Source organism: Streptomyces sp. NPDC037301, from assembly GCF_055602785.1.
Genome location: NZ_JBVJWD010000005.1, coordinates 311,292 through 355,129 on the forward strand (window position 1 = coordinate 311,292; position 43,838 = coordinate 355,129).

Consider the following 43,838-nt stretch of genomic DNA (forward strand, 5'->3'; position numbering starts at 1 on the left):
TCGGCGCCACGATCGTGGTCGGCAGCGGAGTCTTCTACGTGGTCCGCCGCCGTCGCACGCCGGACGCGCCCGTCGGCACCCCGCGCACCGAGGAGACCGTCTGACATGGGCGCCGGACATGCACACAGGCTCTATCGGCACGGGCAGTCACCTGTCCACGACCTGCCGCCGCACTGCAAGCTCGCCGCCACCTTCTGCTTCGTCGTGGTCGTCGTCTCGACGCCGCGCGAGGCGGTGTGGGCGTTCGCGCTGTACGCGGCACTGATCGGCGCCGTCACCGCACTGGCCCGCATCCCCGCGGGCTTCCTGCTGGGGCGGTTGCTCATCGAGGTGCCGTTCGTCGCGTTCGCGCTGCTCATGCCGTTCGTGGTGCCCGGCGAGCAGACCCACGTCCTCGGCCTCTCCGTCAGTGTCCCCGGCCTCTGGGGCGCCTGGAACGTCCTCGCCAAGGGCACCCTCGGCGTCGCCGCGTCCATGCTCCTCGCCTCCACCACCGAACTGCGCTCGCTGCTGCTCGGCCTCCAGCGACTCAAGCTGCCGCCGCTGCTCGTCCAGATCGCCTCCTTCATGATCCGGTACGGCGATGTGATCACCGACGAGATGCGCCGGATGTCGATCGCCCGCCGCTCCCGCGGTTTCGAGGTGCGCGGGATACGGCAGTGGGGTGTGCTGGCCAAATCGGCGGGCGCGCTCTTCATCAGGTCGTACGAACGCGGCGAACGCGTCCACCTCGCGATGGTCAGCCGCGGCTACGCCGGTTCCATGCCGGTCATCGACGAGGTGACGGCCTCCAGGACCCAGTGGGCGCACGCCTCGGCACTCCCCGTACTCGCCCTCATCATCTGTCTGCTGGGATGGACCGTATGAGCATGCCCACCGCCCCCGCGCCGTCCCTGGAGGTCAGCGGCCTCGCCTACGCCTACCCCGACGGCCACCAGGCGCTCTTCGGGGTGAACCTGACAGTCGCCCGAGGCGAACGCGTCGCCCTGCTCGGCCCGAACGGAGCCGGCAAGACCACCCTCGTCCTCCACCTCAACGGCATCCTCGACGCCGGTGCGGGCACCGTCCGGGTCGCCGGTCTCCCGGTCGAGAAGCGCAACCTCGCCGAGATCCGCCGGCGCGTCGGCATCGTCTTCCAGGACCCCGACGACCAGCTCTTCATGCCCACCGTCCGCGAGGACGTCGCCTTCGGTCCCGCCGCCTCCGGGCTGCGCGGCGCCGAACTGGAGGAACGCGTCACCGAAGCCCTGCGGCAGGTCGGCATGGAGGAGTACGCGAACCGGCCGCCGCACCATCTTTCTTTCGGCCAGCGCCGCCGCGTCGCCGTCGCCACCGTCCTTGCCATGCGGCCGGAGATCCTGGTGCTGGACGAGCCGTCCTCCAACCTGGATCCGGCCTCGCGGCGCGAGCTCGCCGACATCCTGCGGTCCCTGGACGTCACTGTGCTCATGGTCACGCACGACCTGCCGTACGCCCTGGAGCTCTGCCCGCGCGCGGTCGTCCTGAGCGAGGGCGTCATCGCCGCCGACGACCGTACCCAGGATCTGCTCTGCGACGAGGAACTGATGCGCACCCACCGCCTGGAGCTTCCCTTCGGCTTCGACCCGCGTTCCGTGACTGTGAACATGGGGTGACCCGCCCCGCGTTCGACCTGCGGTGGGATGCACCATGGGGGGATGAGCGGGAGCGCAGGAGCAGGCGTGGACGTACGGGGCACGGTGGCGGCCGGATTCGAACCGGTCCGGGATGCTTTCATCCGTAACTTCGAGCAGCGCGGCGAACGCGGTGCGGCCGTCGCGGTCTACCGGGACGGGCGCAAGGTCGTCGATCTGTGGGCCGGCACGAGAGACGTCGACGGCGTCGAACCGTGGGCCGTCGACACCGTGCAGATCGTCCGCTCGGCGGGCAAGGGCATCGCCGCCGCCGTACCGCTGATGCTGCATCAGCGCGGCCAGGTCGACCTCGACGCCCCGGTCGGCACGTACTGGCCGGAGTTCAAGGCGGCCGGCAAGGAACGTGTGCTTGTCCGCCACCTCCTCGCCCACCGGGCCGGCATCCCCGCCCTCGACTGCCCGCTGACCCCCTCCGAGGCGGCCGGCGGGATCTCCGGGCCACAGGCCGTCGCGGCCCAGCGCCCTCAGTGGGAACCCGGCACCGACCACGGCTACCACGCCCAGACCTACAGCTGGCTCATAGGCGAACTGGTGCGCCGGGTCACCGGCCGCACCGTCGGCCGCTGGGTCGCCGAGGAGATCGCCCGCCCGCTCGGCCTGGACTTCTGGTTCGGCCTCCCGGCGGAAGAGGCGCACCGGGTGGGCCGGATCGGGCCCGTCGAACCCCCGGCCGACGCGGGCAACGGCGGCGCCCTGAGGATGCGCCCCAAGCGGTCCGTCGTCGATGCCTACCGCGACCCTGAGTCCCTCACCCGCCGCGCCTTCGGGGCCATCGACCCCCTCCCCGACGAGAACGACCCCGCCTACCGGGTGGCCGAACTCCCCGCCTCCAACGGCATCGCCACCGCCCGCGCGCTGGCCCGCTGCTACGCCGCGATGATCGGCCCGGTCGACGGCCACCGACTGTTCGCCCCGGCCACGCTCACCCTCGCCCGCACCGAGGAGTCGGCGGGCCCGGACCGGGTCCTGGTCGTCAGCACCCGCTTCGGCCTCGGCTACATGCTGCACGGCCCGGCGGCCCCGCTGCTGGCCCCCGGCTCGTTCGGCCACCCCGGCCGGGGTGGCTCGCTCGGATTCGCCGACCCCGAATCCGGTATCGCGCTGGGCTATGTGACGAACGGTCTGCAGAAGGGAGTCACCGCCGATCCCCGTGCCCAGGCCCTGGTCAGGGCAGTACGGTCGGCGCTATGACGCCTCATCACTCTGCTGGTTCACGGTTCGACGGTTACGGCGTACTCATCACCGGAGCAGGACAGGGCATCGGTGCGGCCACGGCCCGCCGGCTGGCCTCGGAGGGCGCGCGCGTCCTGGTCACCGACCTGGACGGCGACCGCGCCGCACGCACCGCCGCGGAGATACGCGAAACGGGCGCGACCGCCGAGTCGCTGCCCTGCGACGTGGGCGACCGGGCCGCGGTCGAGGCCGCGGTGGCCCACGCCGTCGCCGCCTTCGGCTCCCTCGATGTGCTGGTGAACAACGCGTACGCCTGTGCCCCCGACGCCCCGTTCTTCGAGGACGAGCCCGACGAGGTCTGGCAGCGAGACCTGGACATCACACTCACCGGACCGTACCGCTGTGCCCGCGCCGCCCTCCCGCACCTGGTGGCCTCCGGCCGGGGCGCGATCGTCAACATCGGCTCGGTCAACGGCGAACAGGACTTCGGTAATCACGCCTACAGCGCGGCCAAGGCGGGCCTGGGCAGCCTGACCCGTACCCTGGCGGGCCATGCGGGACCGCGCGGCGTACGCGTCAACATGGTCGCACCCGGCACGATCCGCACCGACGCCTGGACGGGCCGCGACGCGGAACTGTCCCGGGTGAGCGGCCTCTACCCGCTCGGCCGGGTCGGCGAGCCCGACGACATCGCGTCCGCCGTCGCGTTCCTCGCCTCGCGCGACGCGGCCTGGATCACGGGGACGACGCTGCGCGTGGACGGCGGGCTGACCGCGGTGAACTCGGGCTTCCGGCAGGCGGTTTCGGGGGAGTAGAGGGCCTCCCGTCTGCTCCGCGGACGGTGACGTACTCGAAGCCGAGCAGGTCCCGGTCGGTGGTCGTGGTGCGCCACAGCAGCCTCGGGCTGATGGGGACGACATACCGGTTGGCGAACGCGGTGAGCCGCAGTCCGTCGGCATCGGTGAAGCGCAACTGCGCTCCGGGGTGCGGGCGTTCCTTGCGGACGATCAGCCGCATACCCTGCGGCCAGCCCTTGAGGACGTCACCGTCGAGTTCGGCGACCCAGGCGCCGTCGCGGATCTCGCCACCCGGCTCGACGGCCACCGTCCTCGCGGCGGGCGGGACCTTGAGGACGGCCTGATGGATGACGTCAGTGATGGTCATGCCGACCGAGTACGACAGCCATCTGCCCCGCTGGGCGAGCCAGGCTGTGAACGCGTGTGTTCCACCTCCGGAGTCGGTACGAATCAGCGTCCGGCGTCCCCGCCGGTACTGCTTCGGCAGCTGGGCCGTAGCGATGTGGTCGGCGGCGGTGTTGCTGCCCGCGTTCCCGGGCCGCAGCAGGCCGGCCACCGGGCAGCGGGCTCTGCATCAACGTCATCGAGTGGTGTGGTCAGGTTCCCAGGTCGGCGTCTCGTGCCAGCAGTGCGGCCTGCACTCGGTTCTGGCAGTCCAGCTTGGTCAGGATCCGGCTCACGTACGATTTGACCGTGGCCTCGCTCATATGGATCCGCTGACCGGCGTCCGCGTTGGACAGGCCCTCACCCAGCAGCGCCAGGACCTCCAGCTCGCGGTTGGTCAGCGCGTCCAGCCGGCGGCGGGCCTGCTCGGCACGGTGAGCGCTCTGGCTGGACGCGAACGAGTCCACGACACGGCGGGTGGCACCCGGCGACAGGTACGCGTCTCCGGCTGCGGCAGCCCGGACCGCGCGCATGAGTTCCGCGGGCGCCGAGTCCTTGAGTAGAAAGCCCACGCTGCCCCCGGTCAGGGCGCGCAGTACGTTCTGCTGTTCCCCGAAGGTTGTCAGGATCAGCACCCGCGTGTCAGGCACGGTCCGGTGCAGCTCGTCCAGGGCCGTCAGTCCGTCCATGACCGGCATCTGGATGTCGAGCAGCACGACGTCCACGCGGCGGGTCTGGGCCAGTTCGACCGCCTCACGGCCGTTCTCCGCCTCGGCGACGACTTCGATGTCGTCGGCGGAGGAGAGAATCATCCTGACGCCTGCCCGGATGAGCGGCTCGTCATCCGTGACGAGAACCCTGATCATGACTCCCCTGCGCGGTCCTTGAGTGTCTACCTGCGGTCACTCGCCATCATCCCTGATCGAGCGCCCGACACTCCTCAGTTCCTCACCTCGAAGGACTTCTTCTCGGTCAACTTGCCGTCCTTGAAGCAGAACCGGAAGACCGGCTCCATGTCCGGATTGCTGCTCGACTCCGTGGAAGTCAGGCTGAGGCACTTCGCGCCCTTGGGCACGGGCGGCGCACCCATTTCCAGGCCGTCGGTCAGGAAGCGGTTCTCCTTGGGCAACTGCTTGCGGATCTCTGTCTCGGACTGGCCCACCTTCACCGCGTCGTACTGCTTCGGCTCGATCCTGGCCTTTTCCGCCTTGTTCAGGAGGAGGTATCCCCCGACGCCGACGGCGGCGATCACCAGCAGCAGAGGGATCAGTACCGCCATCCCGCAGCCGATGGCTATGCCGCTTCCGTTCTTCCTGCTCATTGCCTTGGTCAGCTCCTTCAGACCGTTCCCGTTCATGACAGGACCACCCTCGTCCAAGGAGTCCCCCGGGGTCTGCTGCCAAAAGGCGCCTGTTGGATCGACGAACGTCGTCGCCACGTTGCCGGGCGCGGGGCTCGGGACACCGCCTTCCGGCGATGGGTACGGCAGTACGCCCGCCAGCCGGAAGCCGCCGTCCGCCGTCGGGCCCGCGTGCGCCATGCCCCCGATGAGCCGGGTCCGCTCACCGAGCCCGGTCAGCCCCTGGCCGCCGCTCACCACGCCCCGGCCGTTGTCCGTCGTCCCGGTTGCGGGTCCGTTGGCGATCTCCACCACCAGCGAGTCCGGCTCATACCGCAGCTCGACGGTGATCGGGGCGCCCGGGGCGTGCTTGTGGGCGTTGGTCAGGCCCTCTTGGACGATGCGGTACGCCGCGTGATCGGCGGTCGGGGGGAGCGGGCACGGCTCGCCGGAGTGCCGCAGCTCCACGGCCGCGCCCGCGCTCCGGGACGTTCCTACCAGGTCCTCGATGCCCGCCACCCCGCGCGACAGCGCCGTGGTGTCCTCCGCCGCCGCAGCCGCGACGCCTGGGGTGGTGCGGTCCTCGTGTGGGGCCTCCGTGCTGTCGCGCATCACCTGTACCACCTCGCGCAGCTCGTGCATCGCGGCCACCGACGCCTCGCGCAGCACCCCCACTGCCTCCCGCTGCCGTCCGGTCAGCTCGCGGTCCACCTCCAGCGCGCCCGCGTGCACCGAGATGAGCACCAGCTGATGGCCGAGGCTGTCGTGCATGTCCTGCGCAATGCGCTGACGCTCCCGCGCCCGGGCCTGTCCGGCGATCATCGCGCGCTCGCGTTGCTGCTGGGCGTCGTACTCCCGGAGGGTGTCGGTCAGCGTATGGTGCTGCGACCGGTAGAGGCCGGCCAGGCCGGGCGCGATGATCGCGACCAGCGGCCACAGAACGCTGAAGACCAAGCGGGGCAGTGAGAGGTGAGGCAGCGCCTGCACGACTGCCAGACCGAGGTTGAGGACGTATGCGAGGGCGAAGGTGCCGACGGCCTTGCCGACCACGTCGATCCGCCGCCCCGCCGACCATGCGGCGACAAGGACCAACGGAGCGAGACCGCCGAACAGGACAGAGCCGACGGCGGTCACCAGAAGCACGGTCGCGGGCAGCGTCCGGCGCAAGAGTGACAGCGCTGCGATCGCCAGCCCGGCGGCAGCGATCCGTACGGTGCCGCCGTGGTCCAGGGCCGCGAGACCTGCTCCCAGCAGCCCGAACACTACGCTCAGCAGCGATTCGCCCACGATGCGCCAGGGAGACCACATTCCGGGGGCCAAGAGAGCCCTGCCCGGGGCAGTCAGCCGCGGGGTCGCCGAACGCAGCCTCGCCGCCAGTGCCTGGCGAGCCGATGCTTTAAGGGCCGTAGATTCCACACGAGTCACCCGGCTACGTTAAGACCCTCTCAACCCGCTCCGAGCCGGCCATTGGTCGCGACGGCCAACGACGAAAGTCCAGCCTGGCGCGGCGGCCCGGCATCCGTCGGCCACCCACAAGACCCCGGCCGCAGCAGAGCGCCGACGGGCTCGCCGGACCCTGCCCGGCCGTGGTCGACGAACGCGAACAGCGGGTGATGGCCGAAGGCCTTCCGCCAGGTCGCGGCCGCGTTGAGCGGCCGGGGTCGGGAAGGCGAACCCGACACGCATGGTGCCCTTAATGGTCACCCGCGCGTGGCCGAAGCCGCGGCGAGGAACAGGCGGCGGGGCGGCGCGGGCCGCCGGCCGCATCCGGAAGAGTCCCGACGCGCCGACGGCCCCGCGTGCGGCTGCGTCATGAACCCGCGCGCAGTACCGCCGCCACCACGGGTCCGGCCGCGTCGCCGCCGTGGCCGCCGGACTGGACGACCGCCGCGGCTGCGAGGTCGTTGCTGAAGCCGGTGAACCAGCTGTTGGACGTGGCCTGGCCGTCGACCTCCGCCGAGCCCGTCTTGGCGCCCTTGTCGCCGCCGACCGAGGCCATCGCGTTCTTTCCGGTGCCCCAACTCGCGGTCTGGCGCATCATGTTGGTGAGCTGCTGGGAGACGGACGGGGACAGCGACCGGGAGGCGGTGGCGAGCTGCCGGCCGTCGAGGTCCCGGTCCACGAGGATCGGCTGGCGGAAGGTGCCGTTCTTCGCGGTGGCGGTGATGGACGCCATGTTGAGGGCGTTCATCTGGACCGTGCCCTGACCGATGTACTGGGCGGCCGCCTCGCCCCCGGTGGCCTCGGGCACGCTGCCGTCGAAGGACACGACGCCGGTCTGCCAGTCCAGTCCGATTCCGAAGACGTCGCGGGCCTCCTTGGCGAGCGCCGCGTCGTCCTTCGTCTCGTCGATCAGCTTGATGAAGGCGGTGTTGCAGGAACGGGCGAAGCTGGTCGTCAGAGTGCCGTCGGGAATCGAGAAGCCGTCCAGGTTCTGGAAGGTGCTGCCCTGGTACATCACGGTCGGCGGGCACTCGATCTTCTGGTTGGCCGAAGTGAGGCCCTTCTCGATCAGCATCGCCGCCGTCACGATCTTCATCGTCGATCCGGGCGCCTGCTTGCCCTGCATCGCCGCGTTGAACCCGGTGGCCGGATTGTTGGCGACCGCGCGGATCGCGCCCGTGGACGGCCGGACCGCGACCACCGAGGCCTGGTTGAACTTCTTCACGGCCACCTCGGCCGCCGCCTGGGCGTTCGCGTCCAGTGTCGTCTGCAGCTTGCCCGGCCTGCCCTTGGTGAGCGTCAGCAGAGTCTTGTTCGGGCCGTCCGCGTCCGCGTTCTCGATCCAGGTCTCGATGCCCGCGGTGCCGCCGGCCTTCTCCCCGTACTTCTCGCGCAGTGCGTCCAGGATCGGCCCCAGGGAGGGGTACTTCTCCTTGGTGAGCACCTTGTTGTTGTGGTCGACGGCCTCGATCGACGGCGTCGACGCCTCACCGGTCTTGAGCGACGCACCGGCCGTGAGATCCGGGTGGATCACGGTGGGGGCCCAGTCGACCAGCGGCCTGCCGGTGGTCAGGCCGCGCGCCACGGTCAGTTCGGAGGAGTACGACCAGGGCTTGGACTTCCCCTCGAACGACACGGTCGCCTTCACCGTGTACGGCACCTTCGTGCCGACCGCCGGGCCCGGAGTGATCACCGCCGTGGTGACATGGGCGCTCTCGCGGTAGCCGGTCAGGGCCGTTTCGGCCTCGGCCGCGTTGTTGGTGAGCTGGGACGCGGCGGCCGCGTCACCGCTCGCCCAGGCTTTGAGGAACTTCATCGACGCGTCGTCGATCTCCGCCTTGGTGACCGGCCCCGTCTTCACTTCGGCGGAGGTGGACTTGCTGTCCGTGCCGTCGCCGCCACCGCCGTTCAGGCCGTCCAGAACGTTGTACGCCGCGTAGCCCACCCCGCCGACCACGACCGCGAACACTCCGCCGACTATCGCAACCTTCGCTCCACTGCGCATCCCTGCAGTCCCCCTCCCCAGGAGTTCCCCTTGAACGCGTTCAAGGGGATGCTGCCGGGCACACTACGGGACGGCGGTGACAGTCGAGATGGTTGTTATAGGAACGCGATACATGCGGCATGAATATGACGGTCAAGTCAAGGTGTGCCGGTCAAATCCAGGTATCCGGCCACATTCGGTCCCGCAAGGACCCGTCGGGAATGGGCGTCCCCGTAGTAAATGGGCCAGAAATAAATGAAGCCTCGCGCATGGCGGCGCAGGCGGACCCGACCAGCGGTTTCCCTGCCGGACGGGGCCGTTCAACGCCTACTGGGCCGCCTCTGGGCCGTGATCATGGGCCCGAGGGGTGCTGTACGGGGCTTCCACGGCCTTTCGGGTGCGTCCCCCGCTGCTCGGCATCAGGTGGGTGTACGTGCGCAGCGTGAAGCCGGGATCCGCGTGACCGAGGTACTGACTCAGGGCCCGGATGCTCTCCCCTGCGTCCGAGCACGGAGGCGTAGAAGTGCCTCAGCGCGTGCATCCCGTGCTCGGGAGCGGGCGCGTACCGCTCGCCTTCCTCGGGCTCGGGGATCATGCCCACGGCCGCGAGGGCGGGCTTCCACATGAAGTCGTTGAAGTAGCTCACCCTGACGTGACGGCCGGCAGAGCCGGTGAAGAGGAACGGCTTCGTCACGAGGGACCGTCCGGCGTTCGCCAGGGCAGCGTGACCCTGATAGGCGGATGTTCCTTCGCATGCGTCTTGAGAGCGTCAGCCACGGTAGAGCGCAAGGGAACGTCGCGAACCTTGCCGCCCGTCGGGAGCGCGAAGACGAACTTCCCGCGGATGCGCTTGAGCTGATGCCCGACAGCGAGCCGGCCGCCTTCGTAGTCCGGCTCGTCTTCGGAGAGCCCGAACACCTCGCCCTGTCGGAGACCACACCCGCTCGCCACGTCCACGGTCGCCCGCAGATGCTTGGGCAGTGCGCCGCGCACACCGAAGACCTGGTGTGCTGTCCATGGAATGACGCGGGTGCGGCTTGGATCTGGCTGGACGCGCGATGCCGGGTATCCCTCCCCTAACCCCTAGGGGGCGGGGGATCCGCGTGCTGATCCGACAAGCCGGAAGAAAGGGAGGCCGCGCCGAGTGGGCCGACGCGCCGGCCTGGCCCGCCACCGCCGCTCCCGGAGCTCGCCGCCGACAAGAACTTGGCCACCGGTCGGGCGCTCGACCCGCGTCGCTCCACCCGTACCACCGCCCGCGACACGGCCGAACTACTGCATGGGCCGATCACACCGGGCTCCTGCTGTCTGCGTGTGGGTGCGGACGGTGGTGGGGCGTCAACGGATCGACACCGCCTTGTCGTTGGCTTCCGTCCGCCGGTGTGGGCGGTCGCGAGGAGCGGCAGCCCGGTCGGCGTGGTGCGCAACAAGGTCGGCGTCGTCACCCAGCCCGGCGGATGCCGGAACGCGGCAACCGTGTTCACCCGCTCTTGCTCGGGCGCCGACGACACAGCGATCGGCCGCGCCGTCGGCGCTGCGGCCGCCTGTGCCATCGTCGTGCTGCGGGCCGGGGGGTCCACGGCGTGACGGCCGGCAGGTGGCCGATCGGCCGCCTACCCGGACCGATGAACGACAAGGAGCAGGACTCCAGCAGGACGTCGGTGCGTCGTCGTACGCCACAGGTTGGATCACGAGCCCATCCCCGCGCAGTACGAGGTACGAGTGGGGCGGAACAGAGACTGGAGGCCATCCGAGACACTGATTCTGTACAGAGGACTGGCATGGCTCTACGAGGCGGACGAACGATTTCCGTGCTGACGGTCGGCGCGGTGACGACCGTGATGGCAGCGCTCACCCCCGTGACGGCGTCCGCGGCGGGGGATCCGCTCCAGCAGTACGCGCAGCAGAAACTCCGTTGGGAGCGCTGCGATACGGGCCGGCCGGCGGAGTTCGAGTGCGCGAAGGTCAAGGTGCCGCTGGACTACAGCGACCCCGGGGGCCGGAAGATCGACCTCGCGATATCGCGGATCAAGGCGGGCAGCGCGAAGGAGCGGCACGGCGTGCTGCTGATGAATCCCGGGGGCCCGGGCGTTCCGGGGCTGACCATGCCCGTGGAGATGGAGCCGCTGCTGCCGGCGGAGGTACGAGAGCGGTTCGACCTGGTCGGCTTCGACCCGCGCGGGGTCGGGCAGAGCTCGCCGATCGGCTGCGACCTGACGGGCGACGAACAGACCTTCCAGCACCCCTACACCGCAAGGACGTTCGCGAAGGACGTGGCCCGGGCCCGGACAGTGGCCGACAAGTGCTGGGCCAAGGTGGGGGACGTGCTGCCGCACATCACCACCCGCAACACGGCACGGGACATGGACGTCGTCCGGGCGGCACTGGGAGAGAGGAAGATCTCCTACTTCGGGTACTCGTACGGCACGTACCTGGGCGCCGTCTACACGCAGATGTTCCCCCGGCATTCGGACCGGTTCGTGCTCGACAGCGCGCTCGATCCGACGCTCGCGTGGCGAGGGCTGTTCCGGGGGTGGTCGGCGGGGGCCGAACTCGCCTTCACCCGGTGGACCGAGTGGGCCGCCGCGCGCAACGCCACGTACGGGCTGGGCCCGACTCCGGCGGAGGTCCGGAAGACGTACGGGGAGCTCATCGCCCGCGCCGACCGCACGCCCGTCCCGACGACGGGCGGGGCGCTCAGCGGCGGCGCCATCCGTTCCGAGTACGGTGCGTTCGTCCACGTCGCGACCGTCACCCCGTGGATCGTCGCGTTGAAGACCGCGGCCGCGGGCGGACCGCCCGCGCCGCCCACGCCGACCGCGTCGGCGGTGCCCGACTCCGTCCCGGTCCGGTCCGCCGAAGCGGGGGCGGGGGCGTTCGGTGCGGACGTTCCGGCGGACAACCAGTCCGCCGCCGTGTGGGCCGTCTTCTGCGGCGACACCCGCAGCTGGCCGCGCAACCCCGAGCAGTACCGCCGGGACGCGATCCGAGACCGAGCCAAGTACCCGCTGGCCGGCGACCTGGGGGCCAACATTCAGCCGTGCGCGTTCTGGAAGTCGGCGGGAAGCGAACCGGCCACCGTGGTGAGCAACGACGTCAACGCGCTGATCGTGCAGAACCAGTGGGACCCGCAGGCGACGCTGGCCATGGCACAGGGCATGCGGCGGGCGCTGCACGGTGCGCGGATGGTCACGGTGGCCGGCGGTGAGGGCCACGGCGTGGTGGTGGCCGGCCCGTCCTGTGCGGACGCCGGCGTCACGCGGTACTTGACGACGGGCCGGCTGCCCGCGAAGGACCTGACCTGCGGCGGCTAGTGCCGTGACCGCATTGGTTCGCCGGGTGGTCAGACTGCGATCTTGAGAGGGCGTCCGCCCCGGCGGATGCCCGTCGAACGCTGCATCAACAAGCTCAAGCAGTGGCGCGGCCTGGCTTGCTACTCGCTGAGCATGCCGGCATTTCTACGAGACCGCGATGCTCTGCGGGACAGGTGCGCGAGCAGCTGACCCGCGCCGACGGCCACGTAGAGCACGACCAGAACCCCGAGTCCGAGGTCGAGCCAGTCATAGGCCGCGCCCCTGAAGAACGAGGCCCACGCCCTGGCCCCCGCGACGGATCCGGCAACCACCAGCAGCACCGACGCCACGGCGTACAGCGCCTTCGCGGCCCTGGGCCTCCGCTCTTCGAGCAGTTCACCACCCGCACCGAGCACGACCAGCGCGGCGAAGGCATCGTGCGGCTCCAGACGCCCCGTCCCGATCGCGTCCACGATGTTGATCAGAGCGCCGATCGACCCGACGACCAGGACACCTTGGGATATACGGCGGCTCATCAACCCTCACCCTGCGGCCAAACTTCGTTGGCAATGAATCAATCTTCGCTGTCGCACGATAGTGACACCCGCTCCCGCCTACGGGTTTGGGTGTCACGGCCCCCGTGACGGTGTCAGGTGTCACGCGGGTGTCAGAGCCGTTCCCTGGGCCGACCGCCGGGCCGTCCGTGGGCCGTCCGCGGGCGGCCGATGGGCACCGATGATGGCCAACAATCACCAAGAGGCCGCAGTCGATGACTGCGGCCTCTTGGTGCTCCTGCCCAGCTAGATCCAGGTGTCCAGCCACATCCGGTCGCGCCACGAACCGTCGGGGATCGGCGTGCCCGTGTAGATCGGCCAGAAATAAATGAAATTCCAGATGATCAGCAACACCAGCACACCCGCCGCGATCGCCCCCAGCGTCCGCCGCCGTTCCCCCGACGGATCGCCGGTCATCAGGCCGAGCTCCCGCTCGGCCCCGGTCCCCGCCGCCGGACCCAGCATCGCGCCGATCATCATCGTGACCGCCAGACACAGGAACGGCACGAACACGACCGCGTAGAAGAGGAAGATCGTCCGCTCCTGGTAGAAGAACCAGGGCAGCCAGCCCGCCGCCACACCGCAGGCGATCGCCCCCGCCCGCCAGTCGCGCCGGAAGAACCAGCGCCACAGCACGTACACCAGGGCGAAGCACGCCGCCCACCACAGCAGCGGCGTCCCGATGGCCAGCACCTCGCGGGAGCACTTGCCGGTCTCCGACGCCGCGCAGCCCGGCTGCTCCTCCCAGAAGTACGAGACGGGCCGGCCGAGCACGATCCAGCTCCACGGATTGGACTGGTAGGTGTGGCCGGACGTCAGATTCACATGGAATTCGTAGACCTGGTACTCGTAGTGCCACAGGCTGCGCAGCCAGTCCGGCAACCACGTCCAGTTGCCGCCCCTGCCGTCGGTCTGAGCCCAGTTCCGGTAGTAGCCCTTGTCGGTGACGATCCAGCCGGTCCAGGAGACGATGTACGTGAGGATCGCGACCGGGACCGTCGAGACGAACGCCGGCAGCAGATCCCGCTTCAGCACGGCCGTGTACGGGCGAACCGCACCCGCGGTCCGGCGCGCGCCCACATCCCACAGCACCGTCATCAGACCGAAACCGACCAGGATGTACAGGCCGTTCCACTTGGTGGCGAAGGCCAGCCCCAGCATCAGGCCGGCGGTGAGCCGCCACGGACGCCAGCCCAGCCGCAGATTCTCCGCGACTCCGGCATCGGGGCGCAGCACACCCTCCTCGTCGACCGGCAGCGCGGCGGCGAGGCGGCGCCGCGCCCAGTCGCGGTCGATCAGCAGGGCGCCGAACGCCGCCAGCACGAAGAACATCAGCACCAGGTCGAGCAGCGCGGCGCGGCTCATCACGAAGTGCAGACCGTCGACGGCGAGCAGTGTGCCGGCCAGGCACCCCAGGAACGTCGAGCGGAACATCCGCCGCCCGATCCGGCACAGCATCAGCACCGACAGCGTGCCGAGCACGGCCACCATGAACCGCCAGCCGAACGGCGTGAAACCGAAGATCTGCTCGCCGATCCCGATGATCCACTTGCCGACCGGTGGGTGCACCACATAGCCCGGATCCACCGGGACGTGCACCTTCGACGGATCGTCGAGGATCAGCTTGTCGATGTCCTTGGGCCAGTTCCCCTCGTACCCCTGGTTGATCAGCGCCCAGGAATCCTTGGCGTAGTACGTCTCGTCGAATATCAGCGCGTGCGGACTGCCCAGGTTCCAGAACCGCAGCACCCCGGCGACCAGTGCCACCAGCAGCGGGCCGCCCCAGGCGGACCACCGCACCAGGCGCTCGGCCATGGGCGGAGAGATCCCGAGCAGCGCCCACAACTGGGTGCCGGGGCGGGTGTACGGCGGAACCAGCCGTTCACGCAGCCCGATTCCGGGCCGGGGCGAATGGCCGAAGCGGCGCAGCCGCTGCTGCCAGGATGTCGGCTCTTCGCCGTGCGGTTCCCCGGCGTCTTGGCCCTGCCGGGCTTCGGGCGCAGTACTCGTCACCGCGCCATCGTAGGGAACGCATCTGTGCGAGCGCTGTCGCCCGTGCTGGGAGGATGACTCATGTGACTGGAACGACTGGAACGCTGGTACTCGCAGGAACCCCCATCGGCGATGTGGCGGACGCCCCGCCACGCCTCGCCGCCGAACTGGAGACGGCCGATGTGGTCGCCGCCGAGGACACCCGACGGCTGCGCCGCCTCACGCAGGCGCTCGGCATCCACACCACGGGGCGGGTCGTCTCCTACTTCGAGGGCAATGAGTCGGCCCGTACGCCCGAACTCGTCGAGGCACTGACCGGCGGCGCCCGCGTCCTGCTGGTCACGGACGCCGGGATGCCGTCCGTCTCCGATCCCGGCTACCGGCTCGTGGCCGCAGCCGTGGAGAAGGACATCAAGGTCACCGCGGTCCCCGGCCCGTCCGCGGTGCTCACGGCTCTTGCCCTGTCCGCGCTGCCCGTCGACCGTTTCTGCTTCGAGGGCTTCCTTCCGCGAAAGGCGGGCGAACGGCTCGGCAGACTGCGCGAGGTCGCCGACGAGCGCCGCACCATGGTCTTCTTCGAGGCCCCGCACCGGCTCGACGACACCCTCGCGGCGATGGCCGAGGTCTTCGGCGCCGACCGCCGGGCGGCCGTGTGCCGGGAGCTGACCAAGACGTACGAGGAAGTGAAGCGCGGCCCGCTGGGCGAGCTGGCGGTCTGGGCGGCCGAAGGGGTACGCGGCGAGATCACCGTGGTCGTCGAGGGCGCGGCCGATTCCGGGCCCGAAGAACTGGACGCCGCGGAGCTGGTACGCAGGGTGCAGGTGCGCGAGGAGGCGGGGGAGCGGCGCAAGGAGGCCATTGCCGCTGTTGCCGCAGATGCGGGGCTACCCAAGCGCGAAGTCTTCGACGCGGTCGTTGCAGCAAAGAATGCGGCGCGAACCGGCCCAGGCGAGGGCAAAGGACTAACGTAAAAGGCAAAGCACGAGCCGCGCACCGGGCCTTTCTGCCACGAGAAGGCCAAATCCGCTCCAACACTCGACAGGGCCTGATGCGTTCCCGCCGATAGCGGCGTCCACTGGACCAGGGACGCACTCTCCGGAGTGCTTGTCCGACGGACGAAGGAGCGAGCATGAGCGAGAGCGCAGCAACCACCGTGCACGAGGCGTATGCCTTCGCTTGCATGAGGTGCGGATACGGCTGGGAGCAGGCCTACGAGATAGAGCACCACGTCGACGGTGCCAACAACGATTTCGTCATATGCAAGGCGGACGGCGAGCGGGTGCCCTCACCCCTTTCCAGGCCGACCTGCACGAACTGCGGCGGACACGTGGTCCGGATCATGCGGGCCGGCCGGGTCTCGACCGTCCAGCAGTTGCTCCACACGTCGACGCGGCCGGCGAGCGAGGACATCGGCGCCCGGGAGGATGAGGCCGTGGCGGCGACCGTCGCACCCGCGGGTGCGACGCATCACTGGCACCTGTCCGACCTGCTGCACCCCTTCCACCGCAAGTAAGCCCACCGGCGCGGTCCTCGTACGATCGTCGTCATGAGCCGTTCCGAAGCCCCGCCGCTGCCCGAACCCCTCCGGGTACCGGTCGCCGATTCGCACACCCACCTGGACATGCAGGACGCAACCGTCGAGGAGGGCCTGGCCAGGGCCGCGGCGGTCAATGTGACCACCGTGATCCAGGTGGGCTGCGACGTGGCCGGTTCGCGCTGGGCCGCCGAGACCGCCGCCGCGCATGCGAACGTGCACGCGGCGGTGGCCCTCCACCCCAACGAGGCCCCGCGCATCGTGCACGGCGACCAGGGGGGCACCTCCCAGCCCCCTGGGGCTGGGGGAGGCCGGTCGCGGCAGGGGGTGCGTGAAGGGGGCGGCCGGGCGGCACTGCACGAGGCCCTCGCGGAGATCGACGCGCTGGCCGCACTCGACCACGTACGCGGTGTCGGCGAGACCGGGCTCGACTGCTTCCGTACCGGCCCCGAGGGAATGGCCGCGCAGGAGGAGTCCTTCCGGGCCCACATCGAGATCGCCAAACGGCACGGCAAGGCGCTGGTCATCCACGATCGCGAGGCGCACGCGGATGTGCTGCGCATCCTCGCCGACGCGGGTGCCCCCGAGCGGACCGTGTTCCACTGCTACTCCGGCGACGCCGACATGGCCCGGATCTGCGCGGACGCCGGGTACTTCATGTCCTTCGCGGGCAATGTCACCTTCAAGAACGCCCAGCCGCTGCGTGACGCACTGACCGTCGCGCCGATGGAACTGGTCCTGGTCGAGACGGACGCACCGTTCCTGACCCCCGCCCCGTACCGCGGACGGCCTAACGCGCCCTACCTCATTCCGGTCACGCTGCGTGCCATGGCGGAGGTGAAGGGCGTGGACGAGGACACCCTGGCGTCGGCCATCTCCGACAACACCGCCCGCGCATTCGACTACTGACCGGTACCGGCCGACTCCCCGGCTACGGTGTGTAGTTGAGTAGTTTTGGAGAGTCGTCGATGCTCCGCTATCGTCCCGGGCGCCATCAGGCGAGCCGGCCGATCGGATCCTCTGGAGCGTCGTGAGCAATTCGAAGGGCAGTCACCGTGCAGCACGCGGCAGGGGGCGTACGGCGGTGGCGATGCCGCCCGCCCGTCTTCCGGCCGCCGCATCCGTATCCGTACCGCTTCATGAGCAGCTGACGCTCGCCGCCTGGGCGGTGCGCGCACCGACAGTCGTCGTTACGCCTCTGCTGCCCGGCGGGCCGGCCCTCCCCGGCACCGACGGCGGCCGGGCGGCGGCGCGCAGGGCCGCCCGGCGGCGCAAGGTCCCCGTCCGCCCCGAGAGCCTGCGCCGTCTCGTCCCGCAGGTCCTCGTCGTCGCGTTCCTGGCCGGTGGCACCACCGCGTTCGTGGCCTGCGACAAGGCGGTGTCGCTCGATGTCGACGGCACGCCCCGCACCCTGCACACCTTCGCGGACGACGTCGACGAACTCCTCGCCGACCAGGGTGTCACCGTCGCCGCCCACGACACCGTCACCCCTGTCCTCGGCAGCCCGCTCGCCGACGGCGACGAGGTCGTCGTGCGGGCGCGGAGGTAGCGGAGGCGGCGGAGCGGTGGGGCGGGAGGCCGTACGCGCAACGGGGGCGAGCCCCCGGCCGCGCCGCGGCCGTAGGCTTACCGGGTGAGCACCACTGAGCCCGATGCCCTCCTGGGCCCCGCAGACATCCGCGAGCTGGCCGCCAAGCTGGGCGTACGCCCGACCAAGCAGCGCGGTCAGAACTTCGTCATCGACGCCAATACGGTCCGCAGGATCGTGCGGACTGCGGAAGTCCGCCCGGACGACGTCGTCGTCGAGGTCGGTCCGGGGCTCGGCTCGTTGACCCTGGCGCTGCTGGAGGCGGCGGACCGGGTCGTCGCCGTCGAGATCGACGACGTGCTGGCGGGCGCCCTGCCGGCCACGGTCGCCGCCCGGCTGCCGGGGCGCGCCGACCGGTTCGCCCTGGTGCACTCCGACGCGATGCTGGTCCGGGAGCTGCCGGGCCCGGCGCCGACCGCGCTGGTCGCGAACCTTCCGTACAACGTCGCCGTGCCGGTCCTGCTGACCATGCTGGAGCGCTTCCCTTCCATCGAGCGGACCCTCGTCATGGTCCAGGCCGAGGTCGCCGACCGGCTGGCCGCCAGGCCGGGCAACAAGGTCTACGGCGTGCCGTCGGTGAAGGCCAACTGGTACGCGGACGTCAAGCGTGCCGGGTCCATCGGCCGCAATGTCTTCTGGCCCGCTCCGAACGTCGACTCCGGCCTGGTCTCGCTGGTCCGGCGTACCGAGCCGATCACGACGAGCGCGAGCAGGACCGAGGTCTTCGCGGTCGTCGACGCGGCCTTCGCCCAGCGCCGCAAGACGCTGCGGGCGGCCCTGGCCGGCTGGGCGGGCTCCGCGCCCGCCGCAGAAGCGGCTCTGGTCGCGGCCGGGATCTCGCCGCAGGCCCGCGGCGAGGCGCTGACGGTCGAGGAGTTCGCCGCCATTGCCGAGAACAAGCCCTCCGGGAGTGGCGAGTGAGCGTCACCGTCCGCGTACCCGCCAAGGTCAACGTCCAGCTCGCGGTCGGCGCCGCGCGCCCCGACGGCTTCCACGACCTGGCCAATGTCTTCCTCGCCGTCGGCCTGTACGACGAGGTCACCGTCACCCCCGCCGACGAACTGCGCATCACCTGCTCGGGCCCGGACGCCGCCAAGGTCCCGCTGGACGCGACGAACCTCGCCGCCCGCGCCGCGATCGCACTGGCCGAGCGGCACGGCATCGCACCCGATGTGCACATCCACATCGCCAAGGACATCCCCGTCGCGGGCGGCATGGCGGGCGGCAGCGCCGACGGTGCGGCCGCCCTGCTGGCCTGCGACACCCTCTGGTCCACCGGTGCCGGCCGGGAGGAGCTCCTCGCCATCTGTGCGGAGCTGGGCAGTGACGTGCCGTTCAGCCTGGTCGGCGGCGCGGCTCTCGGCGTCGGACGCGGCGAGCAGCTGACCGCGATCGACGTCGGCGGAACCTTCCACTGGGTCTTCGCGGTCGCCGACGGCGGGCTCTCCACCCCGGCCGTCTACGGCGAGTTCGACCGGCTCACGGCCGGTACGGACGTCCCGGAGCCCGCCGCGTCCGCCGCGCTCCTGGACGCGTTGCGGACCGGTGACGCCACGGCTCTCGGGGGCGCGCTGAGCAACGACCTGCAGCCCGCCGCGCTCTCCCTGCGCCCCTCACTCGCCGGCACCCTCGCCGCGGGCACCGAGGCCGGCGCCCTGGCCGCCCTGGTCTCGGGCTCAGGGCCGACCACCGCGTTCCTGGTGGCGGATGCGGAGTCGGCGCGGAAGGTGGCCGAGGCGCTGATCACCTCGGGGACATGCAGGAACGCGCGGGCGGCGGTGTCCCCGGCGCCGGGGGCGACGATTCAGCGGCCGTAGTGGTAGCGGCACGAGACGATACGTACCTCGTCCTCGATCACGCGGTAGATGAGTCGGTGTTCCTCGCTGATCCTGCGGGACCAGTACCCATGGAAATCATGCCGCAGGGGCTCCGGTTTGCCGATGCCTTCGTTTCCGTAGCGGGTGATGTCCTGGAGCAGGGTGTTGATCCGCTTGCGGATCTTCCGGTCCTGGGTCTGCCACCACACGTAGTCCGTCCATGCGGAATCGTGCCAGACGAGCTTCATTCAAGGAGCTCCCGTACCGTGCCGCCACCGTTCTCGAGATCGTCGATCGCCGCCAGGACGCGACGCGCGTTCTCGGAGCTGCGGTACAGGTAGGCCGTCTCCTTCATGGACTCGTACTCATCGAGCGCCACGATCACCACGGGCTCGTGGCCGGCGCGCGTCACTATGACTTCTTCACGGTCGTTGACGACAGCACTCAGGGTCTCCGCGTACTTGGCACGCGATTCCGTGTAGGTCATGGTGCGCATACTCGCCTCCCAGGTGAGTCCATGTACAGGAAGTTGTACGTACAGAAAAGCGTACGTCTGAGGTTGCTGGACGGCAAGGCCGCCCGCGGAATCCCGCCCTTGGGCCCCGTACCCTGGGAAGTCGATCGATCCCCCGGGGCAGGAGTGAAATGGCCGTCAATCTGGTCAATGTCGAGCAGGTCAGCAAGGTGTACGGCACCCGTGCCCTGCTCGATGGTGTGTCCCTCGGTGTGTCCGAGGGGGACCGGATCGGTGTCGTGGGCCGTAACGGCGACGGCAAGACGACCCTCATCCGGATGCTCGCCAGGCTGGAGGAGGCGGACAGCGGCCGTGTCACCCACAGCGGCGGGCTGCGCCTCGGCGTCCTCACCCAGCACGACTCGCTCGACCCCGAGGCGACCATCCGCCACGAGGTGATCGGCGACCTCGCGGACCACGAGTGGGCGGGCAGCGCAAAGATCCGCGATGTGCTCACCGGACTCTTCGGCGGGCTGGCCCTGCCGGGCTTCGAGCACGGCCTGGACACCGTCATCGCCCCGCTCTCCGGCGGCGAGCGTCGCCGGATCGCGCTGGCGAAGCTGCTCATCGCCGAGCAGGACCTGATCATCCTCGACGAGCCGACCAACCACCTCGACGTCGAGGGCATCTCCTGGCTGGCCGGCCATCTGCGGGCACGCCGCTCGGCGCTCGTCTGCGTCACCCACGACCGCTGGTTCCTCGACCAGGTCTGTACGCGCATGTGGGACGTCCAGCGTGGCACGGTCCATGAGTACGAGGGCGGCTACAGCGACTACGTCTTCGCGCGGGCCGAGCGGGAGCGCATCGCCGCGACCGAGGAGTCCAAGCGGCAGAACCTGATGCGCAAGGAGCTGGCCTGGCTGCGCCGCGGCGCCCCCGCCCGTACCTCCAAGCCGCGCTACCGCATCGAGGCGGCCAATGAACTGATCGCCGATGTGCCGCCGCCGCGCGACACCAGCGAGCTGATGAAGTTCGCCAACGCCCGGCTCGGCAAGACCGTCTTCGACCTGGAGGACGTGACCGTCCAGGCAGGCCCCAAGACGCTGCTCACCCACCTCACCTGGCAGCTCGGCCCCGGCGACCGGATCGGCCTGGTCGGGGTCAACGGCGCGGGCAAGACCTCGCTGCTGCGGGCGCTCGCCGAGGCGGCCCGCACACAGGGCGACGTGCAGCCCGCCGCCGGGAAGGTCGTCGTCGGCAAGACCGTCAAGCTGGCCTACCTCTCCCAGGAGGTCCAGGAGCTCAACCCGAACCTGCGGGTGCTCGAAGCGGTCCAGCAGGTACGGGACCGGGTCGACCTGGGCAAGGGCCGGGAGATGACCGCGGGCCAGCTCTGCGAGCAGTTCGGCTTCTCGAAGGAGAAGCAGTGGACCCCGGTCGGTGACCTCTCGGGTGGTGAGCGGCGCCGGCTCCAGATCCTGCGCCTGCTGATGGACGAGCCGAATGTCCTCTTCCTCGACGAGCCCACCAACGACCTCGACATCGAGACCCTGACCCAGTTGGAGGACCTCCTCGACGGCTGGCCCGGATCGATGATCGTGATCTCTCACGACCGGTTCTTCATCGAGCGGACCACGGACCGGGTGATGGCGCTGCTCGGCGACCGCACGCTGCGGATGCTGCCGCGCGGGATCGACGAGTACCTGGAGCGCAGGCAGCGGATGGAGGAGGCGGCCACCCCCTCCGCCGCACCCGCGGCGGCGAAGGAGAAGGCCGCGTCGGCCGCGAGCGTCTCCCCGCAGGCCGCACGTGCGGCGAAGAAGGAACTGCAGAAGGTGGAGCGGCAGCTCGACAAGATGTCGACGCGGGAGACCGCGCTGCACGCACAGATCGCGGAAAACGCCACGGACTTCGAGAAGGTGGCGAAGCTGGACGCGGAGCTGCGCGAACTGGTCGCTGAGCGCGATGAGTTGGAGATGCGCTGGCTGGAACTGGCCGAGGACGCCTGATCGCTGCGGTGCGTCAGGTGTGACGGCTGGGGCTCGTGGGACGGGTGATAGAAAGAAACCTTGCCCGGCGCGGAAGCCGGACCCGTCCGCACGAAGGGGGGACGTGCTGATGACTCAGCCGCCCGGCCAGCAACCGCCGCAGGGGGGCTTCGGGGCTCCGTACGATCCCCCGTCCGGTTCGTACGGGCCTCCCACGCAGCCGCCGGGTCCGTACGGCCCGCCCACGCAGCCGCCCGGTCCGTACGGGCCGCCGCCCGCCCAGCCCGGCCCGTACGACGCGCCCACACAGCCCGGCCCGTACGGCGTGCCGTCGCAGCCGGGGCTGTACGGCGCGCCGACGCAGCCCGGTCCCTACGGTGTGCCGTCGCCACCGCAGCCCGGTGGCCCCGCGGGCAGCGGCGGCGGAGGGTTCTTCCGGGGCCGGCGCGGGGCGGTCGTCGGTGCCGTGCTCGCGGTGGTGCTGCTGGCGGGCGGTGGTGTCTGGCTGGCCACGAGCGGGGGCGACGAGACGAAGCCCACGGCGAAGAAGAGCGGCGACCCCGAGCCGGACGTCTCGTCCACCGGCAAGGGCAAGCCCGATGACAAGGGCAAGGGCCAGGGGCCGAGCGACCTCCGTGCCGAGGCCGACGGGATCAACGCCAAGCGCAAGCCGGGCGAGGCGAAGGTCCTCTGGCTCCAGGAGGGCGGCGTCGACCTGCCGCGCAACGGCTCGGACGTGTACGGCCCCTGGATCGTCGGCGACACCGTCGTCAAGGCGATGTTCCACACGGTCTCCGGCTACTCGGTCACGGACGGCAGCCAGAAGTGGAGCCTGCGCCTGCCGTCGGACCTGTGCGCGGCCCCCTCGCAGGCCACCGCCGACGGCAAGATCGTCCTCGGGATCCAGACCGGTCACGGCGACCAGGCGTTCTGCGACGCGCTCCAGATGGTCGACCTCACGACCGGCAAGGCCGGCTGGCACAAGACCTACAAGCGCCAGGGCGCCTGGGACGAGCTCTCCCACGTCGCGATGGCGATCAACGGCGACACCGTGACCGTGGGGCGCACCACCAGGACGGACGCCTTCCGGGTCAGCGACGGCAAGGTGCTCTTCGGGCAACTGCCGGGCAACTGCCAGCCGTTCGGCTTCGCGAGCGGCCCCGTGGCGATCGCCGCGGCCAGCTGCCAGACCGCGGCCGACGACCACAAGGAACAGCTGGTGGAGCGGATCGACCCCGCCACCGGCAAGGTCCTGTGGAAGTACAAGGTCAAGAAGGGCTGGGAGGTCGCGCAGTTCTACTCGGTCAGCCCGCTGGTCGTCTCCCTGAAGAAGGGGGACCAATGGGCGATCATCATGCTCAACGCGGACGGCACCTACCGCTCCCAACTGGTCGGCGGCGACGAGAACTACAAGACGCAGTGCGACACCGACGTGGCGTCCGACGGCAGGAACCTCGACAACTGCCTCGGGGTGGCGGCCGACGACAAGGCGGTCTATCTGGCGACCAAGCCAGGTGAGTCCGACCCCACGAACGAGGTCGTCGCCTTCGACCTGGCCAGCGGACAGACGAAGTGGAAGGCCGCCGCCCCCGCCGGGCAGACCCTGATGCCGATGCGGGTGGAGGGCGGCAGGCTGCTGATGTACCTGTCGGCGGCGAAGAACAAGGGTGGCGGCATCGCGTCCCTCCCGCCGACCGGCGGCACACCGCAGATGGTGGTGCGGCACCCGGCTGCCGGGGCGGAGGCCGAGCGCGCGCTCTTCGACACCCGGGTCGCCTACGTGAACGGGCGTTCCCTCCTCCTGAGCACGAGCCTCAGCGGGATCGAGGACGGGGACGAGAAGCGGGCGAAGTCGCTGGCGGTCTTCGGCAACTGACGGTCCGAGGCGTAACGGAGGCATCACGGGGCGGTTCTCCCTTGGGAACAGGGGGCGGACCGCCCCGGTGCCCGAGGTCTCGCGGGTGGTACAAAGAAGCCCCGCTCGACTGTCGTAACGCCGCGGGATCCATGCCCGATCCGCTCCTTTCCGGGGAGTTCAGGGGGTCTTGTCGGACTCTTCGAGCCCTGCGGAATCGCGGGGGAGAACGGAACGGGCACCGGACCGCACGAAGGGGGACGTGCTGATGACCCAGCCGCCCAGCCAGCAACCGCCGCAGGGAGGCTTCGGCGCACCGCAGGAGCCGCCGCAGGGGAGTCCTCAGCCGCCTCAGGGTCCGCCGCAGTCCCCGCCGCCCGGTTACGGCTACCCGCAGACGCCCGGTCAGGCGCCGGGCCAGGCCCCCGGTTACAGCTACCCCCAGCAGCCCGGTCCGTACAACCAGCAGCCCGGTCCGTACAACCAGCAGCCCGGTCCGTACAACCAGCAGCCCGGTCCGTACGGTCAGCCGGCGCAGCCCGGTTACGGCTACCCGCAGCAGCAGTACCCCGGCGCACCGGCCTCCGGCGGCCCCGGTGGTCAGGGCGGCGGCAACTCCCCCAAGCGCAAGCCCGCGTTGATAATCGGCGCCGCGGCCGTCGCGCTCCTGGTGATCGGCGCCGGCATCTTCATCGCCACGAGCGGGAGCGACGACGACAAGAAGCCCGTCGCGGAGAAGAGCGGCGACGCCAAGCAGAGCAGCTCGCCTTCCGTCGACGAGGGCAACGGCGACGGCCGCGAGGCCGATGACAACCTCAACGCCGGGCGCAAGGAGGGCGAGGCGAAGGTTCTCTGGCTGCAGAAGAACGACGTCGACCTGCCGGGCAACGGCTCGGACGTGTACGGCCCCTGGGTCGTCGGTGACACCGTCGTCAAGGGCATGTACCGCGCGATCTCCGGCTACTCCGTGGCCGACGGCAAGCAGAAGTGGACACTGAAGCTGCCCGCCGACCTGTGCGCGGCACCCTCGCAGCCCACCACCGACGGCAAGATCGTCATCGGGGTCCAGAACGGCACCACCGACAAGGCGGACTGCGCGGACCTCCAGATGATCGACCTCAACACCGGCAAGGCCGGCTGGAAGAAGTCGATCAAGAAGAACGGCATCTGGGACGTGATGTCGAACATCTCGCTGGCCATCAGCGGCGACACGGTGGCCGTCGGGCGCACCGGCAACTCCAACGCCTTCCGGGTCAGTGACGGCAAGGAGCTGTTCGGCAACCAGCCCGGCAACTGCCAGCCGTTCGCCTTCGCGGGCGGCCCCAAGCTGATCGCCGCCTCCAGCTGCCATACCGATGACGTCGGCAATCCCCAGCATCAGATCCAGGAGCTCGACCCGGTCACGGGGAAGCCCCGGTGGACGTACCGGCCCAAGCGCGGATGGGAGATCGACCGGGTCTACTCGGTGAGCCCGCTGGTGACCTCGCTGAAGAAGGACAAGGAGTGGAGCGTCCTCTCCCTCAAGGAGAACGGCTCGCTCCGCTCCGGACTCGTCAGTGACAAGGGCGACAAGTTCACAACGGACTGCGGCGACGCTTTCGCCGTCTTCGGCAAGTCCCTGGACGGTTGCACCGGTGTCGCCGCCGACGCCAACACGTTCTACATGTCGACCGCGCCGGACTCCAGCGGCATCACCGATACGAACAAGGTCGTGGCGTTCAACCTGAACACCGGCAAGTCCAAGTGGAAGGCCGCAGCCCCGGCCGGGCGCGTGGTGAAGCCACTGCGCATGGAGGGCGGCAATGTGCTGCTCTACCTGAAGGCCGGGTACAACAAGGGCGGCGGGATCGCCACCCTCGCACCGACCGGTGGCACGCCGCAGATGGTGCTGCGGCACCCGGTGTCGACGGCCCAGACCGAGAGCTTCTTCTACAACTCGAAGATCGTCTACGCGGGCGGCCGTTCCTTCATCGCGAGCGGACGGGTCAGCGCGAGCAACGACAAGGAAGAGCTGGAGATGAAGACCATGATGGCCTTCGGCAACTGATGGCTCAGCAAGGCTTTCGACGGTCCCGACCCACCAACTCCCTTTCCCTAGAGGTACGTACGCCATGACGCAGCCCCCCCAGCCGCCCAACGAGCCGCCCCAGGGCGGATTCGGTGCCCCGCAGGAACCCCCGCCGGGCGGGTTCGGCGCACCGACCCCGCCGCCCGCCGACCCGTTCGGCAAGCAGCCGGCCACCCCGCCCGCGGGCGGATTCGGCGCCCCGCAGACCCCGCCGCCCGCAGGCCCGCCGCAGCAGCCGGGTCCGGGTTACGGCTACCCGCAGGGCGGGCCGCCGCAGCCGGGTTACGGCTACCCGCAGGGCGGGCCCCCGCAGCCCGGTTACGGCTACCCGCAGTCGCCCGTGCCCGGCCAGCCGCAGCAGGGTTACGGATTCCCGCAGGGCCTGCCGCCCGGCCAGCCGCCGCAACAGGGGTACGGCTACCCGATGCCCCCGACGCAGCAGCAGCCGTACCCGCCGCAGCAGAACGGGAACGGGGGCAAGAAGTTCACCACCCGGATGCAGATCATCGTTGCCGCGTCGGTCGCCGTCGTGCTGATAGTCGCCGGGGGCATATGGTTCTCCTCCAGCGGCGGTGACGACGGCAAGAAGGACAAGGCGTCCCAGTCCAGCGGCGGCACCACCGAGGGCAAGGGCGGCGGCCAGGGCGGCGCTGTCGGTGGCGCCGGCAAGGAGAAGGCACCGGCGGACCCCAAGTCCAGGGTCGTGTTCCAGTTGCCGGAACCGAAGGTCGATGACGTCACCAAGGTCAACGGTTCCTGGCTGACCGACAAGGCGTATGTCAAGACCGGCTTGAACGAGATCGTCGGCTATGACGTGGCCAAGGGCACCAAGCTGTGGTCCATCCCGTTGGCGGGCCAGGTCTGCGCCGCCTCCCGGCACATGTCCAAGGACTACAAGACGGCCTTCGCCTTCGAGGAGGCCAAGCCGACCAAGACCAGGAAGTACCAGCCGTGCAACCAGGTGGGTGCGATCGATCTGAACACCGGCAAGCTGATGTGGAGCAAGTCGGTGACCGCCGCCACCAGCGGTGATGCGCCGCTCGCGTACCGCCAGGTCACGCTCAGCGGTACCACGGTCGCCGCGGCCGGTACCGACGGCGGCGCGGCGTTCGACCTGAACACCGGCGCCGAGCTCTGGAAGCCCAAGGTCTCCGCCGACGGCTGCTACGACGCGGGCTACGCCGGTGGCGAGGCGCTCGCCGTCGTCCGCAGCTGCGGTACGTTCGACGACCCGCAGCTCGTCATCCAGGCGCTGAACCCGACCACCGGCGCCCCGCTCTCCTCCTACAAGATGCCGCCCGGTGTCGACTACGCGAGCATCGTCTCCACCAAGCCGCTGGTCGTCGCGGCCGACGTCGGCGACACCGCCGGTGACGGCAGCGGCATCTCGGACTTCTTCTCGATCGACGCCTCCACCGGCAAACTGCTCACCAGGATCGCGGCGGACGGCGAGAAGTACGCCGCGCGCTGCGAATCCACCGAGGTCGAGAGCTGCCGGAAACTGGCCGTCGGCAACAACCGCATCTACGTGCCGACCGAGGACCACGAGGGCACCGGCGAGTACGGCGACACCAACGAGATCGTCTCCTTCGACCTCACCACGGGCAAGCCGACCAGTGACCGGGCCGATGCGGGCGAGCGCTACACGATGTTCCCGCTCCGCATGGACGGCGGCAACATCATCGCGTACAAGGAGCCCCCGTACGACAAGGGTGGCCAGATCGTCTCCATCGACGGCTCCACCTTGAAGCAGACCGTGCTGATGGAGAATCCGAGCGAGAAGTCCGCCCGCGACGCCGAGACCAGCTTTACCGGAGACTACTCCGAGATGCTCTACTCCGGTGGCCGGCTGTGCATCTCCCAGGTGATGATCAGCAAGGGGGGCGGGGCCTCGCTGACCGACAAGGAGTACCTCGCCGTCTCCTTCGGCACCAGCTGATCCGCACGCAGTACCTGTGACCCGGCCCTGCCGGTCGATCATTCGACCGACAGGGCCGATCGTTTTCCGCCTGCCGAGCAGCCCTGAATGGCACATAATCCGACACTCCAGGGGTCTTCTGCCGGGTTAGGGGTCCGGAGCGTCGAACAAGCGTGTAGCTTGCCGGGTCAGGGCGGGCCGGGGGGCCTGGTGCCGGTGCTACGGGGGTGTGCTCGATGGGCGTGCGGCTCATGGTGGTCGATGATCACCGACTGCTCGCCGAGGCGCTCGCCTCGGCGTTGAAACTGCGGGGCCACCGGGTGCTCGCGGCGGCCGCGCCGGCTTCGGGGGCGGCGGAGCTGGTGGTCAGCAGGGCTCCGGAGGTCTGCCTGTTCGGCACCGCGGCACCTGCCGAACCCGGCGCCTTCGACCCGATCGTACGGATCAGGCGCGAGCGCCCTCAGGTGGCCGTGGTGGTGCTCGGGCCGGTGCCCAGCCCGCGCGGGATCGCGGCGGCTTTCGCGGCAGGCGCCGCGGGATATGTCCGGCACGACGAGCGCATGGAGGGCGTCGAACGGGCGATGGTCAAGGCGCGAGCCGGAGAGGCCGCGGTGGCGCCGCAACTGCTCCAGGGCGCCTTCGCCGATCTGCTGAATCCGGTCGCGGCGCCGGACGACGAGGGGCAGCGGCTGCTGCAGATACTCACCCCGCGCGAGGTAGAGGTCCTGATCCGGGTCGCCGAGGGCGAGGACACCCGGCTGATCGCGGCCGGGATGCGGATCGCGTCGAGCACCGCGCGTACACATGTGCAGCGGGTGCTGATGAAGTTGGGTGTCGGCTCCCGGCTGGAGGCCGCGGCGCTCGCGGCCCGCACGGGACTGCTGGACCGGGCGGTGCCGCTGGACAAGCAGGGGCCCGGCGGCACCGGATGATGCCGCCGGGCCCCTGCTGAGGCGGTACGTCAGCCGTCCGCCGGGTCCGGGCCGTCGGCCGGCGCCTGTGCCGGGCGCAGCTTCAGCCAGACCAGGAAGAACAGCCCGAGGACCAGCATGGCCAGGCCGGTCCACAGGTTGATGTGGACGCCCTGGGCCTTCTTCAGGTCCGCGTCGGACGGGTTGATCCCGGCGATGGTGACGATCACGCCGTAGACCACGAAGAGGCCGCCGATGATCCGCCGGATGTCGAAGAGACGGGCCGCGGTCGCGGACTTCTGCTCCAGTTCGGAGACTTCCTTGTGCAGGTCGGACATGGTGAGTTCCTCCGATCAGAACGAGTAGGGGACGTAGCACAGGGCGGCGAGGACGATCGCGCCCCAGCCCAGCAGGGCCGGCTTGCGGTACCAGGCGCTGTCGCCCTCGGCCGGTGCCTCCTCGGCGTCCGGGGACTCGGTTCCGTAGACCAGACCGGCCAGTTCGGCCTCGGGCTTCGGGGCCGTGAAGAGCGTGACGGCGACCATGACCACCGCACCGGCGACAAACCCGACGATCGCGGAGACGAAGTTGGCGCCCTGGTCGGTGGGGATGTCGATGATCCCCTGCTTGTAGATCACGAAGTAGTTGACCATCGCGGCGGTGGTGCCCGCGACCAGACCCCAGACACCGGACTTCATCGAGGCCCGCTTCCAGAACATGCCGATGATGAAGACCACGAACATCGGGACGTTGAAGAAGGAGAACAGCGTCTGGAGGTAGCTCATGATGTTGGAGAAGCTGGCGGCGATGAAGGCCGTGCCGATGGAGGCCAGCACCCCGATCGCCGTGACCAGCCGGCCGAAGCGCAGGTAGTACGTGTCCGACTGGTCCTTCTTCACGTACCGTGCCCAGATGTCGGTCGTGAACACCGTGTTGAACGACGACACGTTCGCCGCCATGCCGGCCATGAACGCGGCCAGCAGACCGGTCACCGCGATGCCGAGCACACCGTTGGGCAGCAGTTCCTGCATCAGCAGCGGGATCGCGTCGTTGTAGGTCAGGTCGGAGCCGGGGGTGCCGATCTTCGGTACGAGAACGGCGGCCACCAGGCCCGGGATCATCACCAGGAAGACGATGAAGATCTTCGGGAACGCGGCGATCAGCGGGGTGCGCTGGGCGGCGGAGAGGTTCTTCGCGGACAGGGCGCGCTGCACCTCGGCGAAGTTGGTTGTCCAGTAGCCGAAGGAGAGCACGAAACCGAGGCCGAGGATGATCGTCAGCCAGTTGGCGCCGAGCGGGTTGGCGTCACCTATGCCGGTGCCGCCCCAGGCGGAGAGGAAGTCGGAGCCGTGGCTCTTCTCCAGCGAACCGGTCAGGCCGTCCCAGCCGCCGACGCGCTTGAGACCCAGCAGGGTCAGCGGGATCAGCGCGGCGAGGATGACGAAGAACTGCAGCACCTCGTTGTAGATCGCCGAGGAGAGACCGCCGATGGTTATGTAGACCAGGACGAAGAGGCCCGCGACCACGATGGCGACCCACTGAGGCCAGCCGAGCAGCGCCTCGACGACGATCGACAGCGCGTAGAGGTTGACGCCCGCGATCAGGATCGCCGCGAAGGCGAAGAGTACGGAGCTCAGCAGGTGCGCCGACTTGTCGAAGCGCTGGAGCAGGAACTCCGGTACGGACCGGACCTTCGACCGGTAGTAGAACGGCATCATCACCAGGCCCAGGAAGACCATGGCCGGGATGGCACCGATCCAGTACCAGTGCACGACCGTGACACCGTACTGCGCGCCGGTCGCCGCCATGCCGAGGATCTCGGTCGCACCGAGGTTGGCCGCGACGAAGGCGAGCCCGGTCACCCAGGCGGGGAGTGACCGCCCGGAGAGAAAGAAGTCGAGGCTCGTCTTCACGCTCGCCCGTGCGGCAAAACCTATGCCGAGGACGACGACGAAGTAGATCGCCAGGATCGTGTAGTCGAGCCCGTTCGTGGGGAGCCGAAGCCCTTCGGCCAGGTAGTGCATGTGGGGGTACTCGCTTCGTTGCGCGAACTGAACTCGAAGGAAACTACGCTCTTGTGTTCAAAAACTGAACACTTTTCATGGGGTTCTTTGTTTGATTGTGATCGTCTGGGCGGTAAATCCAGGCGGGAGGCGCGAGAGATCCTGCTCACATGCGCCTTATCGACGTCATTGACGAGTCTGTTGACTTGTGATTCATTGTGTTTGGTTATGTTTGGAGGAACCTGGTGAAGAAGACGGTTACGACGCTCGCCGACGGCCGGGAGCTGCTCTACTACGACAGTCGTGACGATGTCGTGCGCGACGCCGTCGACCGTCGGCCGCTCGACGCCGTCTCGACCTCGTCCGAGATCCGCCGTGACCCGTTCCTGGGTGACGGCGTCGCCATCGCCTCGCACCGCCAGGGCCGCATCTACCACCCGCCGGCCGACGAGTGCCCGCTCTGCCCCTCGCGGGACGGCCGGCTGAGCGAGATCCCCGAGGCGGACTACGACGTCGCCGTCTTCGAGAACCGCTTCCCCTCGCTCGCCGGTGACTCAGGCCGCTGCGAGGTCGTCTGCTTCACCTCCGACCACGACGCGTCGTTCGCCGACCTCACCGAGGACCAGGCCGCCCTGGTCCTGGAGGCATGGACCGACCGCACCGCCGAACTCGCCGAGCTGCCGCAGGTCAAGCAGGTGTTCTGTTTCGAGAACCGGGGCGCCGAGATCGGCGTCACGCTCGGCCATCCGCACGGGCAGATCTACGGCTACCCCTTCGTCACCCCGCGCACCGAGCTGATGTTCCGTTCGATGGAGGCCCACCGCGCCGAGACCGGCCGCAACCTCTTCGACGACGTCGTGGCCCGCGAGGAGAGGGACGGCTCACGGATCGTCATCAGTGGCGAGCACTGGGTCGCCTTCGTGCCGTACGCGGCGCACTGGCCGTACGAGATCCACCTCCACCCCCGCCGCCGCGTCCCCGATCTGAGGGAACTCGACGAGGCCGCGCGCACAGAGTTCCCACAGATCTATCTGGAACTCTTGAGACGATTCGACCGGATCTTCGGCCCCGGCGAGCCGCCGACCCCGTACATCTCGGCCTGGCACCAGGCGCCGTTCGGTGTCCCGGGACGGCAGGACTTCGGGCTCCATCTGGAGCTTTTCACCATCCGACGCACCTCCGGCAAGCTGAAGTTCCTCGCGGGTTCCGAATCCGGCATGAATGTGTTCATCAACGATGTGCCGCCGGAGGCCGCGGCCCAGCGACTGCGAGAGGTAGCGAGCGAGTGAGCAAGCCCCAGAAGAAGTACCTGGTCACGGGTGGCGCGGGTTATGTCGGCAGCGTGGTCGCCCAGCATCTGCTGGAGGCCGGTCACGCGGTCACCGTCCTCGACGACCTCTCGACCGGGTTCCGGGAGGGCGTCCCGGCCGGGGCCGAGTTCATCGAGGGCCGCATCCAGGACGCGGCGAAGTGGCTGGACCCCTCCTACGACGGGGTGCTGCACTTCGCCGCGTACTCGCAGGTCGGCGAGTCCGTCGTGGACCCGGAGAAGTACTGGGTGAACAACGTCGGGGGCTCCGTGGCGCTGCTCGCCGCGATGCGGGACGCCGGGGTGCGGACCCTGGTCTTCTCCTCCACCGCCGCGACCTATGGCGAACCCGTCACCACCCCCATCACGGAGTCCGACGCGACCGCGCCCACCAACCCCTACGGCGCCACCAAGCTCGCCGTCGACCACATGATCACCGGCGAGGCGGCCGCGCACGGACTGGCCGCCGTCTCGCTGCGCTACTTCAACGTGGCCGGTGCGTATGGCAGTTGCGGGGAGCGGCACAGCCCCGAGTCGCACCTCATCCCGCTGGTCCTCCAGGTCGCCCTCGGACAGCGCGAGTCGATCTCCGTGTACGGCGACGACTACCCGACCCCCGACGGCACCTGCATCCGCGACTACATCCATGTCGCCGATCTCGCCGAGGCCCACCTGCTGGCACTGGAAGCGGCCACCGAGGGCGAGCATCTGATCTGCAACCTCGGCAACGGCAACGGCTTCTCGGTGCGCGAGGTCATCGAGACCGTCCGCGAGGTCACCGGCCACCCGGTCCCCGAGACCGCGGCCCCGCGCCGCGCCGGTGACCCCGCCGTGCTGGTCGCCTCCGCCACCACCGCCGGCAAGCGGCTCGGCTGGACGCCGTCGCGCGCGGACCTGACCGGAATCGTCTCCGACGCCTGGACGTTCGCCCGCCGAGAGGAGCCCACTGCCCCATGACCGAGAACAGTGAGCCGGCCGCCGCCTTCACCGAGCTGTACGGGAGCGCCCCCGAAGGGGTCTGGGCGGCACCCGGCCGAGTGAATCTGATCGGCGAGTACACCGACTTCAACGACGGCTTCGTGATGCCGCTCGCGCTGCCGCACACCGCGCGGGCCGCCGTCGCCCGCCGCACCGACGGCGAGCTGCGGCTCCACTCGACCGACGTACCGGGCGGTGTCGTCCGGCTCCGGGTCGACGAGCTGGCCCCGCACCAGGGGCACGGCTGGGCGGCGTACCCGGCCGGAGTCGTCTGGGCGCTGCGCGAGGCCGGCCACCCGGTCACCGGGGCGGACATCCAGCTGACCTCCACCGTTCCCACCGGCGCCGGGCTCTCCTCCTCCGCGGCCCTCGAAGTCGTCACGGCGCTGGCTCTGAACGACCTCTTCGAACTGGGGCTCTCGGCCTCGGAGCTGGCGGTCGTCGGCCAGCGCGCCGAGAACGCGTTCGTCGGCGTGCCGTGCGGGGTCATGGACCAGATGGCATCCGCCTGCTGCACCGAGGGCCACGCGCTGTACCTCGACACCCGCGACCTCACCCAGCGCCAGGTCCCCTTCGACCTGGCCGCCCACGGGCTGCGGCTGCTGGTCGTGGACACCCAGGTCAAGCACGCGCTCGGCGACGGCGCGTACGCCGAGCGGCGGGCAGGCTGCGAGGCGGGGGCCGCCGCGCTCGGCCTGCGAACGCTGCGCGAGCTGCCGTACGAGGGTCTCGGCGCGGCCCTGGACACCCTGGCCGAGGCCGGGGTCGACGAGTCCGTGGTGCGTTACGTACGCCATGTGGTCAGCGACAACGAGCGGGTGGAGCAGGTCATCGCGCTGCTCGACACGGGCGATGTGCGGGGCGCGGGCCCGGTTCTCGACGCGGGGCACGTCTCGCTCCGCGACGATCTGCGGGTCTCCTGCCCGGAGTTGGACCTGGTGGTGTCGGCGTCGGGCGAGGCCGGGGCGCTCGGTGCGCGGATGACCGGCGGTGGCTTCGGCGGCTCGGCGATCGTGCTGGTGGACGAGGCGCAGGCGGACATGGTCGCCAAGTCCGTGCTGGAGGCGTTCGCTTCGGCCGGGTACGCGGCGCCGCGGATCTTCCCCGCCGTTCCTTCGGCGGGTGCCCGACGCCTCAGCTGAGGTTCTTGGTCAGGATGAATTCGGTGACTCCGGGCGGGTAGTTCTCGACCTGCCCGCTCACCTCGTAGCCCCGCTTCCGGTAGAAGTCCGGAGCCTGGAAACCCCAGGTCTCCAGCCGGGAGCGGGTGCAGGCCCGGTCGGCCCCGGCCACCCGTTCCGCCTCGGCGAGCAGCCGTGAGCCGAGGCCGCAGCCGCGGTGGCGGGCGTCGACCCAGAGCTGGTCCACATGAAGCCAGTGCGCCCAGGTGCGGCCGGTCAGACCACCGGCGACGGCGCCCAGTTCGTCAAGTACCCACACTTCCAGGGGGAGTTCCCGCCCGGCGGGGTCGGTGCGCAGCACGCGGAGCTCGGGGGAGCCGGCTGTGTTGTCGTCGCGCAGTCGCCGGCTGAGCAAGGTGCGCCGCCCTTTGTCCACTTCTGTCTCAAGACGGAACATGTAACACAGCCTACGGAGCAGAGCCTGTCAGTTCTGCGAATTGCCTTCCGCACCGGCGCCCCGGCCGTACCCTGATGCACAGCACCGGTGGGGGCCGGTGCTGATTCAGGGGTACGAGACAGTCGGGTACGGCGCCCGGGGCGGGTTGCAGTCGAAACACGGCGGCGGCCGTGGGACTGCGGTCCATCTCCCCGATCCGGGCGGCCGTACCCGCGCCGTTCCGTCCCTTCGGCGGGCCGGGGGTGGCCCAGCAACAGAGGCAGTTTGGGGGTGCCTGTGGTTCGTATCCGGGTTCTCGTGGTGGACGACCACCGCATTTTCGCCGAGTCGCTCGCAGCGGCGCTCGCGGCCGAGCCGGACGTCGATGTGGCGGCGGCGGGCAGTGGCCCCGCCGCGCTGCGATGTCTGGAACGGGCGGCCGCCGAGGGGCGAGGCTATGACGTGATGCTGATCGATGCCGAACTGGGCGTCCTGACCGCGGCGAGGGAGCGCCGGGCACCCGTCCCGGTCCCCCGCAGCGGGGAGAGCGGCCCGGTGGACGGCATCTCGCTGGTCGCCGGGGTCCGTTCGGGCCAGCCTTCCGTGCATACGGTGGTGCTCGCCGAGAAGGACGACCCGCTCCGGGCCGCGCTGGCGCTGCAGGCCGGGGCCTCGGGCTGGGTCGCCAAGGACTGTTCACTGCAACGGCTGCTCACGGTCATCCGGGGGGTGCTGCGCGACGAGACACATCTGCCCCCGGCCCTGCTCACGGGCGTGCTGCGGGAGCTGACGGCGGCGCGCAAGCACCGCACCGAGAGCGAGGAGCTGGTCGAGTCACTGACCCCGCGCGAGCGCGAGGTGCTGCGCTGCATGGTGGCGGGCCTGGGCCGCAAGGCAGTGGCGGAGCGGCTCTACCTCTCCCCGCACACGGTGCGTACGCACATGCAGAACGTGCTGGGGAAGCTCGGCGTGCACTCCACGCTGGCCGCGGTCGCGCTGGCCCGGCGGGCGGGTGTCGGACCGGTCGATCCGGAACCGGCCCTAGCCGGGGATGTTGTCGAACGGAGCGGTCAACTGGCGTAGCAGGCCAGCCAGTTCACCGCGCTGCTGGGCGGAGAGCTCGCCCAGGATGGCGCGCTCCTGGGCGAGCAGGCCGGCCAGCGACTGGTCGGCCTTGTCGCGCCCCTCGGCGGTGAGCCGGACCAGCACGCCGCGGCGGTCGCTGGGGTCGGGGAGCCGCTCGACGAGGTTCTTCTTGGTCAGCCGGTCGATGCGGTTGGTCATCGTGCCCGAGGTGACCAGGGTCTGGGTGAGCAGCTGGCCGGGGGACAACTGATAGGGATCACCCGCGCGGCGCAGTGATGTGAGCACGTCGAACTCCCACGGCTCCAGATTGTGCTCGGAGAAGGCGATCCGGCGGGCCCGGTCCAGATGGCGGGCCAGGCGGGAGACGCGGCTGAGTACCTCGAGTGGTTCCACGTCGAGGTCGGGGCGCTCGCGGCGCCATGCAGCGACCAGTCGGTCGACCTCGTCCTCCATGTGGATCAGTGTAGAGGGTCTGTCGACATGAAGTCTCTTGAATTCGAGTGTCTTGACATCAAGATAATTCTGGCGTGATCCTTGTTCCATGACCGCACCCACCTGGGATCCGCAGCAGTACCTGCGCCACGCGGACCATCGCACCCGCCCGTTCCACGACCTCCTGGCCCGCATCGCCGAGCCTCCGGCCGCCCCCGCGCCCCGTGTCGCCGACCTCGGCTGCGGAGCGGGAAACGTCACCACCCTCCTCGCCGACCGCTGGCCGAAGGCCCGGATCACCGGCTACGACAACTCCCCGCAGATGCTGGAGCGGGCCCGGGCGCACGCCGGCCCCCTCCTGGACTTCGCCGAGGTCGACGCCACGACCTGGACCCCCGCGGAGCCGTACGACCTGATCGTCTCCAACGCCCTGCTCCAGTGGGTCCCGGACCACACCGCCCGCTTCCCGGTCTGGCTGGACGCGATCACCCCCGGCGGCACGTTCGCCTTCCAGGTCCCCGGCAACTTCGACCAGCCCAGCCATGTCCTGATGCGGGAACTCGCCGGGTCCCCGCGCTGGCGCGACCGTCTGGCCGGCGAGCTGCGCCACGCGGACGCGGTGCTCAGCCCTGCCGCCTACCTCGACGCGCTGACGGCCCCCGGCATCACGGCCGACGTCTGGGAGACCACGTATCTGCATCTGCTGCCCGGCGAGGACCCGGTGCTCGACTGGGTGAAGGGCACCGGCCTGCGCCCCGTCCTGACGGCCCTCGCCGACGACCCCGAGGCCCGCGAAGCGTTCCTCGCCGAATACCGCGACCGGCTCCGCACCGCCTACCCCAAGGGCCCGCACGGCACGGTGTTCCCATTCCGCCGCATCTTCGCCGTGGCCCGTAAGGAGACGTGATGATCGCCGCCGTCGACCACGTCCAACTGGCCGCCCCGGCAGGCTCGGAGGACGCGCTGCGCACGTACTACGTGGACACCCTCGGCATGACGGAGATCGCCAAGCCCCCGGTGCTCGCGGCCCGCGGCGGCTGCTGGTTCCAGGCCGGCCCGGTCCAGCTCCACCTGGGCATCGAGGCCGACTTCCACCCGGCGAAGAAGGCCCACCCCGGCCTGCGCGTCACGGACATCGAGGCGTTCGCGGCCCGGCTGGCGCAACGCGGCGCGGAGGTGCGCTGGGACGACGAACTACCGGGGCACCGGCGCTTCTTCAGCCACGACCCGGTGGGGAACCGGCTGGAGTTCCTGGAGCCGGTGGGCCACTGAGCGACACGGCGCGTCCAGCGCCTTCCACGTGAAGGAGCACTTCTGCGGCTCGGCGTCGCGGTCGCGGGCCTCGGAGGTCGGCCGTCGTCGCGGGCGCTTCGGCCCGTAAGTGCCCTGAAGGCAAAGGGTATTGCCCCCACCGTGCCCTTCCGTCCCTGGGCCACCGCGCCTGCGCCCACCTAGCGTGGCTCCATGCGTACCCACGAGAGCCCCGGGCAGACACACAGCACGCCGCCCGCGTCCCCCGTACGGAACAGCCGCGGCCCTCGCACCTTCACGGATCTGCAGAGCACCATGGGCAACGCGGCCGTATCGCAGCTGATCACGGTGTCCCGGATGATGACCGAGGACGATTTCAAGCAGAGCACGGCGGCCTTCGGGCCGCGCGGCCGCTCCGAGATCACCAAGGTGGACGAGTCGCTCAGGGCCTTCTACGCCCTGCCGGACGCCAGACAGGGCGCCCGGCTGCTCGCCCTCAAGGACATCGTCAAGGCGTGCGGCGACTACGCCGCCCACAAGGCCGAGGGCGGGTCGCGTGTAGGGGGCGCCCAGCAGCTCGGCCAGCAGGCCGCGGCGGCGCAGGCACAGCTGGACCCCGAGGCGGTCTTTCGGGGCCTGCTGACCGAACTCGACCTCATGATGAGTGAGGGGAAGAACCCGGACCTCGACATCCGCATGCCGGCCGGTGAGGCCCAGAAGGCGGCGCAGGCCGTCCCCGCGGACCGGTTCCACGCCATGATGGGCGACTTCGTCCGGAAGCTGGGGGCGCTCCGTGAGGACCCGGCGCTACCTGAGGAGACGCGCGCCGTCATCGGGGAACTGATGGCCGTGGTGCCCCTGGTGACCAGGATGCAGTACCCGCAGGGCGGCATGCCGGGCATGAAGCTCAACCCGGCCACCGACGGCGGCGGCCCGGCGTTCACGTTCAACGTCGACACCCAGGCCAGGGGTGGCACCTCGTTCCTGCTGGGGCACATCGCCCACGAGCTGACCCATGTCGCGGCCCACCAGGCGTTCGGCAGCAGCCCGGTGATGGAGCTGGTGCAGTCCGGGGCGACCGATGCGGAGGTCGCGGCGCTGGCGGCCGAGCGCAAGCAGGCGCTCAGCGATCTGAAGGCGGCGCTGGCCGGAAACTCCGAGTTCGACAAATTCCAGCGAGGGATGCTGGAGGAAAAGCTGGGCTACGGCGCTCAGCCGCACAAGCTGGAGCGGTACGCGGACTCCTTCGAGAAGGCAGGCAAAATCACCGTAGCTCAGAAGGAGCGCCTGGTCGGCTGGGGCAAGGCGGCCGGAGACGCGTCCGGCACGCTGGTCGAGTACGACACCGTGCTCAACCAGATGCTGATCTATCTGCACATGTGGCAGACCAGCCAGGACAACCCCTTCTACGTGCGGCTGCGGGCGGCGGCCCAGGAGGCGTACGACCGCCGGAACCGCGTCCGCCGGTCCACCGGCCAGCCGACGGATCAGTCGTCGTAGACCCCTTCGCGGGTCCGGTATCCGGGTTTCGAAGGTCGCGCACAGCCCTGTGCCGGCCGTACCCGGCGACGCGTTCGCCGCGCTGCTCGGCGGAGTCCGCAGCCGGCCCCTGCACGCCGACCCCTCAGCTCTTGCGGTGCCCTACCAGCCGCGGCTTCGATTCCAGGTTCTCCAGGCCGTGCCAGGCCAGGTTCACCAGATGGGCCGCGACCTCCGCCTTCTCCGGCTTGCGGGCGTTGACCCACCACTGGCCGGTCAGGGCGACCATGCCGACCAGCGCCTGGGCGTACAGCGGGGCCAGCTTCGGGTCGAAGCCGCGGGCCTTGAACTCCAGCCCCAGGATGTCCTCCACCTGGGTGGCGATGTCGCTGATGAGGGAGGCGAAGGTGCCCGTCGACTGGGCGACGGGGGAGTCGCGGACCAGGATGCGGAAGCCGTCCGTGTACGTCTCGATGTAGTCGAGCAGGGCGAACGCCGCCTGTTCCAGGAGCTCGCGGGGGTGGCCCGCGGTCAGGGCGCCGGTGACCATGTCGAGGAGCTGGCGCATCTCGCGGTCGACCACGACGGCGTACAGGCCCTCCTTGCCGCCGAAGTGCTCGTAGACGACCGGCTTGGAGACGCCGGCCCGGGCCGCGATCTCCTCGACCGAGGTGCCCTCGAAGCCCTTGTCGGCGAAGAGGGTGCGGCCGATGTCCAGCAGCTGCTCGCGGCGTTCCTTGCCGGTCATCCTCACCCGGCGGGTGCGCCGGGCGGAGGGGGGACGGTTGTTCTCGCTGCTGGTGCTGGAGTCGGTCGCCACGTCGTCAATCATGCCGCGTCGGCGCGCGCGGGGTCGCGCCGGGAGTCGATACGGCGGGAGTCGATCCGGGCGGAGTCCGGCCAGCGCACGTCGTACGCCCAGCCCAGTTTCTCGAACCAGCGGATCAGCCGGGCGCTCGAATCGATCTGGCCCTTCATCACGCCGTGGCGCGCGCTCGTCGGGTCCGCGTGGTGCAGGTTGTGCCAGGACTCGCCGCAGGACAGGACCGCGAGCCACCACACGTTGCCGGACCGGTCACGGGACTTGAAGGGGCGCTTGCCGACCGCGTGGCAGATGGAGTTGATCGACCAGGTGACGTGGTGCAGCAGGGCCACCCGTACAAGAGAGCCCCAGAAGAAGGCGGTCGCCGCGCCCCACCACGACATCGTCACCAGACCGCCGACCAGCGGCGGGAACACCAGCGACACGATCGTGAAGGTGAGGAAGTGGCGGGAGATCCCGCGGATCGCCGGGTCCTTGACCAGGTCGGGGGCGTACTTCTGCTGCGGGGTCTGCTCCTCGTCGAACATCCAGCCGATGTGCGCCCACCACAGGCCCTTCATCAGGGCGGGGAGGCTCTCGCCGAAACGCCACGGCGAGTGCGGATCGCCCTCCGCGTCGGAGAAGCGGTGGTGCTTGCGGTGGTCGGCCACCCAGCGCACCAGCGGGCCCTCCACGGCCAGCGAACCCGCGACGGCCAGAGCGATGCGGAGCGGGCGCTTCGCCTTGAAGGAGCCATGGGTGAAGTAGCGGTGGAAACCGATCGTGATGCCGTGGCAGGCGATGAAGTACATCGCCACGAGCAGACCCAGATCGAGCGAGCTCACGCCTCGGCCCCAGGCCAGCGGCACTGCGGCGACCAGCGCCACGAACGGCACCACGATGAACAGCAGAAGGGCGATCTGTTCGACCGACCGTTTGTCGTCCCCGCCGAGCGTGGCGGAGGGAAGGACCTGGCCGTCGGCCGCCGATGGCTGGGTGTCGTCGATCACAGCGGGGCTGGTGTTCATGGGGGAGTCCCCTGGGGATGAGGAATACGACGGACAGCTCTGGCTACGCATCCGTAACCTACGGCTACGTAAGTATGGCAGCGCGGAGGCCCGCTGCACGAGAGCGCGACGGGCCCCCGTGAAGGGGAAACCCGTTCGGGGCGCGAGCGGTGCCGACGGCGTGGACACCTATCCTGGTGGGGTCGGACAGCGCGGTCCGCACTCTGCTTCCCGGGGTGCCGTCAGCACCAGGCCCCGGAGATCCCCGTGCTCAACCACTGCAAGGAGCCGCACACCGTGAGCAGTGCCGACCAGACCCCCGCCGCCAGCCCCGAGCTGCGCGCCGACATCCGCCGCCTCGGTGATCTGCTGGGCGAGACCCTCGTACGCCAGGAGGGCCAGGAGCTCCTCGACCTCGTCGAGCGGGTCCGCGCCCTGACCCGCACCGACGGTGAGGCCGCGGCCGAACTCCTCGGCGACACGGACCTGGAGACCGCCGCGCAGCTCGTGCGCGCCTTCTCCACCTACTTCCACCTCGCCAACGTCACCGAGCAGGTCCACCGCGCCCACGAGATGCGTGACCGGCGAGCCGCCGAGGGCGGTCTCCTTGCCCGTACCGCCGACCGGCTGAAGGACGCGGACCCGGTCCACCTGCGCGAGACCGTCAAGAACCTCAACGTACGGCCCGTCTTCACCGCGCACCCGACCGAGGCCGCGCGGCGCTCCGTGCTGAACAAGCTCCGCCGCATCGCCGAGCTGCTGGAGACGCCCGTCATCGACGCCGACCGGCGCCGCCAGGATCTGCGGCTCGCCGAGAACATCGACCTCATCTGGCAGACCGACGAGCTGCGCGTGGTCCGGCCCGAGCCGGCCGACGAGGCCCGTAACGCCATCTACTACCTCGACGAGCTGCACACGGGCGCCGTCGGGGACGTACTCGAAGACCTGGCGGCCGAGCTGGAGCGGGTCGGCGTCGAGCTGCCCGCGGGCACCCGCCCCCTCACCTTCGGTACGTGGATCGGCGGCGACCGCGACGGCAACCCCAACGTGACGCCCGCCGTCACCCGGGAGGTGCTGATCCTCCAGCACGAGCACGGCATCACCGACGCCCTGGAGCTCATCGACCACCTGCGCGGGCAGCTCTCCAACTCCATCCGCTACACCGGCGCCACCGACGAGCTGCTGACCTCGCTCCAGGCCGACCTGGAGCGCCTCCCCGAGATCAGCCCGCGCTACAAGCGGCTGAACGCCGAGGAGCCGTACCGCCTCAAGGCCACCTGCATCCGGCAGAAGCTCGTCAACACCCGCGAGCGCCTCGCCGGCGGCACCCCGCACCGCCCCGGCTGCGACTACCTCGGCACCGCCGAGCTCATCGCCGACCTGGAACTCATCCAGACCTCGCTGCGCGAGCACCGCGGCGGCCTGTTCGCCGACGGGCGGATGGACCGCACGATCCGCACGCTCGCCGCGTTCGGTCTCCAGCTCGCCACCATGGACGTACGCGAGCACGCGGACGCCCACCACCACGCCCTCGGCCAGCTCTTCGACCGGCTCGGCGAGGAGTCCTGGCGCTACGCCGACATGCCGCGCGACTACCGGCAGAAGCTGCTCGCCAAGGAACTGCGCTCGCGCCGCCCGCTCGCCCCGACCCCGGCCCCGCTGGACGCCGCGGGCGAGAAGACCCTCGGCGTCTTCCACACCGTCAAGGAAGCCTTCGAGCGGTTCGGCCCCGAGGTCATCGAGTCGTACATCATCTCGATGTGCCAGGGCGCCGACGACGTCTTCGCGGCCGCCGTCCTGGCCCGCGAGGCCGGACTGCTCGACCTGCACGGCGGCTGGGCCAAGATCGGCATCGTGCCGCTCCTGGAGACCACCGACGAGCTGCGCGCCGCAGACGTCATCCTCGACGAGATGCTCGCCGACCCGTCCTACCGCCGCCTCGTCTCGCTGCGCGGCGATGTGCAGGAGGTCATGCTCGGGTACTCCGACTCCTCCAAGTTCGGCGGCATCACCACCTCGCAGTGGGAGATCCACCGGGCGCAGCGCCGGCTGCGTGACGTCGCGCACCGCTACGGCGTACGGCTGCGGCTCTTCCACGGCCGCGGCGGCACCGTCGGCCGCGGCGGCGGCCCCTCGCACGACGCGATCCTCGCGCAGCCGTGGGGCACCCTCGAAGGCGAGATCAAGGTGACCGAGCAGGGCGAGGTCATCTCCGACAAGTACCTCATCCCGGCACTCGCCAGGGAGAACCTGGAGCTGACCGTCGCGGCCACCCTCCAGGCCTCCGCGCTGCACACCGCGCCCCGCCAGTCCGACGAGGCCCTGGCCCGCTGGGACGCGGCGATGGACACCGTCTCCGACGCCGCGCACGCCGCGTACCGCAGGCTGGTCGAGGACCCGGACCTGCCCGCGTACTTCTTCGCCTCCACCCCGGTCGACCAGCTCGCGGAGCTGCACCTCGGGTCGCGTCCGTCGCGGCGTCCGGACTCCGGCGCCGGTCTGGACGGGCTGCGGGCCATCCCGTGGGTCTTCGGCTGGACCCAGTCACGGCAGATCGTGCCCGGCTGGTACGGCGTCGGCTCCGGGCTCAAGGCGCTGCGCGAGGCCGGTCCGGGCACCGTTCTGGACGAGATGCACGAGCAGTGGCACTTCTTCCGGAACTTCATCTCGAACGTGGAGATGACGCTCGCCAAGACCGACCTGCGGATCGCCCGCCACTATGTCGACACACTCGTACCGGACGAGCTGAAGCATGTCTTCGCCGACATCGAGGCCGAGCACGCGCTCACGGTCCAGGAGGTCCTGAGGGTCACCGGCGGCTCCGAACTGCTCGGCACCAGCCCGGTGCTCCAGCAGACCTTCGCCATCCGGGACGCCTACCTGGACCCGATCTCCTATCTCCAGGTCTCGCTGCTGGCCCGCCAGCGCGAGGCGGCGGCACGCGGCGAGGAAGCGGACCCGCTGCTCGCCAGGGCCCTGCTGCTCACCGTGAACGGTGTCGCCGCGGGTCTGCGCAACACCGGCTGAGAGCCTGTCGGGTGACCTTCGCCGGAAGCGTGCGTGCCAGGCCGTGGCCGCCCGATCAGAGGTCACCCGACGGGCTCTGAGCCCCCGGACGCGGGCGCGGCCCTGCTCAGAGGGCGATGAACGTCGCCACCAGCAGGGCCGC

40 protein-coding genes and 1 pseudogene (1 of these 41 only partly in view) are annotated in these 43,838 nt (G+C 70.1%); 26 read left to right on the forward strand and 15 right to left on the reverse strand.

Features of this window, described 5'->3' with window-relative positions:
* The 5 genes from ACZ7IB_RS12075 to ACZ7IB_RS12095 form a co-directional block, all read left to right on the forward strand.
* Positions 1-104, forward strand: the final stretch of a protein-coding gene (locus tag ACZ7IB_RS12075) for an energy-coupling factor ABC transporter permease (protein WP_470911765.1). The gene continues 955 nt to the left of window position 1, outside the view; 104 of the gene's 1,059 nt are visible here — the last part of the coding sequence; the start codon falls outside the window, past its left edge; its stop codon occupies positions 102-104.
* Between the two features lies 1 nt (position 105).
* Positions 106-867: a cobalt ECF transporter T component CbiQ gene (gene cbiQ, locus ACZ7IB_RS12080; RefSeq protein WP_470911767.1), complete on the forward strand. Its 762-nt coding sequence runs from the start codon at positions 106-108 to the stop codon at positions 865-867.
* Positions 864-1,634 (forward strand): energy-coupling factor ABC transporter ATP-binding protein, encoded by a 771-nt coding sequence (locus ACZ7IB_RS12085; protein WP_114244991.1) that lies wholly within the window; start codon positions 864-866, stop codon positions 1,632-1,634. Before cbiQ ends, ACZ7IB_RS12085 begins: the two co-directional genes overlap by 4 nt.
* A gap of 66 nt (positions 1,635-1,700) precedes the next feature.
* Positions 1,701-2,864: a serine hydrolase domain-containing protein gene (locus ACZ7IB_RS12090; RefSeq protein ID WP_470911872.1), complete on the forward strand. Its 1,164-nt coding sequence runs from the start codon at positions 1,701-1,703 to the stop codon at positions 2,862-2,864.
* Positions 2,861-3,661 (forward strand): SDR family NAD(P)-dependent oxidoreductase, encoded by an 801-nt coding sequence (locus tag ACZ7IB_RS12095; RefSeq protein WP_470911769.1) that lies wholly within the window; start codon positions 2,861-2,863, stop codon positions 3,659-3,661. Before ACZ7IB_RS12090 ends, ACZ7IB_RS12095 begins: the two co-directional genes overlap by 4 nt.
* Positions 3,662-3,773: 112 nt before the next feature.
* Here ACZ7IB_RS12095 and ACZ7IB_RS12100 read toward each other — a convergent pair.
* The 5 genes and pseudogenes from ACZ7IB_RS12100 to ACZ7IB_RS12120 all read right to left on the reverse strand — a co-directional run.
* Positions 3,774-4,202: pseudogene (locus ACZ7IB_RS12100) on the reverse strand (transposase); the annotation flags it as partial.
* A gap of 37 nt (positions 4,203-4,239) precedes the next feature.
* Entirely contained in the window at positions 4,240-4,893 is a 654-nt protein-coding gene (locus ACZ7IB_RS12105) for a response regulator transcription factor (protein WP_470911771.1), read from the reverse strand.
* 74 nt (positions 4,894-4,967) lie between these two features.
* Positions 4,968-6,674, reverse strand: coding sequence for a sensor histidine kinase (locus ACZ7IB_RS12110; RefSeq protein WP_470911773.1), 1,707 nt, complete (start codon positions 6,672-6,674; stop codon positions 4,968-4,970).
* Between the two features lie 502 nt (positions 6,675-7,176).
* Positions 7,177-8,814, reverse strand: a complete 1,638-nt coding sequence (locus ACZ7IB_RS12115; RefSeq protein WP_470911774.1) for a penicillin-binding transpeptidase domain-containing protein — start codon at positions 8,812-8,814, stop codon at positions 7,177-7,179.
* Positions 8,815-9,483: 669 nt separating this feature from the next.
* Positions 9,484-9,786 carry a site-specific integrase gene (locus ACZ7IB_RS12120; protein ID WP_470911777.1) on the reverse strand — a complete coding sequence of 101 codons (303 nt, stop codon included), beginning with the start codon at positions 9,784-9,786 and terminating at the stop codon, positions 9,484-9,486.
* A 387-nt stretch (positions 9,787-10,173) separates the two neighbouring features.
* On the opposite strand from ACZ7IB_RS12120, the gene ACZ7IB_RS12125 reads away from it, so the two are divergent.
* Together ACZ7IB_RS12125 and ACZ7IB_RS12130 are read left to right on the forward strand one after the other, a co-directional pair.
* A complete protein-coding gene (locus ACZ7IB_RS12125; protein ID WP_470911779.1) occupies positions 10,174-10,380 on the forward strand; it encodes a hypothetical protein in 207 nt (68 codons plus the stop codon).
* Between the two features lie 242 nt (positions 10,381-10,622).
* Positions 10,623-12,107: an alpha/beta hydrolase gene (locus tag ACZ7IB_RS12130; RefSeq protein ID WP_470911782.1), complete on the forward strand. Its 1,485-nt coding sequence runs from the start codon at positions 10,623-10,625 to the stop codon at positions 12,105-12,107.
* 119 nt (positions 12,108-12,226) lie between these two features.
* On the opposite strand, the gene ACZ7IB_RS12135 is transcribed toward ACZ7IB_RS12130, so the two are convergent.
* A complete protein-coding gene (locus ACZ7IB_RS12135; RefSeq protein ID WP_470911783.1) occupies positions 12,227-12,622 on the reverse strand; it encodes a hypothetical protein in 396 nt (131 codons plus the stop codon).
* A gap of 264 nt (positions 12,623-12,886) precedes the next feature.
* Positions 12,887-14,653 (reverse strand): dolichyl-phosphate-mannose--protein mannosyltransferase, encoded by a 1,767-nt coding sequence (locus ACZ7IB_RS12140; RefSeq protein ID WP_470911785.1) that lies wholly within the window; start codon positions 14,651-14,653, stop codon positions 12,887-12,889.
* 53 nt (positions 14,654-14,706) lie between these two features.
* Between ACZ7IB_RS12140 and rsmI the strand changes: the two genes are divergently transcribed.
* The 6 genes from rsmI (at position 14,707) to ACZ7IB_RS12170 (ending at position 19,571) form a co-directional block, all read left to right on the forward strand.
* The gene (rsmI, locus tag ACZ7IB_RS12145) at positions 14,707-15,603 is read left to right on the forward strand and encodes a 16S rRNA (cytidine(1402)-2'-O)-methyltransferase (RefSeq protein WP_470911786.1); all 897 of its coding nucleotides are present in this window, start codon (positions 14,707-14,709) and stop codon (positions 15,601-15,603) included.
* A 158-nt stretch (positions 15,604-15,761) separates the two neighbouring features.
* A complete protein-coding gene (locus tag ACZ7IB_RS12150) occupies positions 15,762-16,145 on the forward strand; it encodes a hypothetical protein (RefSeq protein WP_470911788.1) in 384 nt (127 codons plus the stop codon).
* Between the two features lie 33 nt (positions 16,146-16,178).
* Positions 16,179-17,075: a TatD family hydrolase gene (locus tag ACZ7IB_RS12155; RefSeq protein WP_470911790.1), complete on the forward strand. Its 897-nt coding sequence runs from the start codon at positions 16,179-16,181 to the stop codon at positions 17,073-17,075.
* Positions 17,076-17,196: 121 nt separating this feature from the next.
* The gene (locus tag ACZ7IB_RS12160; RefSeq protein ID WP_470911793.1) at positions 17,197-17,715 is read left to right on the forward strand and encodes a ubiquitin-like domain-containing protein; all 519 of its coding nucleotides are present in this window, start codon (positions 17,197-17,199) and stop codon (positions 17,713-17,715) included.
* Positions 17,716-17,799: 84 nt separating this feature from the next.
* Complete coding sequence (gene rsmA, locus ACZ7IB_RS12165; protein ID WP_470911794.1) at positions 17,800-18,675, forward strand: 16S rRNA (adenine(1518)-N(6)/adenine(1519)-N(6))-dimethyltransferase RsmA; 876 nt, start codon at positions 17,800-17,802, stop codon at positions 18,673-18,675.
* The gene (locus ACZ7IB_RS12170) at positions 18,672-19,571 is read left to right on the forward strand and encodes a 4-(cytidine 5'-diphospho)-2-C-methyl-D-erythritol kinase (protein WP_470911797.1); all 900 of its coding nucleotides are present in this window, start codon (positions 18,672-18,674) and stop codon (positions 19,569-19,571) included. Before rsmA ends, ACZ7IB_RS12170 begins: the two co-directional genes overlap by 4 nt.
* On the opposite strand, the gene ACZ7IB_RS12175 is transcribed toward ACZ7IB_RS12170, so the two are convergent.
* Together ACZ7IB_RS12175 and ACZ7IB_RS12180 are read right to left on the reverse strand one after the other, a co-directional pair.
* Positions 19,559-19,819: a Txe/YoeB family addiction module toxin gene (locus ACZ7IB_RS12175; RefSeq protein WP_470911799.1), complete on the reverse strand. Its 261-nt coding sequence runs from the start codon at positions 19,817-19,819 to the stop codon at positions 19,559-19,561. The genes ACZ7IB_RS12170 and ACZ7IB_RS12175 overlap by 13 nt on opposite strands.
* Positions 19,816-20,067 (reverse strand): type II toxin-antitoxin system Phd/YefM family antitoxin, encoded by a 252-nt coding sequence (locus tag ACZ7IB_RS12180; protein ID WP_470911801.1) that lies wholly within the window; start codon positions 20,065-20,067, stop codon positions 19,816-19,818. The genes ACZ7IB_RS12175 and ACZ7IB_RS12180 overlap by 4 nt, the downstream gene beginning before the upstream one ends.
* 149 nt (positions 20,068-20,216) lie before the next feature.
* Between ACZ7IB_RS12180 and ACZ7IB_RS12185 the strand changes: the two genes are divergently transcribed.
* The 5 genes from ACZ7IB_RS12185 to ACZ7IB_RS12205 all read left to right on the forward strand — a co-directional run bounded on the left by ACZ7IB_RS12185 (position 20,217) and on the right by ACZ7IB_RS12205 (position 28,786).
* Positions 20,217-22,034 carry an ABC-F family ATP-binding cassette domain-containing protein gene (locus ACZ7IB_RS12185; protein WP_470911803.1) on the forward strand — a complete coding sequence of 606 codons (1,818 nt, stop codon included), beginning with the start codon at positions 20,217-20,219 and terminating at the stop codon, positions 22,032-22,034.
* Between the two features lie 109 nt (positions 22,035-22,143).
* A complete protein-coding gene (locus ACZ7IB_RS12190) occupies positions 22,144-23,889 on the forward strand; it encodes an outer membrane protein assembly factor BamB family protein (RefSeq protein ID WP_470911805.1) in 1,746 nt (581 codons plus the stop codon).
* A gap of 247 nt (positions 23,890-24,136) precedes the next feature.
* Positions 24,137-25,915 (forward strand): outer membrane protein assembly factor BamB family protein, encoded by a 1,779-nt coding sequence (locus tag ACZ7IB_RS12195; RefSeq protein ID WP_470911808.1) that lies wholly within the window; start codon positions 24,137-24,139, stop codon positions 25,913-25,915.
* A gap of 64 nt (positions 25,916-25,979) precedes the next feature.
* Complete coding sequence (locus ACZ7IB_RS12200; RefSeq protein ID WP_470911810.1) at positions 25,980-27,875, forward strand: outer membrane protein assembly factor BamB family protein; 1,896 nt, start codon at positions 25,980-25,982, stop codon at positions 27,873-27,875.
* Between the two features lie 215 nt (positions 27,876-28,090).
* Positions 28,091-28,786 carry a response regulator transcription factor gene (locus ACZ7IB_RS12205; RefSeq protein WP_470911812.1) on the forward strand — a complete coding sequence of 232 codons (696 nt, stop codon included), beginning with the start codon at positions 28,091-28,093 and terminating at the stop codon, positions 28,784-28,786.
* A gap of 29 nt (positions 28,787-28,815) precedes the next feature.
* Here ACZ7IB_RS12205 and ACZ7IB_RS12210 read toward each other — a convergent pair whose 3' ends face one another.
* Entirely contained in the window at positions 28,816-29,103 is a 288-nt protein-coding gene (locus ACZ7IB_RS12210) for a hypothetical protein (protein WP_470911813.1), read from the reverse strand.
* A gap of 15 nt (positions 29,104-29,118) precedes the next feature.
* Positions 29,119-30,789, reverse strand: a complete 1,671-nt coding sequence (locus ACZ7IB_RS12215; protein ID WP_470911814.1) for a sodium:solute symporter family protein — start codon at positions 30,787-30,789, stop codon at positions 29,119-29,121.
* Between the two features lie 224 nt (positions 30,790-31,013).
* Here ACZ7IB_RS12215 and galT point away from each other — a divergent pair, with 224 nt between their 5' ends.
* Genes galT through galK form a run of 3 tightly spaced genes read left to right on the forward strand, consistent with a single transcriptional unit; the run spans position 31,014 to position 34,197 of the window.
* Positions 31,014-32,057, forward strand: coding sequence for a galactose-1-phosphate uridylyltransferase (gene galT, locus ACZ7IB_RS12220; RefSeq protein ID WP_470911816.1), 1,044 nt, complete (start codon positions 31,014-31,016; stop codon positions 32,055-32,057).
* Positions 32,054-33,034 carry a UDP-glucose 4-epimerase GalE gene (gene galE / locus ACZ7IB_RS12225; RefSeq protein WP_470911817.1) on the forward strand — a complete coding sequence of 327 codons (981 nt, stop codon included), beginning with the start codon at positions 32,054-32,056 and terminating at the stop codon, positions 33,032-33,034. The genes galT and galE overlap by 4 nt, the downstream gene beginning before the upstream one ends.
* On the forward strand, positions 33,031-34,197 hold the full coding sequence (gene galK, locus ACZ7IB_RS12230) for a galactokinase (RefSeq protein WP_470911819.1): 1,167 nt from the start codon (positions 33,031-33,033) through the stop codon (positions 34,195-34,197). Before galE ends, galK begins: the two co-directional genes overlap by 4 nt.
* Here the strand turns inward: galK and ACZ7IB_RS12235 are convergent.
* Entirely contained in the window at positions 34,190-34,633 is a 444-nt protein-coding gene (locus ACZ7IB_RS12235; protein WP_470911821.1) for a GNAT family N-acetyltransferase, read from the reverse strand. The genes galK and ACZ7IB_RS12235 overlap by 8 nt on opposite strands.
* Positions 34,634-34,909: 276 nt before the next feature.
* Here ACZ7IB_RS12235 and ACZ7IB_RS12240 point away from each other — a divergent pair, with 276 nt between their 5' ends.
* Positions 34,910-35,695 (forward strand): LuxR C-terminal-related transcriptional regulator, encoded by a 786-nt coding sequence (locus ACZ7IB_RS12240; protein WP_470911874.1) that lies wholly within the window; start codon positions 34,910-34,912, stop codon positions 35,693-35,695.
* On the opposite strand, the gene ACZ7IB_RS12245 is transcribed toward ACZ7IB_RS12240, so the two are convergent.
* A complete protein-coding gene (locus ACZ7IB_RS12245; protein WP_470911823.1) occupies positions 35,654-36,151 on the reverse strand; it encodes a MarR family winged helix-turn-helix transcriptional regulator in 498 nt (165 codons plus the stop codon). The two genes, ACZ7IB_RS12240 and ACZ7IB_RS12245, sit on opposite strands and share 42 nt — an antisense overlap.
* An 88-nt stretch (positions 36,152-36,239) precedes the next feature.
* Between ACZ7IB_RS12245 and ACZ7IB_RS12250 the strand changes: the two genes are divergently transcribed.
* The 3 genes from ACZ7IB_RS12250 to ACZ7IB_RS12260 all read left to right on the forward strand — a co-directional run bounded on the left by ACZ7IB_RS12250 (position 36,240) and on the right by ACZ7IB_RS12260 (position 38,881).
* Positions 36,240-37,037, forward strand: a complete 798-nt coding sequence (locus ACZ7IB_RS12250; RefSeq protein ID WP_470911825.1) for a trans-aconitate 2-methyltransferase — start codon at positions 36,240-36,242, stop codon at positions 37,035-37,037.
* Complete coding sequence (locus ACZ7IB_RS12255; RefSeq protein ID WP_470911827.1) at positions 37,037-37,402, forward strand: VOC family protein; 366 nt, start codon at positions 37,037-37,039, stop codon at positions 37,400-37,402. The genes ACZ7IB_RS12250 and ACZ7IB_RS12255 overlap by 1 nt, the downstream gene beginning before the upstream one ends.
* A 192-nt stretch (positions 37,403-37,594) precedes the next feature.
* Positions 37,595-38,881, forward strand: coding sequence for a hypothetical protein (locus tag ACZ7IB_RS12260; RefSeq protein ID WP_470911829.1), 1,287 nt, complete (start codon positions 37,595-37,597; stop codon positions 38,879-38,881).
* A gap of 124 nt (positions 38,882-39,005) precedes the next feature.
* Here the strand turns inward: ACZ7IB_RS12260 and ACZ7IB_RS12265 are convergent, their stop codons facing one another.
* Positions 39,006-39,692 (reverse strand): TetR family transcriptional regulator, encoded by a 687-nt coding sequence (locus ACZ7IB_RS12265; RefSeq protein WP_470911831.1) that lies wholly within the window; start codon positions 39,690-39,692, stop codon positions 39,006-39,008.
* Positions 39,689-40,690: an acyl-CoA desaturase gene (locus ACZ7IB_RS12270; protein ID WP_470911833.1), complete on the reverse strand. Its 1,002-nt coding sequence runs from the start codon at positions 40,688-40,690 to the stop codon at positions 39,689-39,691. The genes ACZ7IB_RS12265 and ACZ7IB_RS12270 overlap by 4 nt, the downstream gene beginning before the upstream one ends.
* Positions 40,691-40,966: 276 nt before the next feature.
* Between ACZ7IB_RS12270 and ppc the strand changes: the two genes are divergently transcribed.
* Positions 40,967-43,696: a phosphoenolpyruvate carboxylase gene (gene ppc, locus ACZ7IB_RS12275; RefSeq protein WP_470911835.1), complete on the forward strand. Its 2,730-nt coding sequence runs from the start codon at positions 40,967-40,969 to the stop codon at positions 43,694-43,696.
* Positions 43,697-43,838 lie beyond the last annotated feature (142 nt).

What these genes read in the sequence shown, in the direction of transcription:
- cbiQ (WP_470911767.1), top strand. Translation starts at nt 106, where the DNA reads ATGGGCGCCGGACATGCACACAGGCTCTATCGGCACGGGCAGTCACCT.
- ACZ7IB_RS12085 (WP_114244991.1), top strand. Translation starts at nt 864, where the DNA reads ATGAGCATGCCCACCGCCCCCGCGCCGTCCCTGGAGGTCAGCGGCCTC.
- ACZ7IB_RS12095 (WP_470911769.1), top strand. Translation starts at nt 2,861, where the DNA reads ATGACGCCTCATCACTCTGCTGGTTCACGGTTCGACGGTTACGGCGTA.
- ACZ7IB_RS12105 (WP_470911771.1), bottom strand. Translation starts at nt 4,893, where the DNA reads ATGATCAGGGTTCTCGTCACGGATGACGAGCCGCTCATCCGGGCAGGC.
- ACZ7IB_RS12110 (WP_470911773.1), bottom strand. Translation starts at nt 6,674, where the DNA reads ATGTGGTCTCCCTGGCGCATCGTGGGCGAATCGCTGCTGAGCGTAGTG.
- ACZ7IB_RS12115 (WP_470911774.1), bottom strand. Translation starts at nt 8,814, where the DNA reads ATGCGCAGTGGAGCGAAGGTTGCGATAGTCGGCGGAGTGTTCGCGGTC.
- ACZ7IB_RS12135 (WP_470911783.1), bottom strand. Translation starts at nt 12,622, where the DNA reads ATGAGCCGCCGTATATCCCAAGGTGTCCTGGTCGTCGGGTCGATCGGC.
- rsmI (WP_470911786.1), top strand. Translation starts at nt 14,707, where the DNA reads ATGACTCATGTGACTGGAACGACTGGAACGCTGGTACTCGCAGGAACC.
- ACZ7IB_RS12150 (WP_470911788.1), top strand. Translation starts at nt 15,762, where the DNA reads ATGAGCGAGAGCGCAGCAACCACCGTGCACGAGGCGTATGCCTTCGCT.
- ACZ7IB_RS12155 (WP_470911790.1), top strand. Translation starts at nt 16,179, where the DNA reads ATGAGCCGTTCCGAAGCCCCGCCGCTGCCCGAACCCCTCCGGGTACCG.
- ACZ7IB_RS12175 (WP_470911799.1), bottom strand. Translation starts at nt 19,819, where the DNA reads ATGAAGCTCGTCTGGCACGATTCCGCATGGACGGACTACGTGTGGTGG.
- ACZ7IB_RS12180 (WP_470911801.1), bottom strand. Translation starts at nt 20,067, where the DNA reads ATGCGCACCATGACCTACACGGAATCGCGTGCCAAGTACGCGGAGACC.
- ACZ7IB_RS12185 (WP_470911803.1), top strand. Translation starts at nt 20,217, where the DNA reads ATGGCCGTCAATCTGGTCAATGTCGAGCAGGTCAGCAAGGTGTACGGC.
- ACZ7IB_RS12190 (WP_470911805.1), top strand. Translation starts at nt 22,144, where the DNA reads ATGACTCAGCCGCCCGGCCAGCAACCGCCGCAGGGGGGCTTCGGGGCT.
- ACZ7IB_RS12195 (WP_470911808.1), top strand. Translation starts at nt 24,137, where the DNA reads ATGACCCAGCCGCCCAGCCAGCAACCGCCGCAGGGAGGCTTCGGCGCA.
- ACZ7IB_RS12200 (WP_470911810.1), top strand. Translation starts at nt 25,980, where the DNA reads ATGACGCAGCCCCCCCAGCCGCCCAACGAGCCGCCCCAGGGCGGATTC.
- ACZ7IB_RS12205 (WP_470911812.1), top strand. Translation starts at nt 28,091, where the DNA reads ATGGGCGTGCGGCTCATGGTGGTCGATGATCACCGACTGCTCGCCGAG.
- ACZ7IB_RS12210 (WP_470911813.1), bottom strand. Translation starts at nt 29,103, where the DNA reads ATGTCCGACCTGCACAAGGAAGTCTCCGAACTGGAGCAGAAGTCCGCG.
- ACZ7IB_RS12215 (WP_470911814.1), bottom strand. Translation starts at nt 30,789, where the DNA reads ATGCACTACCTGGCCGAAGGGCTTCGGCTCCCCACGAACGGGCTCGAC.
- galK (WP_470911819.1), top strand. Translation starts at nt 33,031, where the DNA reads ATGACCGAGAACAGTGAGCCGGCCGCCGCCTTCACCGAGCTGTACGGG.
- ACZ7IB_RS12235 (WP_470911821.1), bottom strand. Translation starts at nt 34,633, where the DNA reads ATGTTCCGTCTTGAGACAGAAGTGGACAAAGGGCGGCGCACCTTGCTC.
- ACZ7IB_RS12245 (WP_470911823.1), bottom strand. Translation starts at nt 36,151, where the DNA reads ATGGAGGACGAGGTCGACCGACTGGTCGCTGCATGGCGCCGCGAGCGC.
- ACZ7IB_RS12250 (WP_470911825.1), top strand. Translation starts at nt 36,240, where the DNA reads ATGACCGCACCCACCTGGGATCCGCAGCAGTACCTGCGCCACGCGGAC.
- ACZ7IB_RS12255 (WP_470911827.1), top strand. Translation starts at nt 37,037, where the DNA reads ATGATCGCCGCCGTCGACCACGTCCAACTGGCCGCCCCGGCAGGCTCG.
- ACZ7IB_RS12260 (WP_470911829.1), top strand. Translation starts at nt 37,595, where the DNA reads ATGCGTACCCACGAGAGCCCCGGGCAGACACACAGCACGCCGCCCGCG.
- ACZ7IB_RS12265 (WP_470911831.1), bottom strand. Translation starts at nt 39,692, where the DNA reads ATGATTGACGACGTGGCGACCGACTCCAGCACCAGCAGCGAGAACAAC.
- ACZ7IB_RS12270 (WP_470911833.1), bottom strand. Translation starts at nt 40,690, where the DNA reads ATGAACACCAGCCCCGCTGTGATCGACGACACCCAGCCATCGGCGGCC.